General features: G+C 66.8%; 53 protein-coding genes, 2 tRNA genes and 1 pseudogene (2 of these 56 only partly in view). 33 read left to right on the top strand and 23 right to left on the bottom strand.

The window, feature by feature from the left end; translation table 11 throughout:
- The 4 genes in view from B7D75_RS24865 to B7D75_RS24850 are tightly spaced (at most 1 nt apart) and all read right to left on the bottom strand, a layout consistent with a single transcriptional unit that may run on beyond the window.
- Positions 1-462, bottom strand: partial view of a glycine cleavage system protein H gene (locus B7D75_RS24865; protein WP_053814640.1) — the 5' portion only. 6 nt of this gene lie to the left of the window's left edge; the window shows 462 of its 468 coding nt (coding positions 1-462); it begins with the start codon at positions 460-462; the stop codon falls past the left edge of the window.
- On the bottom strand, positions 459-836 hold the full coding sequence (locus B7D75_RS24860; protein WP_003095286.1) for a DsrE family protein: 378 nt from the start codon (positions 834-836) through the stop codon (positions 459-461). The genes B7D75_RS24865 and B7D75_RS24860 overlap by 4 nt, the downstream gene beginning before the upstream one ends.
- Positions 826-1308: a GNAT family N-acetyltransferase gene (locus tag B7D75_RS24855; RefSeq protein ID WP_107114516.1), complete on the bottom strand. Its 483-nt coding sequence runs from the start codon at positions 1306-1308 to the stop codon at positions 826-828. Before B7D75_RS24855 ends, B7D75_RS24860 begins: the two co-directional genes overlap by 11 nt.
- Position 1309: 1 nt before the next feature.
- Positions 1310-1873, bottom strand: a complete 564-nt coding sequence (locus B7D75_RS24850) for a DUF4136 domain-containing protein (protein WP_107114515.1) — start codon at positions 1871-1873, stop codon at positions 1310-1312.
- 128 nt (positions 1874-2001) lie between these two features.
- Between B7D75_RS24850 and B7D75_RS24845 the strand changes: the two genes are divergently transcribed.
- Positions 2002-2937 (top strand): glycerophosphodiester phosphodiesterase family protein, encoded by a 936-nt coding sequence (locus tag B7D75_RS24845; protein ID WP_034082291.1) that lies wholly within the window; start codon positions 2002-2004, stop codon positions 2935-2937.
- On the opposite strand, the gene B7D75_RS24840 is transcribed toward B7D75_RS24845, so the two are convergent.
- From B7D75_RS24840 to B7D75_RS24825, 4 genes are all read right to left on the bottom strand, one after another.
- Positions 2922-3542 carry a DUF4136 domain-containing protein gene (locus tag B7D75_RS24840; RefSeq protein ID WP_043103808.1) on the bottom strand — a complete coding sequence of 207 codons (621 nt, stop codon included), beginning with the start codon at positions 3540-3542 and terminating at the stop codon, positions 2922-2924. The genes B7D75_RS24845 and B7D75_RS24840 overlap by 16 nt on opposite strands.
- A gap of 65 nt (positions 3543-3607) precedes the next feature.
- The gene (locus B7D75_RS24835; RefSeq protein WP_107114514.1) at positions 3608-4357 is read right to left on the bottom strand and encodes a methyltransferase domain-containing protein; all 750 of its coding nucleotides are present in this window, start codon (positions 4355-4357) and stop codon (positions 3608-3610) included.
- Positions 4354-4659, bottom strand: coding sequence for a nucleotide pyrophosphohydrolase (locus B7D75_RS24830; RefSeq protein ID WP_012077519.1), 306 nt, complete (start codon positions 4657-4659; stop codon positions 4354-4356). The genes B7D75_RS24835 and B7D75_RS24830 overlap by 4 nt, the downstream gene beginning before the upstream one ends.
- An 81-nt stretch (positions 4660-4740) precedes the next feature.
- Entirely contained in the window at positions 4741-5598 is an 858-nt protein-coding gene (locus tag B7D75_RS24825) for a MaoC family dehydratase (protein ID WP_107114513.1), read from the bottom strand.
- Between the two features lie 260 nt (positions 5599-5858).
- On the opposite strand from B7D75_RS24825, the gene B7D75_RS24820 reads away from it, so the two are divergent.
- A complete protein-coding gene (locus B7D75_RS24820; RefSeq protein WP_012077517.1) occupies positions 5859-6860 on the top strand; it encodes an AraC family transcriptional regulator in 1002 nt (333 codons plus the stop codon).
- A 70-nt stretch (positions 6861-6930) separates the two neighbouring features.
- Here the strand turns inward: B7D75_RS24820 and B7D75_RS24815 are convergent, their stop codons facing one another.
- Entirely contained in the window at positions 6931-8286 is a 1356-nt protein-coding gene (locus tag B7D75_RS24815) for a 3-oxoacyl-ACP reductase (RefSeq protein WP_107114512.1), read from the bottom strand.
- Positions 8287-8540: 254 nt separating this feature from the next.
- On the opposite strand from B7D75_RS24815, the gene B7D75_RS24810 reads away from it, so the two are divergent.
- Positions 8541-9818 carry an acetyl-CoA C-acetyltransferase gene (locus tag B7D75_RS24810; RefSeq protein ID WP_003154295.1) on the top strand — a complete coding sequence of 426 codons (1278 nt, stop codon included), beginning with the start codon at positions 8541-8543 and terminating at the stop codon, positions 9816-9818.
- Positions 9819-10140: 322 nt separating this feature from the next.
- On the opposite strand, the gene B7D75_RS24805 is transcribed toward B7D75_RS24810, so the two are convergent.
- On the bottom strand, positions 10141-10608 hold the full coding sequence (locus tag B7D75_RS24805; RefSeq protein ID WP_003154292.1) for an Lrp/AsnC family transcriptional regulator: 468 nt from the start codon (positions 10606-10608) through the stop codon (positions 10141-10143).
- A gap of 154 nt (positions 10609-10762) precedes the next feature.
- Here B7D75_RS24805 and yedA point away from each other — a divergent pair, with 154 nt between their 5' ends.
- From yedA to B7D75_RS24775, 6 genes are all read left to right on the top strand, one after another.
- Complete coding sequence (gene yedA, locus B7D75_RS24800; protein WP_012077514.1) at positions 10763-11653, top strand: drug/metabolite exporter YedA; 891 nt, start codon at positions 10763-10765, stop codon at positions 11651-11653.
- A 32-nt stretch (positions 11654-11685) separates the two neighbouring features.
- On the top strand, positions 11686-11931 hold the full coding sequence (locus B7D75_RS24795) for a hypothetical protein (RefSeq protein ID WP_034082128.1): 246 nt from the start codon (positions 11686-11688) through the stop codon (positions 11929-11931).
- Between the two features lie 104 nt (positions 11932-12035).
- Positions 12036-13217, top strand: coding sequence for a cyclic di-GMP phosphodiesterase (locus B7D75_RS24790; RefSeq protein ID WP_107114511.1), 1182 nt, complete (start codon positions 12036-12038; stop codon positions 13215-13217).
- Between the two features lie 123 nt (positions 13218-13340).
- On the top strand, positions 13341-14234 hold the full coding sequence (locus B7D75_RS24785; protein WP_012077511.1) for a PA4780 family RIO1-like protein kinase: 894 nt from the start codon (positions 13341-13343) through the stop codon (positions 14232-14234).
- A gap of 88 nt (positions 14235-14322) precedes the next feature.
- Positions 14323-15216 carry an EamA family transporter gene (locus B7D75_RS24780; RefSeq protein ID WP_034082132.1) on the top strand — a complete coding sequence of 298 codons (894 nt, stop codon included), beginning with the start codon at positions 14323-14325 and terminating at the stop codon, positions 15214-15216.
- Complete coding sequence (locus B7D75_RS24775; protein ID WP_012077509.1) at positions 15213-15779, top strand: nucleotidyltransferase family protein; 567 nt, start codon at positions 15213-15215, stop codon at positions 15777-15779. Before B7D75_RS24780 ends, B7D75_RS24775 begins: the two co-directional genes overlap by 4 nt.
- Here B7D75_RS24775 and cueR read toward each other — a convergent pair.
- The 9 genes from cueR to B7D75_RS24730 all read right to left on the bottom strand — a co-directional run bounded on the left by cueR (position 15748) and on the right by B7D75_RS24730 (position 26833).
- A complete protein-coding gene (gene cueR / locus B7D75_RS24770) occupies positions 15748-16146 on the bottom strand; it encodes a Cu(I)-responsive transcriptional regulator (RefSeq protein WP_012077508.1) in 399 nt (132 codons plus the stop codon). The genes B7D75_RS24775 and cueR overlap by 32 nt on opposite strands.
- A gap of 95 nt (positions 16147-16241) precedes the next feature.
- Positions 16242-17645 (bottom strand): two-component system sensor histidine kinase PmrB, encoded by a 1404-nt coding sequence (gene pmrB / locus B7D75_RS24765; RefSeq protein ID WP_003156133.1) that lies wholly within the window; start codon positions 17643-17645, stop codon positions 16242-16244.
- Between the two features lie 23 nt (positions 17646-17668).
- Complete coding sequence (gene pmrA, locus B7D75_RS24760; protein WP_003156131.1) at positions 17669-18334, bottom strand: two-component system response regulator PrmA; 666 nt, start codon at positions 18332-18334, stop codon at positions 17669-17671.
- A 17-nt stretch (positions 18335-18351) separates the two neighbouring features.
- Positions 18352-19209 (bottom strand): hypothetical protein, encoded by an 858-nt coding sequence (locus B7D75_RS24755; protein WP_053817820.1) that lies wholly within the window; start codon positions 19207-19209, stop codon positions 18352-18354.
- Positions 19210-19211: 2 nt separating this feature from the next.
- Positions 19212-20342: a fused MFS/spermidine synthase gene (locus B7D75_RS24750; protein WP_170870640.1), complete on the bottom strand. Its 1131-nt coding sequence runs from the start codon at positions 20340-20342 to the stop codon at positions 19212-19214.
- Positions 20339-20821: an adenosylmethionine decarboxylase gene (speD, locus tag B7D75_RS24745; protein WP_012077505.1), complete on the bottom strand. Its 483-nt coding sequence runs from the start codon at positions 20819-20821 to the stop codon at positions 20339-20341. Before speD ends, B7D75_RS24750 begins: the two co-directional genes overlap by 4 nt.
- A 213-nt stretch (positions 20822-21034) precedes the next feature.
- A complete protein-coding gene (locus tag B7D75_RS24740) occupies positions 21035-23860 on the bottom strand; it encodes an FAD-binding and (Fe-S)-binding domain-containing protein (protein WP_107114510.1) in 2826 nt (941 codons plus the stop codon).
- A gap of 68 nt (positions 23861-23928) precedes the next feature.
- Positions 23929-25074, bottom strand: coding sequence for an FMN-dependent L-lactate dehydrogenase LldD (gene lldD / locus B7D75_RS24735; RefSeq protein ID WP_107114509.1), 1146 nt, complete (start codon positions 25072-25074; stop codon positions 23929-23931).
- 85 nt (positions 25075-25159) lie between these two features.
- On the bottom strand, positions 25160-26833 hold the full coding sequence (locus B7D75_RS24730; RefSeq protein ID WP_058129793.1) for a lactate permease LctP family transporter: 1674 nt from the start codon (positions 26831-26833) through the stop codon (positions 25160-25162).
- Between the two features lie 328 nt (positions 26834-27161).
- Between B7D75_RS24730 and B7D75_RS24725 the strand changes: the two genes are divergently transcribed.
- A complete protein-coding gene (locus tag B7D75_RS24725; RefSeq protein ID WP_003148698.1) occupies positions 27162-27935 on the top strand; it encodes an FCD domain-containing protein in 774 nt (257 codons plus the stop codon).
- 21 nt (positions 27936-27956) lie between these two features.
- Here the strand turns inward: B7D75_RS24725 and smpB are convergent, their stop codons facing one another.
- Entirely contained in the window at positions 27957-28436 is a 480-nt protein-coding gene (smpB, locus tag B7D75_RS24720; protein ID WP_003100496.1) for an SsrA-binding protein SmpB, read from the bottom strand.
- A gap of 274 nt (positions 28437-28710) precedes the next feature.
- Between smpB and B7D75_RS24715 the strand changes: the two genes are divergently transcribed.
- Both B7D75_RS24715 and B7D75_RS24710 read left to right on the top strand, forming a co-directional pair.
- On the top strand, positions 28711-29145 hold the full coding sequence (locus B7D75_RS24715; RefSeq protein ID WP_003148703.1) for a type II toxin-antitoxin system RatA family toxin: 435 nt from the start codon (positions 28711-28713) through the stop codon (positions 29143-29145).
- A complete protein-coding gene (locus tag B7D75_RS24710; protein WP_003148705.1) occupies positions 29138-29440 on the top strand; it encodes an RnfH family protein in 303 nt (100 codons plus the stop codon). Before B7D75_RS24715 ends, B7D75_RS24710 begins: the two co-directional genes overlap by 8 nt.
- Positions 29441-29506: 66 nt before the next feature.
- Here the strand turns inward: B7D75_RS24710 and B7D75_RS24705 are convergent, their stop codons facing one another.
- Complete coding sequence (locus B7D75_RS24705; RefSeq protein ID WP_003148707.1) at positions 29507-30037, bottom strand: outer membrane protein assembly factor BamE; 531 nt, start codon at positions 30035-30037, stop codon at positions 29507-29509.
- Between the two features lie 97 nt (positions 30038-30134).
- Here B7D75_RS24705 and fur point away from each other — a divergent pair, with 97 nt between their 5' ends.
- Positions 30135-30539, top strand: coding sequence for a ferric iron uptake transcriptional regulator (fur, locus tag B7D75_RS24700; RefSeq protein ID WP_003121081.1), 405 nt, complete (start codon positions 30135-30137; stop codon positions 30537-30539).
- 65 nt (positions 30540-30604) lie between these two features.
- Here fur and recN read toward each other — a convergent pair whose 3' ends face one another.
- Entirely contained in the window at positions 30605-32281 is a 1677-nt protein-coding gene (recN, locus tag B7D75_RS24695) for a DNA repair protein RecN (protein ID WP_034082149.1), read from the bottom strand.
- A gap of 171 nt (positions 32282-32452) precedes the next feature.
- On the opposite strand from recN, the gene grpE reads away from it, so the two are divergent.
- From grpE to B7D75_RS24645, 9 genes and pseudogenes are all read left to right on the top strand, one after another.
- Complete coding sequence (gene grpE / locus B7D75_RS24685) at positions 32453-33022, top strand: nucleotide exchange factor GrpE (protein ID WP_012077496.1); 570 nt, start codon at positions 32453-32455, stop codon at positions 33020-33022.
- A gap of 90 nt (positions 33023-33112) precedes the next feature.
- Positions 33113-35026 carry a molecular chaperone DnaK gene (gene dnaK, locus B7D75_RS24680; RefSeq protein WP_012077495.1) on the top strand — a complete coding sequence of 638 codons (1914 nt, stop codon included), beginning with the start codon at positions 33113-33115 and terminating at the stop codon, positions 35024-35026.
- Between the two features lie 116 nt (positions 35027-35142).
- Positions 35143-36276 carry a molecular chaperone DnaJ gene (gene dnaJ / locus B7D75_RS24675; RefSeq protein WP_003148711.1) on the top strand — a complete coding sequence of 378 codons (1134 nt, stop codon included), beginning with the start codon at positions 35143-35145 and terminating at the stop codon, positions 36274-36276.
- A 55-nt stretch (positions 36277-36331) separates the two neighbouring features.
- Positions 36332-37138, top strand: a complete 807-nt coding sequence (dapB, locus tag B7D75_RS24670) for a 4-hydroxy-tetrahydrodipicolinate reductase (RefSeq protein WP_034082153.1) — start codon at positions 36332-36334, stop codon at positions 37136-37138.
- 182 nt (positions 37139-37320) lie between these two features.
- Positions 37321-38457, top strand: coding sequence for a glutamine-hydrolyzing carbamoyl-phosphate synthase small subunit (carA, locus tag B7D75_RS24665; RefSeq protein WP_033998100.1), 1137 nt, complete (start codon positions 37321-37323; stop codon positions 38455-38457).
- Between the two features lie 11 nt (positions 38458-38468).
- Positions 38469-39119 carry a leucine efflux protein LeuE gene (gene leuE, locus B7D75_RS24660; RefSeq protein WP_012077492.1) on the top strand — a complete coding sequence of 217 codons (651 nt, stop codon included), beginning with the start codon at positions 38469-38471 and terminating at the stop codon, positions 39117-39119.
- 19 nt (positions 39120-39138) lie between these two features.
- A complete protein-coding gene (carB, locus tag B7D75_RS24655) occupies positions 39139-42360 on the top strand; it encodes a carbamoyl-phosphate synthase large subunit (RefSeq protein ID WP_003148721.1) in 3222 nt (1073 codons plus the stop codon).
- Positions 42357-42833, top strand: coding sequence for a transcription elongation factor GreA (greA, locus tag B7D75_RS24650; protein ID WP_003095206.1), 477 nt, complete (start codon positions 42357-42359; stop codon positions 42831-42833). Before carB ends, greA begins: the two co-directional genes overlap by 4 nt.
- A 10-nt stretch (positions 42834-42843) precedes the next feature.
- Positions 42844-43250: pseudogene (locus B7D75_RS24645) on the top strand (DUF4149 domain-containing protein).
- A 40-nt stretch (positions 43251-43290) separates the two neighbouring features.
- On the opposite strand, the gene yhbY reads toward B7D75_RS24645, so the two are convergent.
- Entirely contained in the window at positions 43291-43605 is a 315-nt protein-coding gene (gene yhbY / locus B7D75_RS24640) for a ribosome assembly RNA-binding protein YhbY (protein WP_003095204.1), read from the bottom strand.
- A 94-nt stretch (positions 43606-43699) separates the two neighbouring features.
- On the opposite strand from yhbY, the gene rlmE reads away from it, so the two are divergent.
- From rlmE to infB, 11 genes are all read left to right on the top strand, one after another.
- Positions 43700-44323, top strand: coding sequence for a 23S rRNA (uridine(2552)-2'-O)-methyltransferase RlmE (rlmE, locus tag B7D75_RS24635; protein ID WP_003148724.1), 624 nt, complete (start codon positions 43700-43702; stop codon positions 44321-44323).
- A 198-nt stretch (positions 44324-44521) separates the two neighbouring features.
- The gene (gene ftsH, locus B7D75_RS24630) at positions 44522-46441 is read left to right on the top strand and encodes an ATP-dependent zinc metalloprotease FtsH (RefSeq protein WP_003095200.1); all 1920 of its coding nucleotides are present in this window, start codon (positions 44522-44524) and stop codon (positions 46439-46441) included.
- A gap of 9 nt (positions 46442-46450) precedes the next feature.
- A complete protein-coding gene (folP, locus tag B7D75_RS24625; RefSeq protein WP_012077490.1) occupies positions 46451-47302 on the top strand; it encodes a dihydropteroate synthase in 852 nt (283 codons plus the stop codon).
- A 17-nt stretch (positions 47303-47319) separates the two neighbouring features.
- On the top strand, positions 47320-48657 hold the full coding sequence (glmM, locus tag B7D75_RS24620) for a phosphoglucosamine mutase (RefSeq protein WP_012077489.1): 1338 nt from the start codon (positions 47320-47322) through the stop codon (positions 48655-48657).
- 65 nt (positions 48658-48722) lie between these two features.
- On the top strand, positions 48723-49478 hold the full coding sequence (gene tpiA, locus B7D75_RS24615; RefSeq protein WP_034082157.1) for a triose-phosphate isomerase: 756 nt from the start codon (positions 48723-48725) through the stop codon (positions 49476-49478).
- A gap of 2 nt (positions 49479-49480) precedes the next feature.
- Positions 49481-49870 (top strand): preprotein translocase subunit SecG, encoded by a 390-nt coding sequence (secG, locus tag B7D75_RS24610; RefSeq protein WP_003095194.1) that lies wholly within the window; start codon positions 49481-49483, stop codon positions 49868-49870.
- Positions 49871-49883: 13 nt separating this feature from the next.
- Positions 49884-49969 (top strand) — tRNA-Leu (locus B7D75_RS24605).
- A gap of 91 nt (positions 49970-50060) precedes the next feature.
- Positions 50061-50137: transfer RNA gene (locus B7D75_RS24600), tRNA-Met, on the top strand.
- 126 nt (positions 50138-50263) lie between these two features.
- Positions 50264-50722: a ribosome maturation factor RimP gene (gene rimP, locus B7D75_RS24595; protein ID WP_003095193.1), complete on the top strand. Its 459-nt coding sequence runs from the start codon at positions 50264-50266 to the stop codon at positions 50720-50722.
- Positions 50723-50766: 44 nt separating this feature from the next.
- On the top strand, positions 50767-52248 hold the full coding sequence (gene nusA, locus B7D75_RS24590; RefSeq protein ID WP_003095192.1) for a transcription termination factor NusA: 1482 nt from the start codon (positions 50767-50769) through the stop codon (positions 52246-52248).
- A 27-nt stretch (positions 52249-52275) separates the two neighbouring features.
- Positions 52276-54776 carry the 5' portion of a translation initiation factor IF-2 gene (gene infB, locus B7D75_RS24585; RefSeq protein ID WP_003148734.1) on the top strand. 13 nt of this gene lie beyond the right edge of the window, so 2501 of the gene's 2514 nt are visible here — the first part of the coding sequence; its start codon is at positions 52276-52278; the stop codon falls past the right edge of the window.

Genomic DNA, 54776 nt, shown 5'->3' with positions numbered 1-54776 from the left:
ATCCAGCGCCTGCACCCCCGGATGCTGCGGATCGAACCCATCCAGCCGCATCCGCTGCGCGAATGCCTCCCGCGCCGCCTCTCCCTGGAGAAACGCGCCCTTCGCCGAAGCCCAGTCGTCCGGTTGCAGCCGCACCATCCAGCCCTCGCCGTAGCAATCCCGGTTGATCAGAGCCGGGCGCTTGACCACCGCCGCGTTGCTCGCCACCAGCGTCCCGGCCAGCGGGCTGCGGGCCGAGGAGGCGGCCTTGGCGAATTCGACCACGCCGAAGCTGCGGTCGCGCACGATGTGCCAGCCGTCGCGCTTGGGGGTGAAGGCGAATATCTCGCCGTACAGCGCGCAGCCGTAGGCGCTCAGGCCGAGGGTCAGGTTGCCGTCGGTCTCCTCGCGCAGCCACAGGTTGTAGTCCGGGGCGTAGAACAGCCCGTCGGGGAATTCCAGGCCGTGCAGGTTCGCGCTCATAGGGTCAGCACCCGCTCAGATTCGAGGATCAGCCGTGCCAGTTCGCCGCCGCTGGAGATCTCGTCGAGTTCCTCGATCAGTTCGCTTTCGTCGATGTTCACCCCGGGCTGGCGGCACATCAGCAGGCGCGCGCCGGCCTCGCGGGCCTGGCGGATGAAGTGGCGCAGCGGCTCGCCGCCGTCCAGCGCGCGCAACTGGTCGGCGACGGCGCGGCGCGCCAACTGCACGCCTTCGCCGCTGAGGAACAGGGTCACCTCGGCGTCCATGCAGGCCAGCAGGGTGGCGGTGTGGAAGGGCGCGGCGCAGCGGGCCGGGGTGCTCGGGCCGCTGGAGACGATGATGAGGACGCGCTGGGCGTGGGTGTCAGGGTTCAAGGGACTTGTCCATCTGGATCAGCGCCACGCGCCGGCCGTCCGGGTCGCGACGGTCGACGATGGCGCGCGGCTGGTAGCCGAGCTGGGTGTAGAGCAGCAGCCCGGCGGCATTGGCGTTGAAGCAGGAGATCTTCATCAGGCGCGCCTTGTACTGCTCGCGGGCGAGGTTTTCCATGACCCCGATCAGGTAGCGGGCCACGCCCAGGCCGCGCGCGGCCGGTGCCACCATCATGTTGCCGAGGGCACAGAAGTCGCCGTGCCGCCACTGGTAGAAATTGGCGAAGCCGACCACCCGCCCGTCATGCACGGCCACGCTGCTGCCGCGGCGTTCGGCGATGGCGGCGGCCAGCTGGGCGATGCTGAACGGCCAGATCGCCTTGGGGTAGCAGTAGAAGAGTTCGTCGCGGTCCTGGGGAAAGCCGACGACCGTCTCCAGGTCGCCGGTCTCCACCGGGCGGTGGCTGAGCTGCATGTCAGCGCGGCGGGTATTGCGACATGATTTTCTGCACCGTCTCGCGGATCGCCTGCTCGCGCTCGGCCGGGCTCGGCGGGCTGGTGCGCATGATCTGCTCGCCGCTGCCGCGCCAGACCAGCTTGCCGTCCCGGCCGTCGAACAGGTCGACCTGGAGGGTGGCGACCTTGTAATTCACGGTGCGCGTCTCGGCCATCGCCGGGCCGCCCCAGTATCCTCCCCAGTAGCCGCCCCAGTAACCGCCGCCGTAGTTGGTGGTGATCTGGTCCTGGCGATCGTCGACGATCAGGTAGGCGCGCACCGTGACGTCGCCCCTGGCGTTGCCCTGCGCCGGGCGCAGGCCGCGCTGGTCGATCTGCTGGGCGACGGCTTCGCGGATGCGTTGCTCGGTGAGGTCGCTCTTGATGCGCGGATCGTCGGGGCGGTATACGAAGGCGGGTTGCGACCAGCTCCAGCTGCGGTAGGCGGCGAAGTCGCGGGAACTGTCGAAGTCGCGGTCGAGCTGGGTGGTTTCGCAGGCTGCGAGGCTGAGGAACAGGCCGAGCAGCAGGATTCGGCGGATCATGGTTTTTCTCCAGTCAGAGTTCACATCCAAGCTCAGCGCCGGATGAAAGGCAAGAGGAAACGCGGCGTCGAAACGTCTCTAGAGAAAACGTCGGCGCGAAAGCGCCATACAGGTGAAGGGGAGTGGATATGAATCGAAGTGTTGCGATCTTTTGCGTCGGCCTGACGCTGACCGCATGTGCGCAGGCGCGCTCGGTACCGCCAGCGGATGCGCCGGGCCCGTTGCTGGTGGCCCATCGCGCCGGCACCGCGGACTACCCGGAAAACACCCTGCTGGCGATCCGCAAGGCGCTGGACAATGGCAGCGATGCGCTGTGGCTGTCGGTACAGCTGAGCGCCGATGGCCATCCGGTGCTCTACCGTCCGGCCGATCTCGCCGCGCTGACCCAGGGCGCCGGCGCGGTCGGCCAGTCGAGCCTGGCCGAGCTGGCGCAGCTGAACGCCGGCTACATGTTCAAGGCCGCGGACGGCAGCTATCCCTATCGCCAGAAGCCGCTGCCGATCCCCACGCTGCGCCAGGCGCTGCGGGTGATCCCGCCGCAGGTGCCGGTGTTCCTCGACATGAAGTCGGTGCCGGTGGAGCCGCTGGTCGACGCCGTGGCCCGCGAGCTGGAGCTCCAGCAGGCCTGGTCGCGGGTGCGTTTCTATTCCACCGAGAAGGCCGCCAACGACTACCTGGCGCGACGCTACGCGGACAAGGCACAGCAGTTCGAAAGCCGCGACGCCACGCGCAACCGCCTGGTCGGCCTGGCCTTTGGCGAGCGCTGCGAGACGCCGCCGGCCGCGGGCACCTGGATGGGCATCGAGCTGCGCCGCGAACTGACCGTGACCGAGCGCTTCACCCTCGGCGAGTCGTCCTACCGGGTGCCGGCGGCGCGGTTGTGGACGCGCAAGGCGATGGACTGCGTACGTCGCGAGCCGGTGAAGGTGGTGATGTTCGGCATCGAGACCGCGGCGGACTATCGCACCGCGCGCGACCTGGGGGCCGATGCGGTGATGACCAACTCGCCGAGGAAAATGGAGGCGATCCGCCGCCGGGCGCTTGCCGATCAGCCCGGCGGGTAGTTCGACAGCGCCCGCTTCACCGCCTCGCGCAGGGCCTTGGCCTGTTCGCTGGCGGAGTCGCCGGAGTCGAACTCGGCGCTGTTGCCCCACACCGGCTGGCCGCTGCGGGCGTCGGCCAGCTCGACGCGAACCACGGTGACCTGCACGGTGTAGCTGCGGGTCACCGGGTAGCTGGCGCCATAGCCGTACCAGGGATCGCGCCAGCCGCCGTAGTTGCCGTAGTAGCCGCCGTAGTAGTCGGTGACCTGGCGGGTGCGCAGCTCGTTGCGCAGGAAGGCGCTGACCTTCAGGTCGGCGGCCGTGCCCGGCCGGGCCGGACGCAGGCCACGTTGATCGAGCTGCTGGCTGACGGCGTCGCGTAGCTGGTTGTCGTCCAGGCCCTGGGGAAAGCCGCTGATCCCGGCGGCGGCCCAGTCCCAGCTGCGGTAGCGGGCGTAGTCGCGCGGCGCCGCCGGGTAGGCGCCGGGGTCGAGGCCGGGATTGGCCGCCGCCGCCGGTTGCGGCGGGTAGGGCAGGGCGCTGGCGCGATAGGGATTGTCGCCCTGGCAGGCAGCGAGTACGGCCAGGCTGGCGAGTAACGGCAGGATCAACAGTCGCGATGGCATGCTCGACGCTCCGTGGCCGCGCTACGACGGCGGCCCTTGCAGGCTCAGACCGCATTCTGCGCCTTTCATTGCGGTCGGCACAGCCAGTGCAGGTAGCGACCGAGCCCGGCGAAGGCCGGATGGCGGCGGTAGGCCAGTTCCATTTCCACCAGGTCGAGCGGCTCGGCCTTGGCCTGGAACTCGCTCGGCATGTAGTCGTGGAACACCCGTACGCCGCTGCGCGCCTCGATGCGCCAGCGCGTTTCCAGCGCCTGTTCCAGCTCGCGCGGGTCGAGCGGGCGCTGTGGGGTCAGGCTCCGCCCCTCGCCGGCGAAGCGTTCCTTGCGCAGCTTGCGGAAGTGGCCCTTGAGCAGGTTGCGGTAGATCAGCGCGTCGCGGTTGTAGAAGGCCAGCGACAGCCAGCCGCCGGGTGCGCAGAGTCGGTGCAGCACTGGCAGGATCGCATGGGGTTCGGCCAGCCACTCGAGCACGGCGTGGCAGAGCACCAGGTCGTAGGGCTCGCTGAGCTGGCCGGGCAGTTCCTGCCAGGGCGCCTGGATGAATTCGGCGGCCTGCCCGGCCTCGGCGAAGCGCTGGCGGGCGCCGTCGAGCATGGGTTGCGCCGGCTCGGCGAGGGTCACGCGGTGGCCGCGAGCGGCCAGCCAGAGCGACATGTGGCCGAGTCCGGCGCCGATGTCGAGGACCCGCAGCGGCCGCTGCGGCAGCGCCTCGGCGAGGTCCGCCTGGAGCACCGCGAGGCGGATCGCGCCCTTGGCGCCGCCGTAGATCTTTTCGGCGAAGCGCGTCGCCAGCTCGTCGAAGTGGCGGTCGCTCATGACAGGAAGCGCCTTTCGCAGTCAGCCAGCTTGGCGCGCACCACCTGTTCCAGGTCGAGGCCGGTTTCCGCGCAGAACAGCAATAGATAAAGGACGATGTCGCCGACTTCCTGGCCGGCGTGCTCGAGCTGGTCGGCCGGCAGCGTGCGCGACTGCTCTTCGGTCAGCCACTGGAAGATCTCCACCAGTTCGGCCATCTCGACGCTGGCGGCCATGGCCAGGTTCTTCGGGCTGTGGAATTGGCGCCAGTCGTTGCGGTCGCGGATGGCGTGCAGGCGCGCGGTGAGTTCGTGCAGGTTCATGCGGGGTTCTTCGCGGTGGCGGGAAGCAGCCGCATAGCTTCGGGCTTTGCGCCCGAAGCTTCAAGGCATGGCGGACCGGCGTCAGCCCTGTAGCTGGCTCCACTGGCCGGCCATGTGCGGCAGGTCGTCCTTGCCGCGCAGGCTGAACTGGCCGTCCGCCGCCGCCGCGCTGGCCAGCAGGGTGACGCTGGCCGGCAGCAGCACCGGCTTCTGGAAGCGCACCTCGACCCGGTAGCCCGAGGCCGGCAGGCGTTCGCCGAGGGCGGCCAGGCTGCGCGCCTTGTTCCACAGGCCATGGGCGATGGCGCGGGGAAAACCGAACAGCCTGGCGCTGGGGGCCGACAGGTGGATCGGGTTGTAGTCGCCGGCGGCACGGGCATAGCGCCGGCCGATGTCGGCGGGCGCCTTCCAGTTGTCGACCGGCTCCAGCGGCAGCGGCTCCTGCTCGGCTTTCGGCGGAATATCGCCGGCTACCTTGACGCCACGGCAGAGTACCTTGCTGTCGCCGATCCAGAGCAGGCCGAGCTGGTCCTCCAGGCGGGTGACGATGCTGAAGGTGGCGCCCTTGTCGTGCGGCTGCAGGTTTTCCACCGCCACGCTCACGGTGAACGGGCCGAGGCCGCCGAGCGCGCGCAGCACGTCGATGCGGTTCTCCAGGTGGACCAGGCCGAGCAGCGGGAAGGGGAAGCGCTGGTCGGTGAGCAGCGCCATCTGCAGCGGGAAGGCGAGGATGTGCGGGTAGGTCGGCGGCAGCAGGCCGTCGTCGCGGAAGCCGCAGACCTGGCGGTAGCGCTCGAGGTGCTTCGGGTCCACCGTGACCTGGCTGCGCAGGCCGCGCTCGGGCAGGGCCTTGCCGCGGATGCCGCGGCGCAGTGCGGCGCGCAGGAACAGGCCGGGCAGGGCGGGTGGGGCGGGCAGGTCGAGCCAGGCGGTGGGCATTGGACATCTCCTCGAAATAGGTGGCTGTCAGCTTAGTCGAGCTCCCGGCGCAGGCATTGGCCGCCTGGCCGGCGCCGCTGGCAGGGCGGTCAATCGGCTCCGGGATGCGTCTGCATCGAGATTTTCGACCACGCCGGTGGCTAGTCGATCTGAGGGTTTTTCCATCCTGCGGGTTGGGTTATTTCTATGGCCTCTCCTTGAGAGGGGACGGCAAAGCTGCCTAAGATGGGCCCGCCCCATGGATAACTAGAAAAAACACCATGCGTGATCTGACCGACGATGTAGCGCTGATGCGCCCGGTGATCGACGCCCTGCGCGCCAGCGGCTGCGATCCGGACCGGGTCCTGGTCCGTGTCGGGCTGCCGCCGGGTGGCCTGCCGGCCGGCCGTTTCCCCCATTCCGCACAGAACCTGTTCTGGAAGGCCGCCGCCGAGGAGTGCGGCGAAGAGCATGTCGGCCTGCACCTGGCCGAGCACCTGCCGGCGTTCCACGGCCTGCTCCTGGAATACCTGTTCCTCTCCAGCGATACCTTCGGCGCCGGCCTGCGCCATTCCCTGCGCTATGTACGCCTGCTGTCCGACACCCTGCAGGCGCAACTGGAGGTGGAGGGCGAGCGCGCGGTGCTGTCGCTGGGCGAATCGCCGGCGATCAACCGGCACTTCCCGGAAATGCTCGCCGGCGCGGTGATCCGCCTGTTCGGTGCGCTCACCGAGGGCGAGTTCAGGCCGCTGGAAGTGCAACTGATGAACGAAACCGGCGCGCCGATGGAGCGCTACCGCGCGGTCTATGGCTGCCCGACGATCCTCGGCATGCCGCGCTACGCGCTGGTGTTCGACGCCGCGGTGCTGGACAAGCCCTCGCGCCATGCCGCCCCGGAACTGCTGCGCATGCACGAGTCGCTGGCGCGCCGGCAACTGGCCGAGGTCGAGCGCCTGGACCTGGTGCGCCAGGTTCGCGAACTGATCGGCGAACTGCTGGTGGACGGCGGCGCCACCCTGGAGCAGGTCGCCGCCCGCCTCGGCATGCCGGCCCGACGTCTGCGCGAACGCCTGGCGATGGCCGGGGTGCGCTTCAACGATCTGGTTACCGACTACCGCTGCCGCCTGGCCAAGGAACTGCTGCTGAAGACCGACGAGCGCATCGAAGTGATCGTCGAACGCACCGGTTTTTCCGAGCCGAGCACCTTCTATCGCGCGTTCAAGCGCTGGGTCGGCGAGACGCCGGTGGAATTCCGCCGGCGCGGGCAACAGGGACGCGGCTAGGACCTGCCCGCAGGGGGCTGCCGGCGTTTTCCCGGTGCGGGAGGCCGTCGCCGTGGGCGACAGGGCCGCCTCAAGCCCCCAGCAGGCTCTGCCCGCATACCCTCAGCACCTGGCCGCTGACCGCGCCGGACGATGGCTGGGCGAACCAGGCCACCGTCTCGGCGACGTCCTGCGGCAGGCCGCCCTGGCTCATGGAGTTCATTCGCCGGCCGGCCTCGCGGATGGTCAGCGGGATGGCGGCGGTCATCTGCGTCTCGATGAAGCCCGGCGCCACCGCATTGATGGTGATGCCGCGCTTGCCCAGGGCCGGCGCCCAGGCCTGGGCCAGGCCGATCAGGCCGGCCTTGCTCACCGCGTAGTTGCTCTGCCCGAGGTTGCCGGCGATGCCGCTGATGGAGGCCAGCAGCACCACCCGGCCGTTGTCGTGCAGCTTGCCGCCGTCGAGCAGAGCCTGGGTCAGCACCTGCGGGGCATTGAGGTTGACATCGATCACCGAATTCCAGAAGTCGCTGCTCATCTTCGCCAGGGTCTTGTCGCGGGTGATCCCGGCGTTGTGCACGACGATGTCTATGCCGTCGGGCAGCGCGTCCACCAGCTTCTGCCCGGCGTCGGCGGCGCAGATGTCGAGGGCCACGGCGCGGCCGCCGAGGCGCGCGGCGAGGCCTTCGAGGGCGTCCCTGGCCGGCGGCACATCGAGCAGCACCACTTCGGCGCCGTCGCGCGCCAGGGTTTCCGCGATGGCCGCACCGATGCCGCGGGCGGCGCCGGTGACCAGCGCGCGCTGGCCGGCCAGTGGCTTGCTCCAGTCGTGGACCTGGGCGCTGTTGGCGGCGAGGCGGATCACCTGGCCGGAGACGTAGGCGCTCTTCGGCGAGAGGAAGAAGCGCAGCGCGCCTTCCAGTTGGTCCTCGGAGCCCTTGCCGACGTACAGCAGCTGCACGTTGCCGCCGCGGCGGATTTCCTTGCCCAGGGACCGGGTGAAACCTTCCAGGCTGCGTTGCACGCTGGCGGCGACCGGGTCCTTGAGGGATTCCGGGGCGCGTCCGAGGACCACCACTTTCGGGCACTTGTCGAGGCCCTTGAGCACCGGCTGGAAGAAGTCGCGCAGCGCTACCAGCTGCTCGAAGCGGGTCAGGCCGCTGGCGTCGAACAGCACCGCCTTGGCCCGCGGGCTGTGTTCGGCGGTCCAGCGCGGCAGGTCGAACTGCCCCTCGACGGCGGCGAATACCGCGTCGGTCAGCTTGCCGGCGAAGGGCAGCACGGCCTCGGCCAGCGCGCCGTTCCCGCCGATCACCAGCGGGCCGTCCACCGGCCGCACCCGGCCGGCCTGCCAGCGCTCCAGGCGCAGCGGGGAGGGAAGGCCGACGGCGCCAACCAGGCGGCGGCCGACGGGGGAGTTGGCGAAGGCGATGTAACGATCGGTCATGGAACGAGCTCCCGGTGGAAAGGCTCCAAGGCTGAAGGTGGATTCCGCCGGCCAACGATGCCGAGGGAACGCGGGTAACAGTGTGGACAACTCTACGCAGCCACCTGTTCGCCGCAATTGACCGCGCTGACCGGGATAACGGCAGGGCGGCCAATGCGACGCGACCGGCTAAGGTTAGCCTGTGCGCCACTGACCGCTCAGTTAACGGGTCGAGCCTCGGCTCGGCGTAAACGATTCCAGCAAGGAGTTCTTCCATGACCCAGCTGCGCCGGGTCGCCATTGTCGGCGGCAACCGTATTCCCTTCGCCCGCTCGAACACCGTGTATGCCACGGCGAGCAACCAGGAGATGCTCACTTCCGCGCTGGAAGGTCTGGTGGAACGCTACAACCTGCACGGCGAGCGCCTTGGCGAGGTGGTGGCCGGCGCTGTGCTGAAGCACTCGCGCGACTTCAACCTGACCCGCGAATGCGTGCTCGGCTCGCGCCTGGCCCCGGAAACCCCGGCCTACGACATCCAGCAGGCCTGTGGCACCGGGCTGGAGGCGGCGATCCTGGTGGCCAACAAGATCGCTCTCGGGCAGATCGACAGCGGTATCGCCGGCGGCGTCGACACCACGTCCGACGCGCCGATCGGAGTCAACGAAGGGTTGCGCAAGATCCTTCTCGAGGCCAACCGTGGCAAGAGCAACCTGGACAAACTAAAGAGCCTGCTGAAGATCCGCCCGCGCCATGTGGTCCCGGCCATCCCGCGCAACGGCGAGCCGCGTACCGGGCTGTCGATGGGCGAATCCTGCGAACTGATGGCGCAGACCTGGCAGATCCCCCGCGACGAGCAGGACAGGCTGGCCTTCGAGAGCCACCACAAGCTGGCCGCGGCCTACGACGAAGGCTGGCAGAACGATCTGATGACGCCGTTCCGCGGCCTGACCCGCGACCAGAACCTGCGCCCGGATATCGACCTGGAGAAGATCGGCACCCTCAAGCCGGTGTTCGAGCGCGGCGCGCGTGGCACCCTCACGGCGGCCAATTCCACGCCGCTGACCGACGGCGCCTCGGTGGTGCTGCTGGCCAGCGAGGAGTGGGCGAAGGCGCGCGGCCTGCCGATCCTGGCCTACTTCAAGGATGGCGAGGCGGCGGCGGTGAACTTCGTCAACCGCGAGGAAGGCCTGCTGATGGCGCCGGTCTACGCGGTGCCGCGGCTGCTGGCGCGCAACGGGCTGAGCCTGCAGGACTTCGACTACTACGAGATCCACGAGGCCTTTGCCGCCCAGGTGCTCTGCACCCTGAAGGCCTGGGAGGATGCCGAGTACTGCAAGACGCGTCTCGGCCTCGAGCAGCCGCTGGGCTCGATCGACCGCGGCAGGCTCAACGTCAAGGGCAGCTCGCTGGCCGCCGGCCACCCGTTCGCCGCCACCGGCGGGCGGATCGTTGCCAACCTGGCCAAGCTGCTTTCGACGGCTGGACAGGGGCGCGGGCTGATCTCCATCTGCGCGGCCGGTGGGCAGGGTGTGACCGCGATCATCGAACGGTAATCCAATAGGGCGAGCGGCGTTGTCGCTCGACGATGTAAGCAACTCCGTGACTTGGGCGGTGCCGTGCGAGCGGGACCGCCTTTTTTTTGCCGGCGCCCTACGGTTCGGGTTCGTCGGCGGCGTTGGAGACAGCGAATTCGACGCTTGTACGGATAATCCCCTCTCTCTTCAGGGAGAGAGTTGGGGTGAGGGCGGCTCCGCTATCGGCCGGGAGTGCCGCTGCGGCGGATAACGCCGTTGGCGTTATGCGCCCTACGCTTCGGGTTCGTGGCGGCGATGAGGTACGGATCCCGACGCCTGCCGGATAACCCCGGCGAAGGGCTCACGCCGCGTATCCGCCATTCCCGTCCTGTCCCCGCAGGCTCGCCGGCTGGCGGTCGGCGAAGGGGGTGGAGAGGATCATCGAGGTCTTGCTGATGCCGAACTTCATCAGCCGGTCGATCAGGTCCTGCAGCTCCGGCATCGAGGCCACGGCGGCCTTCATCAGCACGCAGGCGTCGCCGGTGATCCGGTGGCAGAGGGTCAGCTGGGGAATCCGCGCCAGTTCGTCGAGCACCGACTGGCAATCCTTCTCGGTGATCCGCAGTTCGATCACGCACTCGATGGGCAGGCCGAGCTTGGCCAGGTTCACCGAGGCGTGGTAGCCGGTGATCACCCCTTCGGCCTCCAGCTTGGCGACCCGGTCGGCCACCGCCGGCGGCGACAGGTTGATGCGCCGGGCCAGTTCGGCGAAGGTCAGGCGGCCATTGTCGATCAGGGCGGCGAGGAGCGCGCGGTCATATTTGTCCATGGTGGATCCCGATTGTCGAATCGACGGAAAGCATGGCCGATTTCCGTGGAAAGAAAAGTGTTACGCCGCGATAACCAGCGGCTGTGCCTTAACCGCCGGGTAGCGGGCTCATAAAATGAGGTCTTTCTCCTGCCCGTCCTATCGAGTGTCCTCCATGCCAGCCCGTCGCATTCCGCTGTTGCTTCTCGGTGCGTTCTTCGCCCTGTATTTCATCTGGGGCTCCACCTACCTGGCGATCCGCTTCGGCGTCGAGTCCTGGCCGCCCATGCTGATGGCCGGGGTGCGCTTCGTCATCGCCGGCGGCCTGATGTTCGCCTGGCTGCGCTGGCGCGGCGCGCCGCTGCCGACCTGGCGCGAGTGGCGTGGGGCGGGGATCGTCGGGATCCTCCTGCTCAGCTGTGGCAACGGCGGGGTGACGGTGGCCGAGCACTGGGGCGTGTCCTCCGGAGTGGCGGCCCTGGCGGTGGCCACGGTGCCGCTGTTCACCCTGCTGTTCAGCCAGCTCTTCGGCCAGCGCAATACCACCCTGGAGTGGGGCGGCATCGTCCTCGGGCTGTCCGGCATCGTCCTGCTCAACCTCGGCTCGAACCTCCAGGCCAGCCCCGCCGGCGCCGGCCTGATCCTGTTCGCCGCCGCTTCCTGGGCCTTCGGCTCGGTATGGAGCCGGCGCCTGTCGCTGCCGGCCGGGCCGATGGCCAGCGCCGCGGAAATGCTGGTCGGCGGCGCGGTGCTGCTGGTCGGCAGCCTGGCCAGCGGCGAGCGCATGGAGCATTGGCCGAGCACCAGCGGCTGGCTGGCGCTGGTGTACCTGATCCTGTTCGGCTCGATCATCGCCTTCAGCGCCTACCAGTACCTGCTGCGCAACGTGCGCCCGGCGGCCGCCACCAGCTACGCCTACGTCAACCCAGCGGTGGCGGTGCTGCTCGGTACCCTGTTCGCCGGCGAGCACATCGGTGGCATGGAAGCTCTGGCGATGGTGGTGATCATCAGCGCCGTGGTGCTCATCGGCCTGCCCCAGTGGCGCGCCAGCCGCGCCGCCGCCTGAATCCTTAAGCGATCCCTAAGCCGCGCTGCGCCATGCTGCGGCGCAGCGTCCGGACGGGCCGGGCAGACGGGGGTACGAAGATGAAAGCGCTGGTCATCGGTGTGGTCCTGGTGTTCCTTGGCGGTTGCGCCAGTCACGTGAGTCCTGGCGGCAAGGCCATCGAGTCGCCGATCAAGGAGTACTTCGGCCAGGACCCGCTCGAACGCCGCGCCTTCGGCGAGACGGAGAGCGGCGCCGAGCCTGAGGATTCGCTGCTGCGGTTCCGCCTGACGCCCTGAACGGTCGCCTGGCATGCCTGGCCGGGCGTGCAGAAGTTTCCATCAGCGTCTTCAATACGGAGTGACGGCCGCCGGGCGGCCGCGTCGCGAAGGTCGGAGGGGCGATGGAAAGCATGCTGGACAGGTCCGAGCAGGAGCTCGTGCTGGTGGTGGACGACACCCCGGACAACCTGCTGCTGATGCGCGAGCTGCTCGAGGAGCGCTACCGCGTGCGCACCGCCGACAGCGGCACGGCCGGGCTGCGCGCGGCGCGCGAGGAGCCGCGGCCGGACCTGATCCTGCTCGATGTGAGCATGCCGGGGATGGATGGCTACGAGGTCTGCCAGCGGCTCAAGGCCGATCCGCTGACCCGCGATATCCCGCTGATGTTCCTCACCGCCCGCGCCGAGCAGGCCGACGAGCAGCGCGGCCTGGCGCTGGGCGCGGTGGACTACCTGAGCAAGCCGGTGAGCCCGCCGATCGTCCTGGCGCGGGTTCGCACCCATCTGCAACTGAAGGCCACGGCCGACTTCCTCCGCGACAAGAGCGAATACCTGGAGCTGGAGGTGCGCCGCCGTACGCGCCAGTTGCAGCAGTTGCAGGACGTCACCATCGAGGCCCTGGCGACCCTCGGCGATCTCCGCGACAACCCGCGCAGCCGCCACCTGCCGCGCATCGAGCGCTACGTCCGGCTGCTCGCCGAGCGGCTGGCGACGCAGGCGGCGTTCGCCGACGCGCTGACCCCTGAGGCCGTCGAACTGCTGAGCAAGTCGGCGCTGCTCCACGATATCGGCAAGGTCGCGGTGCCCGACCGGGTGCTGCTCAACCCAGGCCAGCTCGACGCCGCCGACACCGCCCTGCTGCAGGCCCACACCCGCGTCGGCCGCGACGCCCTGGCCGATGCCGAGCGCCGGCTCGGCCAACCTTCCGGGTTCCTCCGTTTCGCCAGGCAGATCGCCTACAGCCACCACGAGCGCTGGGACGGCCGAGGCTTCCCGGAAGGCCTGGCCGGAGAACGGATTCCCCTGGCGGCGCGGATCGTCGCCATCGCCGATCGCTATGACGAACTGACCAGCCGGCACGCCTACCGCACGCCGCTGGCGCATGCCGAGGCGGTGCTGCTGATCCAGGCCGGCGCCGGCAGCGAATTCGACCCGCGCCTGGTGAAGGCCTTCGTCGCCGTTGCCGACGCCTTCGCCGAGGTCGCCCGGCGCTACGCCGACAGCGCCGAGGCGCTGGACGTGGAGGTGCAGCGGCTGGAGCAGGTGGCGGAAAGCATCGAGATCACCGCGCCGCCGCCGGCCTGAGTGCGCCGACCCGTGCGCAGTCCGGCGGAAAGCCGCTGCGCCCGGCTGTGCTCGGCACGGCGTTTGCCGTATAACGTCAGACCCCTTGCCTTCCATCCTGCCCCGAGGAACCGCGTAGCACCGATGAAGACACCCAGACGCCTGGAACCGCTGGTCGAAGACGGCCTGATCGATGAGGTCCTGCGCCCGCTGATGAGCGGCAAGGAGGCCTCGGTCTACGTGGTGCGCTGCGGCGACAGCTTGCGCTGCGCCAAGGTCTACAAGGAGGCCAGCAAGCGCAGCTTCCGCCAGGCCGCCGAGTACCAGGAGGGCCGCAAGGTGCGCAACAGCCGCCAGGCGCGGGCCATGGCCAAGGGCTCGAAATATGGCCGCCGCGAGCAGGAAGAGGCCTGGCAGAACGCCGAGGTGGCGGCGCTGTTCCGCCTCGCCGGAGCCGGCGTGCGGGTGCCGAAGCCCTATGACTTCCTCGACGGCGTGCTGCTGATGGAGCTGGTGACGGATGCCGAGGGTGACGCCGCGCCGCGTCTCAACGACGTGACGCTGGACGCCGACGAGGCGCGTCGCCACCACGCCTTCCTGATCCGCCAGATCGTCGCCATGCTCTGCGCCGGCCTGGTGCACGGCGACCTCTCCGAGTTCAATGTGCTGCTGGGGCCCGACGGTCCGGTGATCATCGACCTGCCGCAGGCGGTCGACGCGGCTGGCAACAACCATGCGTTCAGCATGCTCGAACGCGATGTCGGCAACATGGCCGCCTACTTCGGCCGCTTCGCCCCGGAACTCAGGCAGACCCGCTACGCCAGGGAAATGTGGGCGCTCTACGAAGCCGGCAGGCTGACGCCGGAAACCCCGCTCAGCGGTACCTTCGTCGAAGCGGAGGAGGCCGCCGACGTGCGCGCGGTGCTCCGCGAGATCGAGGCCGCGCAACGCGAGGAGGCGCGCCGCCAGGCCCAGCGCCAGGCCGAGGACGAGCCGCGCGGCAACCGCGAGGAGCCGCCGCCGCCCTGGTTGCAGTGAATGCCTGGCGGGCGTTTTTCCCGCCATCTGTACCGCGACCGCCGCCGCCGCACCTGCTAGCGTGGGCCGAGTTTTTCCGGAGCCTCCCATGCCCGTCGCGCATATCCTGCTGGCCCTGCTGGTCACCCTGATCTGGGGCCTGAACTTCGTCGTGATCAAGGTCGGTCTCGGCGACTTCCCGCCGCTGCTGTTCTGCGCCCTGCGCTTCGCCCTGGCGGCGCTGCCGCTGCTGTTCCTGCGCGGCCCGCTGCCGGCTCCGCCGGGCCGCATCCTGCTGATCGGCGTGCTCCTCGGGGTGGTCAAGTTCGGCCTGCTGTTCGTCGGCATGGCCCAGGGCATGCCGGCCGGGCTGTCCTCGCTGGTGCTGCAGAGCCAGGTGTTCTTCACCATCCTCATCGCCGCCCTGTGGCTGGGCGAGCGACCTTCGCCGCGCGGCCTGTTCGGCCTGCTGCTGGCGGCGGCCGGGCTGCTCCTGATCGGCCTGGAGCGGCCGCTGGGCGACAGCCTGCTGGCGTTCCTGCTGGTGATCGCGGCGGCGCTGGCCTGGTCCTTCGCCAACATCGCCACCAAGCGCTCCGGGGCCACCGACATGCTGCGCCTGATCTGCTGGGTCAGCCTGGTCCCGCCGCTGCCGCTGCTGGCGCTTTCCTATGTGTTCGAAGGTCCCCGGGCCATCGAGCAGGCCGTGCTGCACATGAGCTGGGGCGGCTTCGGCGCGCTGCTCTACATCGCCTTCGGCGCGACCACGGTGGGCTTCGCCATCTGGAGTTTCCTCCTGCGCCACTACCCGGCCAGCCTGGTCACGCCATTCGCCCTCGCGGTGCCGGTGTCGGGCCTGCTCGCCGGCTGGCTGCTGCTCGGCGAACACCTGGACCCCGACAGCCTGCTGGCCTGCGCGCTGGTGTTCGCCGGCCTGGCCATCGCCCTGCTGCCGGCCGGCGTCCTGCGGCGCTTCGCCTGGTCGGCGCGGCGCACGGGATGACCTCGGCGCAGGAGATCCTCGCACTGGTCGCCGCCGATGCCTGGCGCATGGGCCTGCTGCGCGCACTGCGCGAGGTCGGGCCGGAGGATGCCTGGATTGGCGCCGGCTTCGTGCGCAACGCGGTGTGGGACCGCCTGCACGGCTACCGCGAGGCAACGCCGCTGGCGGACATCGACGTGCTGTATTTCGCCGCCGACGAGCTCGATCCACGGGCCGACGTGGCCTTCGAGGCTGCTTTGCGGCGTCGCCGCGCGGCGCCCTGGTCGGTTAAGAATCAGGCGCGCATGCATTTGCGCAACGGCGACCGGCCCTACCGCGATTGCGCCGACGCGCTGTGCCACTGGCCGGAGGCGTGCACGGCGGTGGCGCTGCGCCTGGCCGGCGAGCGCCTGGAACTGCTGGCGCCGCTGGGCGTCGACGATCTGCTGGCGCTGCGGGTGCGGCCGACGGCGCATTTCGCCGGCAAGCCGGAACTCTATCGGCAGCGCCTGCGGGAGAAAGACTGGACGGCGCGCTGGCCGCTGTTGCGGATCAGTGGCAGCAGCCTGACTCCAGGTCCCTGAGGATCGGGCAGTCGGGACGGTGGTCGCCCTGGCAGTGTTCGACCAGGTCCTTGAGGGTGTCGCGCAGGGTGCTGAGCTCCTCGATCTTGCGGTTCAGCTCGCGCACATGCTGGGCGGCCAGGGCCTTGACGTCGGCGCTGGCGCGCTGGCGGTCCTGCCAGAGGGTCAGCAGCCTGCCGACTTCGTCGAGGGAAAAGCCGAGGTCCCGCGAGCGGCGGATGAACGCCAGGGTGTGCAGGTCGTTGTCGTTGTAGTGGCGATAGCCGCTGGCGCTGCGGCCGGCCGGCTTGAGCAGTTCGATCGATTCGTAGTAGCGGATCATCTTCGGCGTCAGACCGCTTTTCTTCGCCGCTTCACCGATGTTCATCGGAATCTCCTGGGAGGTTGCGAAGCCGTTAGCCTATCCCTTTCGCGGCGACGGCGCAGGCTATCAGATATGCGCAGGTGCGCGGCGCGCCAAGCTCAGCTGGGCGTCCGCGATGTCTCCGGCCGGGTCTTGGGCAGGAACACCTGGACTTCCAGTCCGTGGCCGTCGAGCCCCTTGCCGAGGCCGATGCTGCCGAAATGCAGTTCGACGATACGCTTGACGATCGGCAGGCCAAGGCCGCTGCCTTCGCCGCTGCTGGTGCTGGGGCTGCGGTAGAAGCGGGTGAAGATCGCCTGCTGTTCTTCCTGCGCTACACCGGGGCCGTTGTCGCACACGCGCAGCACGGCATGCTGGGCGCGGTTCTCGACACGTATCTCGACCTGGCCGCCGGCCGGGGTGTAGCGCAGGGCGTTGCCCACCAGGTTGCCGACCATCGCCCGCAGCCACAGGTCGATGCCCATCACGTACACGGCCTCCTGGTGCAGCGACAGCTCGATGTCCTTGTCGATGGCCTGGGGCGCCAGTTCCGAGAGCACGTCCTCGGCCAGGGTGGCCAGGTTGATCGGATGGAACTGTTCGAGCAGGGCGTCGCCGTCGAGGCGCGCGAGCAGGAGGATCTGTTCCATCAGGGTGCTGATCCGCTCGACGCTGCGGCTCACCTGCAGCAGGCCGCGGGCATGCGCCTTGGGGTCCGCCGAGCGCAGCGCGACCTGGGCGTGGGTACGCAGGCTGGCCAGCGGCGTACGGATCTCATGGGCGGCATCGCTGGTCAGCCGGCGCTCGGCCTCGAGGGCGGCGCGCAGGCGTTCCAGCAGCAGGTTGAGCTCGGTGATCAGGCCATGGATTTCCAGCGGCGCCTGGTCCAGGGCGATGGGTTGCAGGTGCCGCGCGGAACGCTGCTGGACTTCCGCCTGCACCTCGCGCAGCGGCGCCAGGCCGCGGGCGACGCCGAACCAGACCAGCCCGCCGAGCAGCGGCAGGGCCAGCAGCAGGGGGAACAGCGAGTAGAACAGCAGCAGGTTCATGGTGTGCTGGCGGTAGATCAGGTTCTCGCTGATCCAGATCTGGAAGCCGTCGATGTTCAGTTGCAGCACCCGCCAGCTGGTGCCCTGGGCCTCGACGGTGCTGAAGCCGGGGCCCTGGGCGGTGATCTCCGGCGGCAGGTTTAGGCTCGCCAGCAAAGGCTGGCCGTCGCGCCACAAGGCATAGCCGAGGGCGCTTTCGCGGCGCAGCAGGGGCAGGCCCTGGATCGCTTCGCGGCTGCGCTCGATGATCTGGTTGATCGAGCCGTCCTCGCCGGCCTGGTCTTCGCTGGCGAGGTCGAGCAGGCGCAGGGCTGCTTCGCCGAAATCCACCATGTCGTCGTCGAACAGGCGGTTCACCTGTTTCAGCGAGACGTGGTAGGTCAGCGCCGCCACGCTCAGCCAGCAGAGCACGAAGCCGACCAGCAGGTTGACCAGCAGGCGCCTGCGGACGGAGGGAACGGCGGCACGGGACATCGGGACGACTCCGGTGGGCGGTTTCAGGAGGCCGGCTGGTCGATGCCGTAGCCGATGCCACGGACGGTGCGGATCAACTGGTTGCCGAGCTTGCGCCGCAGGTGGTGGACATGGACCTCGATGGCGTTGCTCTCGACGTCGCCGCTCCAGCCATAGAGGCTCTGCTCCAGCTGGTTGCGCGAGAGTACCTTGCCGCTGTTCTCCAGCAGCAGGCGCAGCAGCGCGTATTCGCGCGGCGCCAGCTCCACCGCCTGGCCGGCGAGGGTCACCTGGTGCGTCGCCGGGTCCAGGCGCAGCGCGCCGTGCACCAGTTGCGGCAGGGCGCGACCGGTGGTGCGGCGGGTCAGGGCGCGGACCCGCGCCTGCAGTTCGTCGAGGTCGAAGGGCTTGGTCAGGTAGTCGTCGGCTCCGCTGTCGAGGCCGGCGACGCGGTCGGCCACCTTGTCCCGCGCGGTGAGCAGCAACACCGGGGTGAGCTGGCCCTGGTGGCGCAGGTTGCGCAGGATGTCCAGGCCGCTGCGACGCGGCAGGCCGATGTCGAGCACCAGCAGGTCGAACTCGTCGGTGACCAGGGCGTTCTCCGCGGCCACGCCGTCGGTCACCCACTCCACGGTATCGCCTTCCAGGCGCAGCCCGGCGCGGATGCCGTCGCCGAGCAGCAGGTCGTCCTCGGCCAGCAGTATTCTCATCGCAGACCTCTCAATCGCTAATCCAGGAATTCCCACAGGCTCAGGGCGGCCTCCAGCAGGAGGAGGGCGACGATCAGCCATTCGACCCGCAACTCGCCACGGAAGTAACGGTATTCGCCGAGGCGGTCGGTGGCCAGTTCGTACAGGTCCTGCAGCACTTCGATGCGGTCGTCGAGGGTCGCCAGCCGATCATGGACCTCGGCCTGCAGGGCCAGCTCGTTGTACAGCCGGCGCACCGCGCCGTCGAGGTGCGCGGGGGCTTTCTCCAGGTGCGACTCCAGGCGGGTGTAGCCCATGCGCCAGAGTGTAGTGCGTCGCACCTGTTCGTTCACGTGTGCCTGGCGCGACAGGTGGCCGGCGCGCGGCAGCTGGGTCAGTTCGATGTCGGCCTGGGCCGGTTCCCAGGCCGCCGCGGTCTCGTCCTCGAGCCGGCGCAGGCGGCTTTCGTACCAGGCGAAGGCGACCAGCCCGTCGAGCAGCTCCCGGCACCGCTCGGGATTGCCGATGATCAGCGCGCGACCGGGGCGCCACAGCACCCGCTCGCCGAACGACGGCGCCTCCAGGGTCGGCTGGCGGTCGCCCTCGGCGGCGGCCATCCAGGCTTCCAGGCGCTGGCGCCAGGCATGTCCGGTCTGCAGGCCGGCGCTGGCGAAGACCACCAGCAGTTCGTCGTCGCCGGCGGTCGCCGGCAATTCATCGTTTTCCGCCAGCTCACTGCGCTGCGCCAGCAGCGCCAGAGCCGGCTGCGGGTCGTACAGGCGGGCCAGCAGTGGCAGGCCGCCGCTGTCGGTGCCGGGGCTGAAGCGCACCCGGTGCAGCAGGCAGGGCGCGGCGGGCGGGGCCAGCGGGACGCTGGCCAGGGGGGCGGCGGGCATCCTCAGGTCCTCGCCAGGGCCGGCAGTTGCGCCGGGCCGAATTCGATCTCTTCGATGTCCGGCGGTGCGACGAAGGGCACGCCATCCTCCAGGACCGGCCCCGGCTGGGCGAGCAGGAAGCGGGTTTCGCGGTCCATCACGAAGCAGGCCTTGAGGTAGTCGCCGTCGAGGTGGTCGAGCCACTGCGGGCCGAGCTTGCGTTCGATGCGCCGGTCGATGTCCTCGGCCGGCCAGTGGTTCGGCTCGAGCCAGTCGGAGGCCAGCAGGAAGCCCCAGGACGAGAGGAACGAAGGCACCGTGGCGCGGTAGCTGTGGACCTGGGCGAAGACGCTGCGCAGGGTGCGGGCGAGAGCAGCGTGGGGCTTGTCGTCGCTGTGGGAGAACTCCAGGCCCTGCACCGCGACCACTCCGCCCGGACGCAGGCGCGCGTGCAGCAATTCGTAGAACTGGCGGGTGTAGAGGGCCTGGGCCGGACCGTTGTCGAGCATGTCGACGACGTCGATGATGACCACGTCGAAGAGCGACGGGTCGCGTTCGAGATAGGCGCGGCCGTCCTCGGCCAGCAGTTCGCAGCGCGGGTCGTCGAAGGCGCCCTGGTGCCACTGGAACAGGTGTTCGCGGCACAGTTCCACCAGTTCCTGGTCGAGATCGACCATCACCGCCCGCCGTACGCTGGCATGGGCCAGTACCTCGCGCAGGGTGGCGCCCTCGCCGCCGCCGATGATCAGCACGTCGCGCGGTTCGTCGTGGGCGAGCATGGCCGGCTGCACCAGCAGCTCGTGATACAGCGACTCGTCGCTCTCGGCGCTCTGGATAGCGCCGTCGAGCATCAGCACGCGGTCGTAGTTGTAGGTGTCGGCGATCAGCACGTTCTGCCAGCGCGTGCGGCCCTGGTAGAGCACCCGGCGCAGGCGGTAGACGTACTGGTCGAAGGGATCGCTGTCCTCGACCGCGGTGATCGCGCCGTCGCCTTCCAGCAACGGGTCCGGCGGATAGAAGTAGAAGTGGTTCGGCGGCAGCGGCGGCAGTGTCGCGGCGACCTCCGCCGGCACCAGGCCGGTAAGGTCGACGGCGTAGCGGGCCTGGCTCAGGTCGGGAGTCAGCGGGGCGCGTTCGATCGGCGTGTCCATCATGCCACCCCCGTGCCCTGGCCCAGCGCCCAGCGCAGGGTAGGGCTGTCTCCGTCGACCGGGGCATTGCCGGCCAGGCTCCGGCTGAGCAGGCCCAGGCGGTGGCCGCCGAGGCCGCGGTCCATGCTCGAGATCAGGTGCCGCTGGCTGCCCAGGCGCTCGCTGAGCACGCGCACGGCCTGGGCGCCGTCGAGCACGTCGCCGCAGGTGAACACGTCGACCGCGGCGTAGCCGTATTCCGGCCAGGTGTGGATGGCCAGGTGCGACTCGGCGATCACCACCACGCCGGAGATGCCGATCGGGCTGAACTTGTGGAAGGCCGAGGTGATGATGGTGGCGTTGGCCTGGCGGGCCGCCTCGAGCATGCTTTCCTCGATCCACTGGATATCGTCGAAGCGCGTGTCGACGCAGTCGAACAGCTCGATGACCAGTTGCTTGCCGAGCACGGTGATCGGGTCGAGTCGCAACGGTTGAATTGCCATGAAGGCCTCCTGCTTCCGTTTCGGCGAGGGTTGTCCTCGCGCTGGAAGGCACGATAGGCGCGGCTGACTTAAGGGGTGCTTAACGACGGATTTTTTGCCCGGCCCGGTCGAGCGACGCCGGAGCACCCATTTCGCCTGACGTAGGGCGAATAGCGCCAGCGACGCTATCCGCCGCCTTTGCGGGGCATGCCCCGGCGAATGACCGCGAGGCGGTCATTCGCTCTGCCGAGGCGCGCCCTTCGCCCGGGTCACCCGGTCCACCAGGTAGACCACCCCGCGGTAGTCGATCCCGCCGTGCTGGCTCAGGCCGATCTCGCAGGTACGGCTGGTGGAGACGCCCTCTTCGCAATGCTGCACGGCGTCCTTCAGGCTGCGCAGGGAGTGGGCGTTCAGCTCCGGAGTGGTGAAACCCTTGTCGCCGGCGAAGCCGCAGCAGTGGATGCCTTCCGGAACCACCACCTCGCGGGTGCAGCGACCGACCAGGTCGATCAGCGCCTGGCTCTCGCCCAGGTGCTGGGTGCTGCAGGTGACGTGCACCGCCACCGGCGCCTCCTGTGGGACGAATTCCAGGCGTTCGAGCAGGTGGGTACGGATGAACTTCACCGGATCGTGGATCCGCAGCCGTGGGTCGTCCAGGCCCTGGATCAGGCGCAGAGTGCAGGGGCTGGTGTCGCAATAGATCGGATCGAGGCCACCGCGGCTGGCCTGGAGCAGGGCGGCGAGCAATTCGTCGCGCTTGTCGTCGGCCTGTTTCGCATAGCCCTTGGAGGCGAATGGCTGGCCGCAGCAGAGGTTGTCCAGGTTGTCGGGGAACACCACCTGGTAGCCGGCCTTTTCCAGCAGGCGACAGGTCTTGTCCAGCAGCGGCTCGCGCTCTTCGTCGCCGGAGGCCGGACCCATGGCGCGCGAGACGCAGGCGGCGAGATAGACCACCCGTGGCCGCCCGTCGTCGAGCGGGGCAGGCGGCGCTGCCAGGCGTACCGGCTGCGGCAGCGCCGGCGTCCATTGCGGCACGCGGCCGCCGCTGGCCTGGCTGAGGCCGCGGCTGGCCCTGGCCAGCAGGGGCGCGCCAAGCAGGCGCCGGGCGCCGTCGGCGGCGAGCAGGGCGAAGCGCGCACCGCGCATGGCGCCGGCAAAGTTGCGCGCCAGCCAGGTGGCGCCACCGCCGTGGCGGGCGTCGGCGCCGCGCAGCTTGCGGATCAGCTCGCCGGTGTTGATGTTCACCGGGCAGCGCTGGGCGCAGAGGCCGGTGGCGGCGCAGGTGTCGATGCCCTGGTAGCGGTAGTCGCGCTCCAGCGCCGTGGTATCGACACCGGCGCGTTTCTTCGCCTGGATGTCGCGCCAGATGACGATGCGCTGGCGCGGCGTGAGGGTCAGTCCGCGCGAGGGGCAGACCGGTTCGCAGAAGCCGCACTCGATGCACTTGTCGACGATCTCGTCGGCGGCCGGCAGCGGCTTGAGGTTCTTCAGGTGACTCTGCGGATCGTCGCTGAGGATCACTCCCGGGTTGAGGATGCCGCGCGGGTCGAGCAGGTGCTTGAGCTGCCACATCAACCGGTAGGCGTCCTGGCCCCATTCCAGTTCGACGAAGGGCGCCATGTTGCGCCCGGTACCATGCTCGGCCTTCAGCGAGCCGCCGTACTCCACCGCCACCAGGTGCGCCACATCGTCCATGAACGCCGAGTAGCGGGCGATCTGCTCGGGCGAGTCGAAGCCCTGGGTGAAGACGAAGTGCAGGTTGCCCTCCAGCGCGTGGCCGAAGAGGATCGCCTCGTCGTAGCGATGCTTGTCGAACAGCGCGATCAGGCGGTTGACCCCTTCGGCCAGTTGCTCGACCGGGAAGGTGACGTCCTCGATGATCACCGTGGTGCCGGTCTCGCGTACCGCGCCGACAGCCGGGAAGGTGTCCTTGCGGATGCGCCAGAGCTGGTTGTACACCGCCGGGTCCTCGCTGAAATCGACCTGCTTCTCCAGCGGATATTCGGCGATGGAGGCCATGATCCGTCCGAGCTGTTCGCGCAGCAGCGTGCCGCTCGCCGCGCGGGACTCGACGAGCAGGGCGCAGGCGCTGGCGGACAGGTCCTTCACCCATTCCGGCATGCCCTGCATGTTCTCCACCGAGCGCAGGCTGCGCCGATCGAGCAGTTCCACCGCCGAGACCGGCTGCTGCCTGAGCACGCCGACCGCGGTGCAACAGCTTTCCACCGTGGGGAACACCAGCAGCGCCGAGGCCTTGTGCGGATGCTCCGGGACGGTGTCGTAGGTCACCGCGCTGATGAAGCCGAGGGTGCCTTCGGAGCCGACCATCAGGTGGGTGAGGATGTCCAGCGGCTCGTCGTAGTCGACCAGCGCATTCAGCGACAGGCCGGTGGTGTTCTTCAGCCGGTACTTGTGGCGGATCCTGGCGGCCAGCTCGGTGTTGGCGCGGGTCTCGCGGCCGAGTTCGGCGAGCCGTTCCAGCAGTTCGCCGTGGCTGGCGCGGAAGGCCGCGACGCTGGCCGGGTCCTCGCTGTCCAGGCGGGTGCCATCAGCCAGTAGCAGGCGCAGGCCGGCGAGGGTGTGATAGCTGTTCTGCGCGGTGCCGCAGCACATGCCGCTGGCGTTGTTGGCGACGATGCCGCCGATCTTGCAGGCGTTGATCGAGGCCGGGTCGGGACCGATCTTGCGGCCGAACGGCGCCAGCCAGGCATTCGCCTGGGCGCCGATGACACCCGGCTGCAGGCGTATCTGCGCGCCGTCGGCGCGGATTTCCCGGCCATTCCAGTTGTCGCCGAGGACGAGCAGCACCGAGTCGCTGATGGCCTGGCCAGAGAGGCTGGTGCCGGCGGCGCGGAAGGTCACCGGGACCTGCTCGCGGCAGGCGGCGGAGAGGATCGCGGCGACCTCGTCCTCGCTTTCGACGCGCAGCACCAGCTTGGGAATCAACCGGTAGAAGCTGGCGTCGGTACCGAAGGCCAGGGTCGACAGCGGGTCGTCGAAGCGGCGTTCGCGCGGTATCAACCGCTCGACGGTCTCGAGAAAGGGAATCGGCAGGCTCATCGGCTTTCCTCGGCCCTGGGGCGACGGTCACGCCCCGGGCGCTTTCAGGCTTTTTTCTGACGGGCGTCTCAGGCGCCCAGTTCGCGGACCAGAGAGTCGGCGCTGATCTCGCCGATCGACTTGGCCCCGGTGAGGACCATGGCCACGCGCATTTCCTTTTCGATCAGCTCGAGCAGGTTGCGCACCCCGGCCTCGCCGGCGGCGGCCAGGGCATAGACGAAGGCGCGGCCGAGCAGCACGCTGTCGGCGCCGAGGGCGATCATCCGCACCACGTCGAGACCGGTGCGGATGCCGGAGTCGGCAAGGATCGCCAGCTCGCCCTTCACCGCGTCGGCGATCGCCGGCAGCGCGCGGGCGCTGGAGAGCACGCCGTCGAGCTGGCGGCCACCGTGGTTGGAGACGACGATGCCGTCGGCGCCGAACTTCACCGCGTCCTTCGCGTCCTCGGGATCGAGGATGCCCTTGATCACCATCGGCCCGTTCCAGAGTTCACGGATCCACTCCAGGTCTTTCCAGGAAATCGACGGGTCGAAGTTGGCGCCCAGCCAGCCGATGTAATCCTCCAGGCCGGTCGGGTTGCCGCGGTAGGTGGAGATGTTGCCGAGGTCGTGGGGCTTGCCCAGCAGGCCGACATCCCAGGCCCAGGCGGGGTGGGTCATGGCCTGGAGGATGCGGCGCGGAGCGGCGTAGGGGCCGCTCATGCCCGAATGGGCGTCGCGGTAGCGGGCGCCGGGGACCGGCATGTCGACGGTGAACACCAGGGTGGTGACGCCGGCGGCCTTGGCCCGCTCCAGGGCGTTGCGCATGAAGCCGCGGTCCTTGAGCACGTAGAGCTGGAACCACATCGGCCGGTCGATGGCCGGGGCGACTTCCTCGATCGGGCAGACCGACACCGTCGACAGGGTGAAGGGCACGCCCTTCGCCGCTGCCGCGCGCGCCGCCTGGACCTCGCCGCGGCGGGCGTACATGCCGGTGAGGCCGACCGGGGCGAGCGCCACCGGCATCGCCAGGGTCTCGTCGAACAGGCGGGTCTCCAGGCTCAGCTCGGACATGTTCTTCAAGACCCGCTGGCGCAGGGCGATGGCCGACAGGTCCTCGACATTGCGCCGCAGGGTGTATTCGGCGTAGGCGCCGCCGTCGATGTAGTGGAAGAGGAACGGCGGCAGCTTGCGTTGGGCGGCGGCGCGGTAGTCGGTAGAGGCGGAAATGATCATGTTTTTCGTACCGATGGGTGGTGGCTGCGGGCCTGGCTCGTCGCGGAGCGGGGCGCGCCGGCCGGCGCGGCCCCGTCGGCGCGAGTCAGTGCACCAGCATGCCGGTAAAGACGTAAGCCTGGGCCAGGGTGATCAGGCCGACCAGCGCGGCGAAGATCAGGCTGTGCTTCAGGGTGAAGCGGAACAGGTCGGATTCCTTGCCGACCATTCCGGTCGCGGCGCAGGCCACGGCGATGGATTGCGGGGAAATCATCTTGCCGGTCACGCCGCCGCTGGTGTTGGCCGCCACCAGCAGGGTGTCGCTGACCCCGATCTGGTGCGCGGTGGTCGATTGCAGCGAGCTGAACAGGGCGTTGGACGAGGTATCCGAACCGGTCAGGAACACCCCCAGCCAGCCGAGGAACGGCGAGAAGAACGGGAAGGCCGCGCCGGTGCCGGCCAGGACCAGGGCCAGGGTGGTGGACATGCCCGAGTAGTTGGTGACGAAGGCGAAGGCCAGGACCATGCCGATGGACAGGATCGGCCACTTCAGTTCTATCAGCACTTCCTTGAAAGTGGTAATACCAATTTTCGGAGCGATGCGCAGGATGAACATCGAGACCACCGCGGAGAGGAAGATCGCGGTGCCGGTGGCGGAGATCGGGTCGAACTTGAACACCGCGGCGATAGGCGCGGTGCTGGTGGCGATCGGTGCGCCCTTGAGCACCAGTTGGTCGAGATGCGGGATGGCGAAGTTGAATACCAGCCAGTAGAGATCGCCGCCGGGGGCGAACATCGCCTTGAACGGCTTCAGCGTCCAGATGGTCACCAGCACGGTGAGCACCAGGAAGGGCGACCAGGCCTTGAGGATCTCGCCGAAGCTGTAAGGGGATGGTTCCACGCCGCGCTGCCCGCCGCCGGCCAGCGCCGCGCCGCCGTTGCCGGCCTCCACCGCGGCTGCGCCCTGCGGTTGCCAGACCTTGAGGAACAGGGTCAGGGAAACCAGGCTGACCAGCGCCGAGGTGATATCCGGCAGTTCCGGGCCGATGAAGTTCGAGGTCAGGTACTGGGTGATGGCGAAACTGCCGCCGGCGACGATCGCCGCCGGCCAGGTTTCGCGGATGCCGCGCCAGCCGTCCATCATGAACACCAGCCAGAACGGCACCAGGATCGACAGGAAGGGCAGCTGGCGGCCGGTCATGGCGCCGATCTTGAAGGCGTCGATACCGGTCACCTGGCCGGCGACGATGATCGGGATGCCCAGTGCGCCGAAGGCCACCGGCGCGGTATTGGCGATCAGGCAGAGGCCGGCGGCGTACAGCGGATTGAAGCCGAGGCCGACGAGCAGGGCGGCGGTGATCGCCACCGGCGCGCCGAATCCGGCGGCGCCCTCGAGGAAGGCGCCGAAGGAGAAGCCGATCAGCAGCACCTGCAGGCGCTGGTCGCCGGTGATCGACAGCACCGAGCTGCGGATCACCTCGAACTGGCCGCTCTTCACCGTCAGCTTGTAGAGGAACACCGCGGCGACGATGATCCAGGCGATCGGCCAGAGGCCGTAGAGGAAGCCGTAGCCGGCGGCGGCGAAGGCCATGTCGGCGGGCATGCGGAAGGCGAAGATGGCCACCGCGATGGCCAGGGCCAGGGTGACACTGCCGGCGATGTGGCCTTTCAGGCGGAACACCGCAAGGGCGAGGAAGAAGAACACGATCGGGATGACGGCGGCGGCGGCCGACAGGCCGAGACTGCCCAGGGGGGTATAGAGTTGCTGCCAGGCTTGCATGGGGGTTGGCTCCCTAATTGTTGTTGGGTTTGCCTGTGACCAGATCGGACGGGCGCCGAGACCTGTGTGTGCAAGGGCGCTGGGCAGTCGAATCTGGCGAAGTTCGCTTAATTGGTAAGACCAATTTACAAAAGCGAGCGCTCAGGTTAAAAGTCAGGCATTCGGCGTGTCAATTTGCCCGTCTACGACTTTTGTCTAAGAGGTGGTAGGCCAGGCCTTTGGCGCCTGGCTTGTAGTGCGGAATGCGGCTCGGTACGCTTCCTCTCTTTTTCGCGCTGGGCGCATGGCAGAGGCTTTGCGACAAAGCTTCGGTTGAAGGTGTCGGGATATGGAATTTGGTCAGGTCAGGCAGCGCCGTCTGTCGGATGACATCGTGGCGCAGCTCGAGGCGATGATCCTGGAGGGCACGCTGAAGTCCGGCGAGCGGCTGCCGGCCGAGCGTGTGCTCGCCGAGCAGTTCGGGGTTTCCCGTCCGTCGCTGCGCGAGGCGATCCAGAAGCTGGTGGCAAAGGGGCTGCTGGTCAGCCGCCAGGGTGGTGGCAACTATGTGACCGAGTCGCTGGGCGCGACTTTCAGCGACCCGTTGCTGCACCTGCTGGAGGGCAATCCGGATGCCCAGCGCGACCTGCTGGAGTTCCGCCACACCCTGGAGGGATCCTGCGCCTACTACGCGGCGTTGCGCGCCACCTCCCTGGATCACCAGCGTCTCACCGAGGCCTTCGAGGCATTGCAGGAATGCTATGCGCGCAACGACCAGGTCAGCGCGGAAGAGGGCGCCGCCGACGCGCGCTTCCACCTGGCGATCGCCGAGGCCAGCCACAACACAGTGCTGCTGCACACCATCAAGGGCCTGTTCGACCTGCTGCGGCGCAACGTGGTGACCAATATCGGCGGGATGTACGCGCAGCGCACGGAAACCCGCGCGCAGCTGATGGAGCAGCATCAGCGCCTGTACGACGCGATCATCAGCGGTCAGGCGGAGCTGGCCCGGGAAGTGTCCAACCAGCACATCCACTATGTGCAGGAGGTCCTGGCGGAGGTCCAGGAAGAGGCGCGCAGGATGAAGCGCTCGCAGCGCCGGCGCAGCGTGCAGGAAGACTAGCGGGGCACGGCAGGGACGCTGTCAGTCGTCCTTGCCGTGGCGCATGGCGCGCTGGATCTCCCGGTCGGAGTCGCGCTCCTTCTCGGTGTGGCGCTTGTCGAAGTCCTTCTTGCCCTTGGCCAGGGCGATCTCGCACTTGACCAGGTGCTTCTTCCAGTACATCGACAGGGCGACGCAGGCGTAGCCCTTCTGTTGCACGGCACCGAACAGCTTGCCCAGTTCGCGCTTGTGCAGCAGCAACTTGCGCGTGCGCACCGGGTCGGCGATCACGTGCGTGCTGGCGGTCGTCAGCGGCGTGATGTGGCTGCCGAGCAGCCAGGCCTCGCCGTCCTTGAGCAGCACGTAGCTGTCGACCAGCTGGGCCTTGCCGGCGCGCAGGCTTTTCACTTCCCAGCCCGCCAGGGCGACGCCCGCCTCGAAGCGTTGTTCGATGAAGTAGTCGTGCAGAGCCTTCTTGTTCTGCGCGATGGTCCCCGAAGGGTGTTTCTTCTGCTTAGCCATAGGCGGCGCATTATAGGGAGTCGCCGGCTTCCCCGCTATGGGGCGGCGTCGCGCTTGAGGGATAGAGGTGAATTTCGGACAATGCCCACTCTTTTCCTGGCCGCTGGCCAAGGTTTTGTAAGAAAAGTCTTCAAGTGGCATCAGGCCGCGCGGAACGTCTTTTCCTCGGACCCTGGTCCCGGTCGGCGGGCGCAGCGCGCCGTCGGAGCGGCTGCCGCCGCCTCGCCGGCTATGCTTGGGGAGTCGCCCGCTCGACAGCAGAAGTGAGAGTTCTATGAGCACCCATATCCAGCGTTCGGCGCTGTTGCCTTATCCCGCCCGCGCGCTGTTCGATCTGGTGAACGACGTGAGGCGCTATCCGGAGTTTCTGCCCTGGTGTTCTGCCAGCGAGGTGCTGGAGGAGAGCGAAAGCCTGATGCGCGCCGAACTGACCGTGGCCAAGGGCAGCCTCAGCCAGCGCTTCACCACGCGCAACGTGCTGGTGCCCGGGGTGTCCATCGAGATGAACCTGGAGAACGGTCCCTTCACCGAACTGCATGGCGTCTGGCAGTTCAAGGCGCTGGGCGAGAAGGCCTGCAAGATCACCCTGGACCTGACCTTCGACTACGCCGGTCCGCTGGTCAAGGCGACCCTCGGTCCGCTGTTCACCCAGGCAGCCAACACCATGGTCGACGCCTTCTGCCAGCGCGCCAAGCAACTGTATGGCTGAGATCGCCGTCGAGGTGGTCTATGCCCTGCCCGAGCGCCAGGCGCTGCTGCGCCTGAGCGTGCCGGCGGGGACCAGCGCGCGCGAAGCGGTGCGGCTCTCTGGTATCGCCGAGGTTTTTCCGGAACTGGACATACAGCGCTGTCCGCTGGGTATCTTCGGCAAGGCCCTGGCGAATCCGGAGGAGCGGCCGTTGGAGGCCGGTGAGCGGGTGGAGATCTACCGGCCGTTGATCGCCGACCCCAAGGAGGTCCGCAAGCAGCGCGCCGCGCGGGCCCGGGCCGAGCGCGGCGACTGAGTCCGTCTCGCGTACCCACGAAAAAGCCCGGCGTTCGCCGGGCTTTTTCGTGGAACCACCAGCTCTTTATTGCGGGCTGGGATCCAGCGGTTCGGGTGTGGGAACCGGGACCGGTTGGGCCTCGTCCACTTCGCGCTGCAGCTGTTCCAGCGTGGAGCCCGGTTTCGGCGGCTCTTCCTTCTGTTCTTCCGGCTTCTGCTGGTCGGCCGGCTGGGTGACCGTGGTGCTGCCTTCCTTGCCGAGGATCGCTTCGTCGCGACTGACGCCGGGCATGAAGTCGCCGTTCAGGCCGGCCAGTTGGTCGGCGTCGTTGAAGAACAGGCTGACGCGCTCCTGCTGGCGGCGACCGCCACCGGGCTGGATGCTGTAGAGATAGTCCCAGCGATTGGCGTGGAAGGTGTCGACGATCAGCGGGTTGCCCATGATAAACCGCACTTGGCGTCGGGTCATTCCGGGACGCAACTGGTCTATCATGTCCTGAGTTACGACGTTGCCTTGCTGGATGTCGATTTTATAGACGCCAGGGAACGAGCAACCGGCGAGTGCGGCAAGCCCCGCGAAAGCGAGACAGGTCAGCATGAGCTTGGCGTTTTGCATCGGTGAGCGACTTCCACTATCTTGGCTGGGCAAATAAAAGCCCGATCATACCCGTATTCCGGGATGCTGCGAAACATCCCGCGCTGAGAAAGCAGACATGGTTGAAAATAGCGAACTTCGAAAAGCCGGCCTTAAAGTGACCCTGCCGCGGGTCAAGATCCTGCAGATGCTCGACTCCGCCGAGCAACGCCACATGAGCGCCGAAGACGTGTACAAGGCGCTGATGGATGCGGGCGAGGACGTGGGCCTGGCGACCGTCTATCGGGTGCTGACCCAGTTCGAGGCCGCCGGCCTGGTGGTGCGTCACAACTTTGATGGCGGCCATGCCGTGTTCGAGCTTGCCGACAGCGGCCACCACGACCACATGGTCTGCGTCGATACCGGCGAAGTGATCGAGTTCATGGATGCCGAGATCGAGAAGCGGCAGAAGGAGATCGTGCGCGAGCGCGGCTTCGAACTGGTCGATCACAATCTGGTGCTCTACGTACGCAAGAAAAAGTAAGCGTGCACGGATACGAAAACGGCGACCCGAAGGTCGCCGTTTTCATTTCTGCCCGGGGAGATATCTCAGCTCTGCGCCGCCAGGTTTACCAGCTTCTTCGCGTGGGCCAGGGATTCCTTGGTCAGGTCGACGCCGCCGAGCATGCGCGCAATCTCCTCGATCCGCTGCGCCTTGTTCAGATTGGCCACGGCTGTACGGGTTTCGCTGCTGCCGCGCTCCTTGTGCACGAACAGGTGCTGGTGGCCCTGGGCGGCGACCTGCGGCAGGTGGGTAACGGTCAGGACCTGGCCGCGCTCGCCGAGGCGCCGGAGCAACTGGCCGACCACTTCGGCGGTGGGGCCGCCGATGCCGACGTCGACTTCGTCGAAGACCAGGGTCGGGATGCGCGAGGTCTGCGCGGTGATCACCTGGATCGCCAGGCTGATCCGCGACAGCTCGCCGCCCGAGGCGACCTTGGCCAGCCCTTTCAGCGGCTGCCCGGGGTTGGCGCTGACCAGGAACTCCACGCTTTCCAGGCCGTTGGCCTGCGGTTCGTGGGTGTCGGCGGGACGCAGGACGATGGCGAAGCGCCCCCCGGGCATGCCCAGGCGTTGCATCTCCTGCTCGACGCAGGCGGCCAGTGGCTCGGCCGCGGCCTGGCGCAGGCGGCTCAGCTCATCGGCCTTTTCCTGGTAGTGGCGGGCGTAGGCGGCCAGCTCGTCGCCCAGTCGCTCGACTGCCTCGTCGTCGGCGTTCAGCGCCTCCAGTTCGTCGAACAGGCGCTGCTGCAGGTCGGCCAGTTCGCTCGGCTGGACCCGATGCTTGCGCGCCAGTGAATAGATGGCATCGAGGCGTTCCTCGACCTGCTGCTGGCGGTTGGGATCGGCGTCGAAGTGATCGACGAAGCGGTTCAGTTCGCCGATCGCCTCCTCGACCTGGATCTGCGCGCTGGACAGCAGGTTGACCGCTTCACCGAGCGCGCCCGGCTGGCTGCTGAACGAGGTAAGGCGGTTGAGGCTGGCATTGAGCGCGGAAAGCACGTTGCCGGCGTCGCTCTCGCTGCACATCTCCACCACCTGGCGGCAGGCGGCGAGCAGGCTCTCGGCATTGCTCAGGGTCTTCTGTTCCTGCTCCAGGCTTTCCAGTTCGTTCTCGCCAAGGGACAGGTTCTCCAGTTCTTCCAGCTGGTAGCTGAGCAGCTGATGACGGGCGCGCTGCTCGTCGCCGCTGCGCGACAGGCGCTCGAGTTCCTGGCTGGTCTGCTTCCAGCGCTGCGCGGCCAGTTGCACCTGGCGGGCGAGTTCCTGGCAGCCGGCGTACTCGTCGAGCAGGCGGCGGTGGGTCTCGCTCTTCAGCAGCGACTGGTGCTCATGCTGGCTGTGGATATCGATCAGCAGCTCGCCGAGGCTCTTCAGGTCGCCGAGCGGGCAGGGCGTGCCATTGATGTAGGCGCGCGAACGGCCCTCGGCGGTGATCACCCGGCGCAGGATGCACGGACCGTCCTGCTCGAGGTCGCGTTCGGCGAGCCAGTCGCGGGCCTCGGCGATGGCGCTGACGTCGAAGCTGGCGAGGATGTCGGCCTTGTCTGCGCCGGGGCGGACCGCGCCGCTGTCGGCGCGGTCGCCGAGGGTGAGGCCGAGGGCGTCGAGCATGATCGACTTGCCCGCGCCGGTCTCGCCGGTGATCACGGTCATGCCGGTGGCGAGCTCGAGGTCCAGGTGCTCGACGATGGCGTAGTTGTGAACGGACAGGTGAACCAGCATGGCGGGCGGCTCCGTGGGTTTTGTCTGGTTATTTATACAGTATTTTTTCCGCCTGGCAATTGCCGCTCGCCCCCTTGAAGGTGGCGAACCCGACCCCATATAGGGGGCAACGTTTAGCGAACCCACGCGTTCGCCTTGTATTTGCCAGCTTATTTTGTGAAGGAGAGTGGCATGGCTGACGAACAGCAGCAGACCCTGGACCCGCAAGCCCCCGAGCAGACCGATGCGCCGGAAGCAGCCAAGGATCTGACCGCCCGCGTGCAGGAACTGGAAGAGCAACTGGCCGCGGCCCAGGACCAGTCCCTGCGCCTGGTCGCCGACCTGCAGAACGTGCGCCGCCGCGCCGAGCAGGACGTGGAGAAGGCGCACAAGTTCGCCCTGGAGAAGTTCGCCGGCGACCTGCTGGCGGTGGTCGACACCCTCGAGCGCGGCCTGCAGATGTCCAATCCCGACGACGAAGCGATCAGGCCGATGCGCGAAGGGATGGAGCTGACCCTGAAGATGTTCGACGACACCCTGCGCCGCTACCAGGTGGAGGCGATCAACCCCGAGGGCGAGCCCTTCAATCCCGAGCAGCACCAGGCGATGGTGATGGAGGAGAGCGCGACCGCCGAGCCCGGCAGCGTGCTGAAGGTGTTCCAGAAAGGCTACCTGATCAGCGGTCGCCTGCTGCGCCCGGCGATGGTCGTGGTGAGCAAGGCGCCGAGCGAAACCCCACCGTCGATCGACGAACAGGCTTGAAATTTGCTCCGCTGACCCCATCTGGGTAGTCAACCGAGCGGGAGATCCGGCAGACGGATCGCACGGAATCAAAGTTTCTGGAGAGTGAATATGGGCAAAATCATTGGCATCGACCTGGGTACCACCAACTCCTGCGTGGCTATCCTGGAGAACGGTAACGTCAAGGTCATCGAGAACGCCGAGGGCGCGCGTACCACCCCCTCGATCATCGCCTACACCAACGATGGCGAGACCCTGGTGGGCCAGCCGGCCAAGCGCCAGGCGGTCACCAACCCGCAGAATACCCTGTACGCGGTGAAGCGCCTGATCGGCCGCCGCTTCGAAGAGAACGTGGTGCAGAAAGACATCCAGATGGTGCCGTACAGCATCGTCAAGGCCGACAACGGTGACGCCTGGGTGGAAGTGAAGGGCCAGAAGATGGCGCCTCCGCAGATCTCCGCCGAAGTGCTGAAAAAAATGAAGAAGACCGCCGAAGACTATCTCGGCGAGCCGGTCACCGAAGCGGTGATCACCGTTCCGGCCTACTTCAACGACAGCCAGCGCCAGGCCACCAAGGACGCCGGTCGGATCGCCGGTCTGGACGTCAAGCGGATCATCAACGAGCCGACCGCCGCGGCGCTGGCCTATGGCCTGGACAAGGCCAAGGGCGACCACACCGTGATCGTCTATGACCTGGGCGGCGGTACCTTCGACGTGTCGGTGATCGAGATCGCCGAAGTCGACGGCGAGCACCAGTTCGAAGTGCTGGCCACCAACGGCGACACCTTCCTCGGCGGCGAAGACTTCGACATCCGCCTGATCGACTACCTCGTCGACGAGTTCAAGAAGGAAAGCGGCATCAACCTGAAGGGCGATCCGCTGGCCATGCAGCGCCTGAAGGAAGCCGCCGAGAAAGCCAAGATCGAGCTGTCCTCGACCCAGCAGACCGACGTCAACCTGCCGTACGTGACGGCCGACGCCAGCGGTCCGAAGCACCTGAACGTCAAGGTTTCCCGCGCCAAGCTGGAGTCCCTGGTCGAAGACCTGGTGCAGCGCACCATCGAGCCGTGCCGCACCGCGCTGAAGGACGCCGGCCTGGATGTTTCCGATATCCATGAAGTGATTCTGGTCGGTGGCCAGACCCGCATGCCGCTGGTGCAGAAGACCGTTGCCGAGTTCTTCGGCAAGGAAGCGCGCAAGGACGTCAACCCGGACGAAGCCGTGGCTGTCGGTGCCGCCATCCAGGGCGCGGTCCTGGCCGGCGACGTGAAGGACGTGCTGCTGCTCGACGTGACCCCGCTGACCCTGGGCATCGAGACCCTGGGCGGGGTGATGACCGGCCTGATCGAGAAGAACACCACCATCCCGACCAAGAAGTCGCAGGTGTTCTCCACCGCCGACGACAACCAGGGCGCGGTGACCATCCACGTGCTGCAGGGCGAGCGCAAGCAGGCCGCGCAGAACAAGTCGCTGGGCAAGTTCGACCTGGCCGACATTCCGCCGGCTCCGCGCGGCGTGCCGCAGATCGAAGTGACCTTCGACATCGATGCCAACGGCATCCTGCACGTCTCGGCGAAGGACAAGGCCACCGGCAAGCAGCAGTCGATCGTGATCAAGGCGTCTTCCGGCCTGTCCGAGGACGAGATCCAGCAGATGGTCCGCGACGCCGAGGCGAACGCCGAGGAAGACCGCAAATTCGAGGAACTGGCGGCCGCGCGCAACCAGGGCGACGCGCTGGTCCATGCGACCCGCAAGATGATCACCGAGGCGGGCGACAAGGCCACCGCCGAGGACAAGGCGACCATCGAGAAGGCGCTGGGCGAGCTGGAAGTGGCGGTGAAGGGCGACGACAAGGCCGAGATCGAGGCCAAGATGAACGCCCTGTCCCAGGCTTCCGCCCCGCTGGCGCAGAAGATGTACGCCGAGCAGGCCCAGCAGGGCGAAGGCGCTGCCCAGGGCGAGCAGGCGAAATCCGCTGACGACGTGGTGGACGCCGAGTTCGAAGAGGTCAAGGACAACAAGTAAGCCCCGGCTTGCTTCTGCCCCGCGTGCCGGTCCCGGCCGGTACGCATGATCCGCCACGCGGGAGCCTGCTCCCGCGTTGGCGTGTCTGGAGGGTCCTTATTTGAGACGGAAAGGTTATGGCGAAACGAGACTTTTACGAGGTTCTGGGGGTTGAGCGCGGCGCCAGCGAGGCGGACCTGAAGAAGGCCTACCGCCGCCTGGCGATGAAATACCACCCGGACCGCAATCCTGGCGACAAGGAAGCCGAGGACAAGTTCAAGGAGGCCAACGAGGCCTACGAGGTCCTGTCGGATGCCAGCAAGCGGGCGGCCTACGACCAGTACGGCCATGCCGGCGTCGATCCGAACATGGGCGGCGGCGCCGGCGCCGGCTTCGGCGGGGCGAGCTTCTCCGACATCTTCGGCGATGTGTTCAGTGACTTCTTCGGCGGCGGCGGCGGTCGTGGCGGTGCGCGCGGTGGCGCGCAGCGCGGCGCGGACCTGCGCTACACCCTGGACCTCGACCTGGAAGAGGCGGTACGCGGCACTACCGTCACCATCCGCGTGCCGACCCTGGTCGGTTGCAAGACCTGCAACGGCAGCGGCGCCAAGCCCGGCACCACACCGGTCACCTGTACCACTTGCGGCGGTATCGGCCAGGTGCGCATGCAGCAGGGCTTCTTCTCGGTCCAGCAGACCTGCCCGCGTTGCCACGGCACCGGCAAGATGATTTCCGATCCCTGTGGCTCCTGCCATGGCCAGGGGCGCGTGGAAGAACAGAAGACCCTGTCGGTGAAAGTGCCGGCCGGCGTCGACACCGGCGACCGCATCCGCCTCACCGGCGAAGGCGAGGCCGGCAGCATGGGTGGTCCGGCGGGCGACCTGTACGTGGTGGTCAATGTGCGCGAGCATCCGATCTTCCAGCGCGACGGCAAGCACCTCTACTGCGAGGTGCCGATCAGCTTCGCCGACGCGGCGCTGGGCGGCGAGCTGGAAGTGCCGACCCTGGATGGCCGGGTCAAGCTGAAGATCCCGGAAAGCACCCAGACCGGCAAGCTGTTCCGCCTGCGCGGCAAGGGCGTGGCTCCGGTGCGCGGCGGTGGCGCCGGCGACCTGATGTGCAAGGTGGTGGTGGAAACCCCGGTGAACCTGGACAAGCGCCAGCGCGAGCTGCTCGAGGAGTTCCGCAAGTCGTTGCAGAGCGACACCTCGCATTCGCCCAAGGCCAGTGGCTGGTTCGAAGGCATGAAGCGTTTCTTCGACGACCTATAAACAAAGCCATGGGCGCGGCCTGACAGCCGCGTCCGGGTTCCGCGTGGAGTGGTTTATGCGACGTATAGCCGTAGTGGGCGCCGCCGGGCGCATGGGCAAGAACCTGATCGAGGCCGTTCAGCAGACCGGCGGTGCCGCCGGGCTGACGGCGGCGGTGGATCGTCCGGACAGCACCCTGGTGGGTGCCGACGCCGGCGAGCTGGCCGGGCTGGGGCGGATCGGCGTGCCGCTGTCCGGTGACCTGGGCAAGGTCTGCGAGGAGTTCGACGTCCTCATCGATTTCACCCACCCTTCCGTGACCCTGAAGAACATCGAGCAGTGCCGCAAGGCGCGCCGCGCGATGGTCATCGGCACCACCGGCTTCAGTGCCGACGAGAAGCTGCTGCTGGCCGAGGCGGCGAAGGACATCCCGATCGTCTTCGCCGCCAACTTCAGCGTCGGCGTCAATCTTTGCCTGAAGCTGCTGGATACCGCCGCGCGAGTGCTGGGCGACGAGGTGGACATCGAGATCATCGAAGCCCACCACCGACACAAGGTCGATGCGCCGTCCGGCACCGCGCTGCGCATGGGCGAGGTGGTGGCCCAGGCGCTCGGCCGCGACCTGCGGGAAGTGGCGGTCTACGGTCGCGAGGGGCAGACCGGCGCGCGCGCGCGGGAAACCATCGGCTTCGCCACCGTGCGCGCCGGTGACGTGGTGGGTGACCACACCGTGCTGTTCGCCGCCGAGGGCGAGCGGGTGGAGATCACCCACAAGGCTTCCAGCCGCATGACCTTCGCTCGCGGCGCGGTACGCGCGGCGCTGTGGCTGGAGGGCAAGGAGAACGGCCTGTACGACATGCAGGACGTGCTCGGCCTGCGCTGAGAGACTGCCGCACGTCGTCTTATTGGTGGACCGGAATGTCGCGATTCTGTAAACTACAGCTTTAGTGTGTCCACTAAAAGCAGCGCAGCATGAATCGAAAAAAAGCGGGATGACTCTTCACGGTGTCATCCCGCTTTTTTACACCTGCGCGACCAGTCAGGCTTGATTTACGGGAGGTCTTCTTGACTAAGCCAGCCATACTTGCACTTGCCGACGGCAGCATTTTTCGCGGTGAAGCCATCGGTGCCGACGGCCAGACCGTTGGCGAGGTGGTGTTCAACACCGCCATGACCGGCTACCAGGAAATCCTCACCGATCCTTCCTACGCCCAGCAGATCGTCACCCTGACCTACCCGCACATCGGCAATACCGGCACCACCCCGGAAGACGCCGAGGCCAACCGCGTCTGGGCCGCCGGCCTGATCATCCGCGACCTGCCGCTGATCGCCAGCAACTGGCGCAGCAAGCAGTCGCTGCCTGACTACCTGAAAGCCAACGGCACCGTCGCCATCGCCGGCATCGACACTCGTCGCCTGACCCGCATCCTCCGCGAGAAGGGTTCGCAGAACGGCTGCATCCTGGCCGGTGCCGACGCTACCGAGGAGCGCGCGCTGGAACTGGCTCGCGCCTTCCCCGGCCTGAAGGGCATGGACCTGGCCAAGGAAGTCAGCACCACCGAGCGCTACGAATGGCGCTCCAGTGTCTGGAACCTGGAAAACGACAGCCACCCGGAGATCCCGGCCGGAGAGCTGCCGTACCATGTGGTGGCCTATGACTACGGCGTCAAGCTGAACATCCTGCGCATGCTGGTGGCGCGCGGCTGCCGCCTGACCGTGGTGCCGGCGCAGACGCCGGCCAGCGAAGTGCTGGCGCTGAACCCAGACGGCATCTTCCTTTCCAACGGCCCCGGCGATCCCGAGCCGTGCGACTACGCGATCCAGGCGATCCGCGAGTTCCTCGATACCGAGATCCCGGTGTTCGGCATCTGCCTCGGCCACCAGTTGCTGGCCCTGGCTTCCGGCGCCAAGACCCTGAAGATGGGCCACGGCCACCACGGTGCCAACCACCCGGTGCAGGACCTGGACAGCGGCGTGGTGATGATCACCAGCCAGAACCATGGCTTCGCGGTCGACGAGACGACCCTGCCGGGCAACCTGCGCGCCACCCACAAGTCGCTGTTCGACGGCACCCTGCAAGGCATCGAGCGCACCGACAAGGTCGCCTTCAGCTTCCAGGGCCACCCCGAGGCCAGTCCTGGCCCGCACGACGTCGCCCCGTTGTTCGACCGCTTCATCTCGGCGATGGCCGAGCGCCGCTGAGGAGCAGAGCCATGCCGACCCTGGGGATAACCGATTTCTGGACCTACGTGCTGGGTGTGGTTTTCGTGATCCTGTTGCCCGGACCGAACTCGTTGTTCGTCCTCGCGACCTCGGCCCAGCGTGGCGTGGCGACCGGTTACCGGGCCGCCTGCGGAGTGTTCCTCGGCGACGCGCTGCTGATGCTGCTGTCGGCCCTCGGCGTGGCGTCCCTGCTGAAGGCCGAGCCGATGCTGTTCGTCGGCCTGAAGTACCTCGGTGCGGCCTACCTGTTCTATCTCGGCGTCGGCATGCTGCGGGGCGCCTGGCGCAAGCTGCGCAACCCCGAGGCGACGGCGGCGCAGGCGGAACAGGTGGATGTCCACCAGCCGTTCCGCAAGGCGCTGCTGCTCAGCCTGTCGAACCCCAAGGCGATCCTGTTCTTCATCTCCTTCTTCATCCAGTTCGTCGATCCCGGCTATGCCTACCCGGGCCTGTCGTTCCTGGTGCTGGCGGTGATCCTGGAACTGGTCAGCGCCCTTTACCTGAGCTTCCTGATTTTCACCGGTGTGCGGCTGGCGGCCTGGTTCCGCCGGCGGCAACGGCTGGCTGCCGGCGCCACTTCGGGCGTCGGCGCCCTGTTCGTCGGCTTTGGTGTGAAGCTGGCCACCGCAACCCTGTCCTGATTATTGCAACGAGAGTCCCATGCCAAAACGTACAGACATAAAGAGCATCCTGATCCTCGGTGCCGGCCCCATCGTGATTGGCCAGGCCTGCGAATTCGACTACTCCGGCGCCCAGGCCTGCAAGGCCCTGCGCGAGGAGGGCTACCGCGTCATCCTGGTGAACTCCAACCCCGCGACCATCATGACCGACCCGGCGATGGCCGACGCCACCTACATCGAGCCGATCAAGTGGGCCACCGTGGCCAAGATCATCGAGAAGGAACGCCCCGACGCGCTGCTGCCGACCATGGGCGGGCAGACCGCGCTGAACTGCGCCCTGGACCTGGAGCGCCATGGCGTGCTGGAGAAGTTCGGCGTCGAGATGATCGGCGCCAACGCCGACACCATCGACAAGGCCGAGGACCGCTCGCGCTTCGACAGGGCGATGAAGGACATCGGCCTGGCCTGTCCGCGCTCGGGCATCGCCCACAGCATGGAAGAGGCCTATGGCGTGCTCGAGCAGGTCGGCTTCCCCTGCATCATCCGGCCGTCCTTCACCATGGGCGGCACCGGCGGCGGTATCGCCTACAACCGTGAAGAGTTCGAAGAGATCTGCGCCCGTGGCCTCGACCTGTCGCCGACCAACGAGCTGCTGATCGACGAGTCGCTGATCGGCTGGAAGGAATACGAGATGGAGGTGGTCCGCGACAAGAAGGACAACTGCATCATCGTCTGCTCCATCGAGAACTTCGACCCGATGGGCGTGCACACCGGTGACTCGATCACCGTGGCGCCGGCGCAGACCCTGACTGACAAGGAATACCAGATCATGCGCAACGCCTCTCTGGCGGTGCTGCGCGAGATCGGCGTGGAAACCGGCGGTTCCAACGTGCAGTTCGGCATCTGCCCGAACACCGGACGCATGGTGGTGATCGAGATGAACCCGCGGGTTTCCCGCTCCTCGGCCCTGGCCTCCAAGGCCACCGGTTTCCCGATCGCCAAGATCGCCGCCAAGCTGGCGGTCGGCTACACCCTCGACGAACTGCAGAACGACATCACCGGCGGTCGCACCCCGGCGTCGTTCGAGCCGGCCATCGACTACGTGGTGACCAAGATCCCGCGTTTCGCCTTCGAGAAGTTCCCGAAGGCCGATGCCCGCCTGACCACACAGATGAAGTCGGTCGGCGAAGTCATGGCCATCGGCCGGACCTTCCAGGAGTCGGTGCAGAAAGCCCTGCGCGGCCTGGAAGTCGGCGCCACCGGCTTCGACCCGAAGCTCGACCTGAACGACCCGGAAGCCCAGAGCATCCTCAAGCGCGAGCTGACCGTGCCCAGCGCCGAGCGCGTCTGGTACGTCGCCGACGCCTTCCGCGCCGGCAAGAGTGTCGAGGAAGTGTTCGAGCTGACCCGCATCGACGAATGGTTCCTGGTGCAGATCGAGGACCTGGTCAAGGATGAGGAGAAGGTCAAGACCCTCGGCCTGTCCTCCATCGATCGCGAGCTGATGTACAAGCTCAAGCGCAAGGGCTTCTCCGATGCGCGCCTGGCCAAGCTGCTCGGCGTCACCGAGAAGAACCTGCGCAGCCATCGCCACAAGCTGAAGGTGCTGCCGGTCTACAAGCGCGTCGATACCTGCGCCGCCGAGTTCGCCACCGACACCGCCTACATGTACTCGACCTACGAGGAAGAGTGCGAGGCCAACCCGTCGAACCGCGAGAAGATCATGATCCTCGGCGGCGGTCCGAACCGTATCGGCCAGGGCATCGAGTTCGACTACTGCTGCGTGCACGCGGCGCTGGCGATGCGCGAAGACGGCTACGAGACCATCATGGTCAACTGCAACCCGGAGACCGTCTCCACCGACTACGACACTTCCGACCGCCTGTACTTCGAGCCGGTGACCCTCGAGGACGTCCTCGAGATCGTCCGCGTCGAGCAGCCCAAGGGCGTGATCGTCCAGTACGGCGGGCAGACCCCGCTGAAGCTCTGCCGCGCCCTGGAAGAGGCCGGTGTGCCGATCATCGGCACCAGCCCGGACGCCATCGACCGTGCCGAAGACCGCGAGCGCTTCCAGCAGATGGTCCAGCGCCTGAACCTGCGCCAGCCGGCCAACGCCACCGCGCGCAGCGAAGACGAGGCGCTGGCCGCGTCCAAGGCCATCGGCTATCCGCTGGTGGTACGCCCGTCCTACGTGCTGGGCGGGCGGGCGATGGAAATCGTCTACCAGGAAGAAGAACTCAAGCGCTACATGCGTGAGGCGGTGCAGGTTTCCAACGACAGCCCGGTGCTGCTCGACCACTTCCTCAACTGCGCCATCGAAGTCGACATCGACGCGGTATGCGACGGCGAGATCGTGGTGATCGGCGCGATCATGCAGCACATCGAGCAGGCTGGCGTGCACTCCGGCGACTCCGCCTGTTCGCTGCCGCCGTACTCGCTGCCGCAGCACATCCAGGACGAGATCCGCGAGCAGGTCAAGAAAATGGCCCTGGAGCTGGGCGTGGTCGGCCTGATGAACGTGCAGATGGCGGTGCAGGGCGAGGATATCTTCGTCATCGAGGTCAACCCGCGCGCCTCGCGCACCGTGCCGTTCGTCTCCAAGTGCGTCGGTGAGTCGCTGGCCAAGGTCGCCGCCCGCGTCATGGCCGGCAAGACCCTGGCCGAGGTCGGCTTCACCCAGGAAATCATCCCGCCGTTCTTCAGCGTCAAGGAAGCGGTGTTCCCGTTCGCCAAGTTCCCCGGCGTCGATCCGATCCTCGGCCCGGAAATGAAGTCCACTGGTGAAGTGATGGGCGTCGGTGATAGCTTTGCCGAAGCCTTTGCCAAGGCTCAGTTGGGGGCCAGCGAAATCCTCCCGACCGCCGGTTGCGCCTTCATCAGCGTCCGCGAAGACGACAAGCCGTTCGCCGCCCAGGTGGCTGGCGACCTGGTCGCGCTGGGCTTCGAAGTGGTAGCCACCGCCGGTACCGCGCGTGTCATCGAGGCCGCAGGCCTGCCGGTGCGTCGCGTGAACAAGGTGACCGAGGGCCGTCCGCACGTGGTGGACATGATCAAGAACGACGAAGTCACCCTGATCATCAACACCACCGAGGGTCGGCAATCCATCGCTGACTCCTACTCCATTCGTCGAAACGCCCTGCAGCACAAGATCTGCTGCACCACTACCATCGCGGGTGGGCAGGCGATCTGTGAGGCGCTCAAGTTCGGTCCCGAGAAGACCGTTCGGCGCCTGCAGGATCTCCACGCAGGAATCAAGGCATGAGCAAGTTCCCCATGACCGTCCAGGGCGCCCGCGCCCTGGAAGAAGAAGTGAAACACCTGAAGGGCGTGCTGCGCCCGCAGATCAGCCAGGCCATCGCCGAAGCGCGCGAACTGGGTGACCTCAAGGAAAACGCCGAGTACCACGCGGCACGCGAGCAGCAGGGCATGGTCGAGGCGCGCATCCGCGACATCGAGGCCAAGCTGTCCAACGCCCAGGTCATCGATGTCACCGCGATCCCGCACAGCGGCAAGGTGATCTTCGGCACCACCGTCGACATCGCCAACGTCGAGACCGACGAGACCGTGACCTACCAGATCGTCGGCGACGACGAGGCCGACATCAAGGGCGGCAAGATCTCGGTGAACTCGCCGATCGCCCGCGCGCTGATCGGCAAGACCGAGGGGGATGCCGTGCTGGTGAGGACCCCGGGCGGCGATGTCGAGTACGAGATCGTCGAGGTTCGCCATATCTAAGCGCGCTCCGTTGCGCGCGGGCGCGATCAGTTGGCTGCTGGCCCAGACGTTCTGGGTCGGCGGCCTCTGGTTGCTGCAATTCGTGGTCTTGCCGGCGCTCGGCAAGACCGGGCTGGCGCCCCTGCTTGTGGAAACCGTGGCCGCGGCACTGACCCCGCTGCTGATCGGCTTCGCCGGCTTCTGCGCGGTACTGCAGGCGCTGGTGCTGGTCTCCAGTCATGGGCCGATGAGCCTGTGGCGCGACCTTCGGGGCAGTTGCTGCTCGCCGTGGTGGCGCTCAGCCTGGCGTATTTCCTGGTGCGCGGCATGGCACCCGATGCGGCGCGCTGGCTGCTGTTCAACTATCTGGCGGTGGCGATGTGCGGCCTGTTGCTGGTATTGCAACCGGTGCCGGGGCGGGACGAGGAGAGCGTCTGAACCAGGTCGGGAGGCATCCCGACCTTGGCTCGAAGAGACATCAGATGCCGGCGAAGCGGCTGATGTTGGAGAGGTTCTTGTTCGGCTTCGGGTTCTTCCGGTAGACCAGCGCCATCTTGCCGATGCTCTGCACCAGGTCGCTGCGCGACTGCGCGCAGAGTTCGTCGAGCAGGGCGCGGCGGTCGTCGCGCTCGGCCAGCGCCAGCTTCACCTTGATCAGTTCGTGATCGTTGAGTGCGCGCTCGAGTTCGGCGAGGACGCCTTCGGTCAAGCCGTTCTCGGCTACGATCAATACCGGTTTCAGGTGATGACCGATAGATTTGAACTGTTTCTTCTGCTCTTGAGTGAGCGCCATAATCAGACCCCTGGGAAAAAGTCGTCTATTTTACCCCAGATTTAGTCCAAGTGATGCTGCCCCCGCCGACCGGGGGTGCCCGAAGAGGTATTCCGTGGCCCGCTCCAAAACCAGCCAGCGCTGGCTGAAAGAACATTTCGACGATCCCTACGTGAAGATGGCCCAGCGCGACGGCTATCGCTCGCGCGCCAGCTACAAGCTGCTGGAAATCCAGGAAAAGGACCGCATCCTGCGTCCGGGCATGACCGTGGTCGACCTCGGCGCGGCCCCGGGCGGCTGGTCGCAGGTCACCAGTCGGGTGATCGGCGACCGCGGCCGGCTGATCGCCTCGGACATCCTGGAGATGGACAGCATCCCCGACGTTACCTTCATCCAGGGCGACTTCACCGAGGACGCGGTGTTCGCGCGGATCCTCGAGGCGATCGGCGAGCATCCGGTGGACCTTGTGATTTCCGATATGGCCCCCAATATGAGTGGGGTGCGGGCCGCCGACCAACCGCGCGCCATGTATCTCTGCGAGCTGGCGCTGGACCTGGCTGGCCGGGTGCTGCGGCCGGGCGGCGATTTCCTGATCAAGATTTTCCAGGGCGAAGGTTTCGACCAGTACCACAAGCAGGCCCGGGAAATGTTCGACAAGGTACAGATGCGCAAGCCCCTGTCGTCGCGTGACCGTTCGCGGGAGCAGTATCTGCTCGCACGCGGCTTTCGTGGGGAATAGACTGGAATGATTGACCCTATAGCCTGTCTATTGGTCGATGACCTGTTGTGCCGGGACGGGCGAGGGTTCATAAAGGGTTACAGACAACGCCTGCGTGCGTAGGTGCTTGTGTAGTACTTTTGGCCGGAAGGAGTCTGGCCGTCGTGTGAAGCGGTTTCCAGGACGGAGCCGGCTTCAGAGGGTAGTCAATTGAACGACATGGCAAAGAATCTGATTCTGTGGCTGATCATCGCGGCGGTACTGGTGACCGTGATGAACAATTTCTCGAGCCCGAGCGAGCCACAGACGCTGAACTACTCGGACTTCATCCAGCAGGTCAAGGATGGCAAGGTCGAGCGAGTGACCGTGGATGGCTATGTCATCACCGGCAAGCGTAGCGACGGCGACACCTTCAAGACCATCCGCCCGGCGATCCAGGACAACGGCCTGATTGGCGACCTGGTCAACAACAACGTCGTGGTCGAGGGCAAACAGCCCGAGCAGCAGAGCATCTGGACCCAGTTGCTGGTCGCCAGCTTCCCGATCCTGGTGATCATCGCCGTCTTCATGTTCTTCATGCGCCAGATGCAGGGCGGCGGCGGTGGCCGCGGCGGCCCGATGAGCTTCGGCAAGAGCAAGGCGCGCCTGTTGTCCGAGGACCAGGTCAAGACCACCTTCGCCGACGTCGCCGGTTGCGACGAGGCCAAGGAAGAGGTCAGCGAGCTGGTCGAGTTCCTGCGCGATCCGGGCAAGTTCCAGCGCCTGGGTGGCCGTATCCCGCGCGGCGTGCTGATGGTCGGTCCGCCCGGTACCGGCAAGACCCTGCTGGCCAAGGCCATCGCCGGCGAAGCCAAGGTGCCGTTCTTCACCATTTCCGGTTCCGACTTCGTCGAGATGTTCGTCGGCGTGGGCGCCTCCCGTGTCCGCGACATGTTCGACCAGGCCAAGAAGCACGCGCCGTGCATCATCTTCATCGACGAGATCGACGCCGTCGGCCGCCATCGTGGCGCCGGCCTGGGCGGCGGTCACGACGAGCGCGAGCAGACCCTGAACCAGTTGCTGGTTGAGATGGACGGCTTCGAGATGAACGACGGCATCATCGTCATCGCCGCGACCAACCGTCCGGACGTGCTCGACCCGGCGCTGCTGCGCCCGGGCCGCTTCGACCGCCAGGTGGTGGTCGGCCTGCCGGACATCCGCGGCCGCGAGCAGATCCTCAAGGTGCACATGCGCAAGGTGCCGCTGGGCGACCATGTCGACCCCGCCGTCATCGCCCGCGGTACGCCCGGTTTCTCCGGCGCCGACCTGGCCAACCTGGTCAACGAGGCCTCGCTGTTCGCCGCGCGCTCCAACAAGCGCATCGTCGACATGCGTGAATTCGAGCTGGCCAAGGACAAGATCATGATGGGCGCCGAGCGCAAGACCATGGTCATGTCCGAGAAGGAGAAGCGCAACACTGCCTACCACGAGGCCGGCCACGCCATCGTCGGTCGTCTGGTGCCGGAGCACGACCCGGTTTACAAGGTGTCCATCATTCCGCGCGGTCGCGCCCTGGGCGTGACCATGTTCCTGCCGGAAGAGGATCGCTACAGCCTGTCCAAGCGCGCGCTGGAAAGCCAGATCTGCTCGCTGTTCGGCGGGCGTATCGCGGAAGAGATGACCCTTGGCTTCGAAGGCGTCACCACCGGCGCCTCCAACGACATCATGCGCGCCACCCAGTTGGCGCGGAACATGGTGACCAAGTGGGGCCTGTCGGAGAAGCTCGGTCCGCTGATGTATGCGGAAGAGGAGGGCGAGGTGTTCCTCGGCCGCAGCGCCGGCAGCCAGCACGCCAACGTGTCGGGCGAGACCGCCAAGATGATCGACCAGGAGGTCCGGCGCATCATCGACGACTGCTACGGTACCGCCAAGCGTCTGCTCGACGAGAACCGCGACAAACTGGAGATGATGGCCGACGCGCTGATGAAGTACGAGACCATCGACTCCGACCAGATCGACGACATCATGGCCGGGCGGGTGCCGCGCGAGCCGCGCGACTGGCAGGGTGGTTCGGGCACCGGCACCCCGCCGGCCAACCTGGAAGAGTCGGGCCGCCGCGAGAACACCCCTCCCATCGGTGGGCCAGCCGGCGAGCACTGAGAGCCCTGAATGAGCAACCCGCAATACCCGACCCGACTGCCTTGCGGCAGTCGGGTTCTTGATTTGTCCCGCCCGCATGTCATGGGCATCCTCAATGTCACTCCCGATTCCTTTTCCGATGGCGGCCGTTTCGGTCGCCTGGACGACGCCCTGCGACACGCCGAGCGGATGGTTCGTGAAGGCGCGACGCTGATCGACGTCGGCGGCGAGTCGACCCGGCCAGGCGCCCGCCATGTGTCGCCAACGGAGGAACTGGAGCGGGTCGCTCCGGTGGTCGAACGCATCGCCCGCGAACTCGATGTGGTGATCTCGGTGGATACCTCTACGCCCGCGGTCATGCGTGAAACCGCCCGTCTCGGCGCCGGTCTGATCAACGACGTCCGATCGCTGCAGCGCGACGGCGCGCTGGATGCTGCGCTGGATACCGGTCTGGCGGTCTGCCTCATGCATATGCGTGGCGAGCCGCAGACCATGCAGGACGCGCCTGTTTACCAGGACGTGGTGGCCGAGGTCGGGCTATTCCTGCGCGAGCGGGTGGATGCCTGCGTGGCGGCCGGGATCGACCGGCAGCGGTTGCTGCTGGACCCGGGATTCGGTTTCGCCAAGACGCTGGAGCACAACCTGGTGCTGTTCAAGCACATGGAGGTTCTCCATGGCATGGGCTTGCCGCTGCTGGTCGGGGTTTCGCGCAAGAGCATGATCGGCAAGGTGCTGGGTCGGGAGGTCGATGAACGCCTCTACGGCAGCCTGGCCCTCGCCGCCCTGGCGCTGGCCAGGGGCGCCCGGATAATACGAGTGCATGACGTGGCGGCGACCGTCGACGTGATGCGAATGATCTCCGCCGTGGAAATGGCGGATTGAGCACGGAAGACAAGAAAATGAGCAGAAAATATTTTGGGACCGACGGTATCCGCGGTCGTGTGGGCGAGTTCCCGATCACCCCGGATTTCGTCCTCAAGCTGGGTTGGGCCGTGGGCATGGCGTTCCGCCGGCAAGGCAATTGCAGGGTGCTGATCGGCAAGGATACCCGTAGTTCCGGCTACATGTTCGAGTCCGCCTTCGAGGCCGGGCTCTCCGCCTCCGGCGCCGACACCCTGCTGCTCGGCCCGATGCCGACCCCCGGCATCGCCTACCTGACGCGGACCTTCCACGCCGAGGCCGGAGTGGTGATCAGTGCCTCGCACAATCCCCACGACGACAACGGCATCAAGTTCTTCTCCGGTCAGGGCACCAAGCTGCCGGATGACGTGGAACTGATGATCGAGGAGTTGCTCGATGCGCCGATGACCGTGGTGGAGTCGGCCCGTCTCGGCAAGGTCTCGCGGATCAACGACGCGGCGGGACGCTATATCGAGTTCTGCAAGAGCAGCGTGCCGACCAGCACTGATTTCAACGGCCTCAAGGTCGTGCTCGATTGCGCCAACGGCGCCACCTACAAGATCGCTCCCAACGTATTCCGCGAGCTGGGCGCGGAGGTCACCGTGCTGGCGGCCAGCCCGAACGGCCTGAACATCAACGACAAGTGCGGCTCCACCCACCTGGACGGCCTGCAGGCGGCGGTGATCGAGCATCATGCCGACCTGGGCATCGCCTTCGACGGCGACGGCGACCGGGTGATGATGGTCGACCATACCGGCGCGATCGTCGATGGCGACGAACTGCTCTTCCTCATCGCTCGCGACATGCAGGAAAGCGGGCGCCTCCAGGGCGGCGTGGTGGGTACGTTGATGAGCAATCTCGGTCTGGAGCTCGCGCTCCAGGACCTGCATATCCCGTTCGTGCGGGCCAAGGTCGGCGATCGCTATGTGATGGCCGAGCTGCTGGCGCGCAACTGGATGCTGGGTGGAGAGAATTCCGGACACATCGTCTGCTGCCAGAACACCACCACGGGCGATGCGATCATTGCCGCGCTGCAGGTGCTGATGGCGCTCAAGCGTCGCGGCCAGACTCTCGCCGAGGCCCGCCAGGGCATCCGCAAGTGCCCCCAGGTGCTGATCAACGTGCGTTTCAAGGGCGAGAGCGATCCGCTCGAGCATCCGTCGGTCAAGGAAGCCAGCGCGCGGGTCACCGAACAGATGGGTGGGCGCGGACGCGTCCTGCTGCGCAAGTCCGGGACCGAGCCGTTGGTGCGAGTGATGGTCGAAGGCGACGAGGAAGCCACGGTCCGCGCGCACGCCGAACAGCTGGCGAAAATTGTTTCTGAGGTATGTGCTTGATTTTGCTTGCCAGTCTGGAAACTGTTGAGTAACATCTGCGCCCACTTTGCCCTGCGAGGTACAGCATGCGTCGACCCTTGGTGGCCGGTAACTGGAAAATGCACGGTACGCATTCCAGTGTGGCCGACTTGATCAAAGGCTTACGTCAGCTGGCGTTGCCGAGCGGAGTCGATGTAGCGGTGATGCCGCCTTGCTTGTTCATCAGTCAGGTCATTCAGGGCCTGGCTGGCAAGGCGATCGGCGTAGGTGCGCAGAATAGCGCCGTCGAGCCGATGCAAGGCGCGCTGACCGGCGAGATAGCTCCCAGTCAGTTGGCGGATGCCGGTTGCGGCATGGTTCTGGTGGGGCACTCGGAACGTCGCCTGATTCTCGGCGAGAGTGACGAGGTTGTGAGTCGCAAGTTTGCCGCGGCTCAGTCGTGTGGCCTGGTGCCGGTGCTGTGTGTCGGGGAGACCCGGGCGGAGCGTGAGGCGGGCAAGACGCTGGAGGTTGTCGCGAGGCAGCTGGGAAGCGTGATCGACGAGTTGGGTGTTGGAGCTTTTGCTCGCGCAGTCGTGGCTTACGAGCCGGTCTGGGCGATCGGGACCGGGTTGACCGCGTCCCCCGCGCAAGCCCAGGAAGTGCACGCGGCGATCCGCGCGCAACTGGCAGCGGAAAATGCCGAGGTCGCAAAAGGTGTGCGACTCCTTTATGGCGGAAGCGTAAAGGCGGCAAGTGCAGCCGAATTGTTCGGCATGCCGGATATCGATGGGGGGCTGGTAGGTGGGGCCTCCCTGAATGCGGATGAGTTCGGTGCGATCTGTCGTGCCGCGGGAAGCTGAAAATGCTGGAAAAGGTCGTAATTGTCGTGCACCTGCTGATGGCGTTGGGTCTGGTTGGCCTGATCCTCGTCCAGCATGGCAAGGGCGCGGATGCAGGGGCTTCTTTCGGTGCCGGTGCTTCGGCAACTGTTTTCGGAAGCCAAGGTTCCGCTACCTTTTTGAGTCGGATTACTGGTATACTGGCAGCGGTTTTTTTCTTGACCAGCCTTGGCTTAGCGTACTTCGCTAAAGAGAAGTCTGATGCTCTGCAACACATCGGTCTGCCCGATCCGGCAGTCCTGGAGCAGAAGCAAGAGAAAGCACCGGCCGCTGACGATGTGCCGGTACTTCAGGAGCAGTCCAAGCCTGCGGAAAGCGCAGGTGATGTACCGGCGGCTCCTGAACAGAAGTAAGAGAAAAGTTTCTGCCGAGGTGGTGGAATTGGTAGACACGCTACCTTGAGGTGGTAGTGGCCATAGGCTGTAGGGGTTCGAGTCCCCTCCTCGGTACCATATAAGCAAACCCCCGCTCTGCGGGGTTTGTATCCGCAAGGTTCGGTTGACCCGCCTGGGTCTCGGTCGTATAATCTTGCACCAGCTTTGACGCGGGGTGGAGCAGTCTGGTAGCTCGTCGGGCTCATAACCCGAAGGTCGTTGGTTCAAATCCAGCCCCCGCAACCAGTTTTTCAGGGCCCCTTTTTAGGGGCTTTTTGTTAGCTGGACAGTCCATGCCACGGTTCCGTGTGGCTATTTAGGGATGGGCGTTTCGCCCATTTTTTGTTTCTACGACATACGCGAGGCGATCAGGTGTCGAGCAAGCTAGAACAGTTGCAGGCCTTGCTGGCCCCTGTGGTCGAGGCGCTCGGCTATGAGTGCTGGGGCGTCGAGTTCATTTCCCAGGGTCGTCATTCGGTATTGCGCGTCTATATCGACCGCCCCGAAGGCATCCTCATCGATGACTGTGAAGCCGTCAGTCGGCAGGTCAGCGGTATTCTCGACGTCGAAGACCCGATCAGCGGCGAGTACACCCTCGAGGTGTCCTCGCCGGGCATGGATCGGCCGCTGTTCACCCTCGAACAGTTCGCCAAGCATGCCGGCGAGCAAGTGAAGATCAGGCTGCGTTCGCCCTACGAGGGTCGACGCAATTACCAAGGCATTCTCCGTGGTGTGGAGGAGCAGGATGTGGTGGTCCTGGTGGACGATCACGAGTACCTGCTGCCGATCGATTCGATCGACAAGGCCAACATCATTCCCCGTTTTGATTGAGACGCGAATCTGCGGATCCAATGGATTGAAAGGCGAGGCGTACAATGAGCAAAGAAGTACTGCTGGTTGTTGAGTCGGTATCCAACGAAAAGGGCGTACCGGCCGGCGTGATTTTCGAGGCGCTGGAGCTGGCTCTGGCGACCGCCACCAAGAAACGTTTCGAGGACGAGGTCGACCTGCGCGTCGAGATCAATCGTCATAACGGCAGCTACGAGACCTTCCGGCGCTGGCACGTCGTCGCCGACGAGGACTACCAGGACCCCGCCACCGAGATCACCGTCGAGGACGTCCAGGAACAGAAGCCTGGCGCCAAGGTCGGCGAGGTCATCGAGGAAAAGATCGAGTCCATCGAGTTCGGCCGCATCGCCGCGCAGACCGCCAAGCAGGTCATCGTGCAGAAGGTCCGCGAGGCCGAGCGTGCCCAGGTGGTCGACGCCTACCGCGAGAAGGTCGGCGAGATCATTTCCGGTACCGTGAAGAAGGTCACCCGCGATAACGTCATCGTCGACCTGGGCAACAACGCCGAGGCGCTGCTGGCCCGTGACCAGATCATTCCGCGCGAGACTTTCCGCGTCGGCACCCGCGTGCGTGCCCTGCTGAAGGAAATCCGCACCGAGAATCGCGGTCCGCAGCTGGTCCTGTCGCGCACCGCGCCGGAAATGCTGATCGAGCTGTTCCGCATCGAAGTGCCGGAAATCGCCGAACAACTGATCGACGTGATGGCCGCCGCCCGTGATCCGGGGTCGCGTGCCAAGATCGCCGTCCGCTCCAAGGACAAGCGCATCGACCCGCAGGGCGCCTGCATCGGCATGCGCGGCTCGCGCGTCCAGGCGGTGTCCGGCGAGATCGGCGGTGAACGGGTGGACATCGTCCTGTGGGACGACAACCCCGCGCAATTCGTGATCAATGCCATGGCTCCGGCCGAAGTGGCGGCGATCATCGTCGACGAGGATACCCATACCATGGATATCGCCGTCGCCGAGGACAACCTGGCCCAGGCTATCGGCCGCAGTGGCCAGAACGTCCGTCTGGCCAGCCAGTTGACCGGCTGGACCCTGAATGTGATGACCGAGGCGGATATCCAGGCCAAGCAACAGGCCGAGACCGGGGATATCCTGCAGCGCTTCGTCGACGAGCTGGATGTCGACGAGGAACTGGCCCAGGTACTGGTGGAAGAGGGCTTCACGACTCTTGAGGAAATCGCCTACGTACCGATGGAGGAGATGCTCAGCATCGATGGCTTCGACGAAGACATCGTCAACGAGCTGCGCTCCCGTGCCAAGGACCGCCTGCTGACCAAGGCCATTGCGACCGAAGAGAAGCTCGCCGACGCACAACCGGCAGAAGACCTGCTCAGCCTCGACGGCATGAGCAAGGAGCTGGCCCTGGACCTGGCGCTGCGTGGCGTAACCACCCGTGAAGATCTGGCCGAGCAATCGATCGACGATCTGCTCGACATCGACGGCATGGACGAAGAGCGTGCCGGCAAGTTGATCATGGCCGCCCGGGCCCATTGGTTCGAGTAAGCAGTCGCGGCCTGAGGAGAGAAGTGCATGACGCAAGTCACGGTGAAAGAACTGGCCCAGGTGGTCGACACACCGGTGGAGCGCCTGCTGCTGCAGATGCGTGACGCAGGTCTGCCGCACACCAGTGCCGAACAAGTTGTAACGGATAGCGAGAAGCAAGCGCTGCTGACCCACCTGAAAGGCAGCCATGGCGATCGCGCCAGCGAACCGCGCAAGATCACCCTGCAACGCAAGACCACCACCACCCTGAAGGTCGGTGGCAGCAAGACGGTGAGCGTTGAAGTTCGCAAGAAGAAAACCTACGTCAAGCGCAGCCCCGACGAGATCGAGGCCGAGCGCCAGCGTGAGCTCGAGGAGCAGCGCGCCGCGGAAGAAGCCGAACGCCTGAAGGCGGAAGAGGCTGCGGCACGCCAGCGTGCCGAGGAAGAAGCCCGCAAGGCGGAAGAAGCCGCGCGTGCCAAGGCTGCGGAAGAGGCGGTCAGCGCCCAGCCGGCGGCTGCCGTCGAGGTCGCCGCGGCCGAGCCGGTGGCCAAGCCCGCCGCCGCCGAAGAGCGCAAGAAGGAAGAACCGCGTCGCGTGCCCAAGCGTGACGAGGACGACGAGCGCCGCGACCGCAAGCACACGCAGCACCGTCCTTCGGTCAAGGAAAAGGAAAAGGCTCCGGCTCCGCGCGTAGCCCCGCGCAGCACCGACGAGGAAAGCGATGGCTACCGTCGTGGCGGCCGTGGTGGCAAGTCGAAGCTGAAGAAGCGCAACCAGCACGGGTTCCAGAACCCGACAGGACCTATCGTGCGTGAAGTGAACATCGGTGAGACCATCACCGTAGCCGAGTTGGCCGCCCAGATGTCGGTCAAGGGCGCCGAAGTCGTCAAGTTCATGTTCAAGATGGGCTCCCCGGTGACCATCAACCAGGTCCTGGACCAGGAAACCGCGCAACTGGTCGCCGAAGAGCTGGGCCACAAGGTCAAGCTGGTCAGCGAGAACGCGCTGGAAGAACAACTGGCCGAGTCCCTCAAGTTCGAAGGCGAAGCGGTCACCCGCGCGCCGGTCGTGACCGTGATGGGCCACGTTGACCACGGCAAGACCTCGCTGCTGGACTACATCCGCCGTGCCAAGGTCGCCGCGGGCGAGGCCGGTGGCATCACCCAGCATATCGGTGCCTACCACGTCGAAACCGAGCGTGGCATGGTGACCTTCCTGGACACCCCTGGCCACGCCGCGTTCACCGCGATGCGTGCCCGTGGCGCCCAGGCGACCGACATCGTGATCCTGGTGGTCGCGGCGGACGACGGCGTGATGCCGCAGACCCAGGAAGCCGTGCAGCACGCGAAAGCGGCGGGTGTACCGATCGTGGTCGCGGTGAACAAGATCGACAAGCCCGAAGCCAACCCGGACAACATCAAGAACGGCCTGGCCGCCCTCGACGTGATTCCGGAAGAGTGGGGCGGCGACGCTCCCTTCGTCCCGGTTTCGGCGAAGCTCGGTACTGGCGTCGATGAACTGCTCGAAGCGGTCCTGCTGCAGGCGGAAGTGCTCGAACTGAAAGCCACTCCGTCGGCCCCGGGCCGTGGCGTGGTGGTGGAGTCGCGCCTGGACAAGGGCCGTGGCCCGGTGGCCACCGTGCTGGTCCAGGACGGTACCCTGCGTCAGGGCGACATGGTGCTGGTCGGCATCAACTACGGTCGCGTCCGCGCCATGCTCGACGAGAACGGCAAGCCGATCAAGGAAGCCGGCCCGTCGATCCCGGTCGAGATCCTCGGCCTGGACGGCACGCCGGACGCCGGTGACGAGATGACCGTGGTCGCCGACGAGAAGAAGGCCCGCGAAGTCGCCCTGTTCCGTCAAGGCAAGTTCCGCGAGGTGAAACTGGCGCGTGCCCATGCCGGCAAGCTGGAAAACATCTTCGAGAACATGGGCCAGGAAGAGAAGAAGACCCTCAACATCGTCCTCAAGGCCGATGTGCGCGGTTCGCTCGAGGCCCTGCAAGGCTCGCTCAGCGGCCTGGGCAACGACGAAGTGCAGGTCCGCGTGGTCGGCGGCGGCGTCGGTGGCATCACCGAGTCCGATGCCAACCTGGCGCTGGCCTCCAACGCGGTGCTGTTCGGCTTCAACGTGCGCGCCGACGCCGGCGCGCGCAAGATCGTCGAAGCCGAAGGTCTGGATATGCGTTACTACAACGTGATCTACGACATCATCGAAGACGTCAAGAAGGCCCTGACCGGTATGCTCGGCAGCGACCTGCGCGAGAACATCCTCGGCATCGCCGAAGTGCGCGACGTGTTCCGCTCGCCGAAGTTCGGCGCGATCGCCGGCTGCATGGTCACCGAGGGCATGGTGCACCGCAACCGTCCGATCCGCGTGCTGCGCGACGACGTGGTCATCTTCGAGGGCGAGCTGGAATCCCTGCGTCGCTTCAAGGACGACGTCGCCGAAGTGCGTGCCGGCATGGAGTGCGGCATCGGCGTGAAGAGCTACAACGACGTGAAGGTCGGCGACAAGATCGAAGTGTTCGAGAAGGTCGAAGTCGC

Source organism: Pseudomonas paraeruginosa (assembly GCF_003025345.2).
Taxonomy (GTDB): Bacteria; Pseudomonadota; Gammaproteobacteria; order Pseudomonadales; family Pseudomonadaceae; genus Pseudomonas; species Pseudomonas paraeruginosa.
Note: the sequence above shows the minus strand (reverse complement) of the source record. Positions and strands in the feature narration are given on the sequence as shown.

Bases quoted from the DNA above. Each gene is read 5' to 3' on its own strand.
- B7D75_RS24855 (WP_107114516.1), bottom strand. From the start codon at position 1,308: ATGCAGCTCAGCCACCGCCCGGTGGAGACCGGCGACCTGGAGACGGTC.
- B7D75_RS24850 (WP_107114515.1), bottom strand. From the start codon at position 1,873: ATGATCCGCCGAATCCTGCTGCTCGGCCTGTTCCTCAGCCTCGCAGCC.
- B7D75_RS24845 (WP_034082291.1), top strand. From the start codon at position 2,002: ATGAATCGAAGTGTTGCGATCTTTTGCGTCGGCCTGACGCTGACCGCA.
- B7D75_RS24840 (WP_043103808.1), bottom strand. From the start codon at position 3,542: ATGCCATCGCGACTGTTGATCCTGCCGTTACTCGCCAGCCTGGCCGTA.
- B7D75_RS24835 (WP_107114514.1), bottom strand. From the start codon at position 4,357: ATGAGCGACCGCCACTTCGACGAGCTGGCGACGCGCTTCGCCGAAAAG.
- B7D75_RS24830 (WP_012077519.1), bottom strand. From the start codon at position 4,659: ATGAACCTGCACGAACTCACCGCGCGCCTGCACGCCATCCGCGACCGC.
- B7D75_RS24825 (WP_107114513.1), bottom strand. From the start codon at position 5,598: ATGCCCACCGCCTGGCTCGACCTGCCCGCCCCACCCGCCCTGCCCGGC.
- B7D75_RS24820 (WP_012077517.1), top strand. From the start codon at position 5,859: ATGCGTGATCTGACCGACGATGTAGCGCTGATGCGCCCGGTGATCGAC.
- B7D75_RS24815 (WP_107114512.1), bottom strand. From the start codon at position 8,286: ATGACCGATCGTTACATCGCCTTCGCCAACTCCCCCGTCGGCCGCCGC.
- B7D75_RS24810 (WP_003154295.1), top strand. From the start codon at position 8,541: ATGACCCAGCTGCGCCGGGTCGCCATTGTCGGCGGCAACCGTATTCCC.
- B7D75_RS24805 (WP_003154292.1), bottom strand. From the start codon at position 10,608: ATGGACAAATATGACCGCGCGCTCCTCGCCGCCCTGATCGACAATGGC.
- yedA (WP_012077514.1), top strand. From the start codon at position 10,763: ATGCCAGCCCGTCGCATTCCGCTGTTGCTTCTCGGTGCGTTCTTCGCC.
- B7D75_RS24795 (WP_034082128.1), top strand. From the start codon at position 11,686: ATGCTGCGGCGCAGCGTCCGGACGGGCCGGGCAGACGGGGGTACGAAG.
- B7D75_RS24790 (WP_107114511.1), top strand. From the start codon at position 12,036: ATGGAAAGCATGCTGGACAGGTCCGAGCAGGAGCTCGTGCTGGTGGTG.
- B7D75_RS24785 (WP_012077511.1), top strand. From the start codon at position 13,341: ATGAAGACACCCAGACGCCTGGAACCGCTGGTCGAAGACGGCCTGATC.
- B7D75_RS24780 (WP_034082132.1), top strand. From the start codon at position 14,323: ATGCCCGTCGCGCATATCCTGCTGGCCCTGCTGGTCACCCTGATCTGG.
- B7D75_RS24775 (WP_012077509.1), top strand. From the start codon at position 15,213: ATGACCTCGGCGCAGGAGATCCTCGCACTGGTCGCCGCCGATGCCTGG.
- cueR (WP_012077508.1), bottom strand. From the start codon at position 16,146: ATGAACATCGGTGAAGCGGCGAAGAAAAGCGGTCTGACGCCGAAGATG.
- pmrB (WP_003156133.1), bottom strand. From the start codon at position 17,645: ATGTCCCGTGCCGCCGTTCCCTCCGTCCGCAGGCGCCTGCTGGTCAAC.
- pmrA (WP_003156131.1), bottom strand. From the start codon at position 18,334: ATGAGAATACTGCTGGCCGAGGACGACCTGCTGCTCGGCGACGGCATC.
- B7D75_RS24755 (WP_053817820.1), bottom strand. From the start codon at position 19,209: ATGCCCGCCGCCCCCCTGGCCAGCGTCCCGCTGGCCCCGCCCGCCGCG.
- B7D75_RS24750 (WP_170870640.1), bottom strand. From the start codon at position 20,342: ATGATGGACACGCCGATCGAACGCGCCCCGCTGACTCCCGACCTGAGC.
- speD (WP_012077505.1), bottom strand. From the start codon at position 20,821: ATGGCAATTCAACCGTTGCGACTCGACCCGATCACCGTGCTCGGCAAG.
- B7D75_RS24740 (WP_107114510.1), bottom strand. From the start codon at position 23,860: ATGAGCCTGCCGATTCCCTTTCTCGAGACCGTCGAGCGGTTGATACCG.
- lldD (WP_107114509.1), bottom strand. From the start codon at position 25,074: ATGATCATTTCCGCCTCTACCGACTACCGCGCCGCCGCCCAACGCAAG.
- B7D75_RS24730 (WP_058129793.1), bottom strand. From the start codon at position 26,833: ATGCAAGCCTGGCAGCAACTCTATACCCCCCTGGGCAGTCTCGGCCTG.
- B7D75_RS24725 (WP_003148698.1), top strand. From the start codon at position 27,162: ATGGAATTTGGTCAGGTCAGGCAGCGCCGTCTGTCGGATGACATCGTG.
- smpB (WP_003100496.1), bottom strand. From the start codon at position 28,436: ATGGCTAAGCAGAAGAAACACCCTTCGGGGACCATCGCGCAGAACAAG.
- B7D75_RS24715 (WP_003148703.1), top strand. From the start codon at position 28,711: ATGAGCACCCATATCCAGCGTTCGGCGCTGTTGCCTTATCCCGCCCGC.
- B7D75_RS24710 (WP_003148705.1), top strand. From the start codon at position 29,138: ATGGCTGAGATCGCCGTCGAGGTGGTCTATGCCCTGCCCGAGCGCCAG.
- B7D75_RS24705 (WP_003148707.1), bottom strand. From the start codon at position 30,037: ATGCAAAACGCCAAGCTCATGCTGACCTGTCTCGCTTTCGCGGGGCTT.
- fur (WP_003121081.1), top strand. From the start codon at position 30,135: ATGGTTGAAAATAGCGAACTTCGAAAAGCCGGCCTTAAAGTGACCCTG.
- recN (WP_034082149.1), bottom strand. From the start codon at position 32,281: ATGCTGGTTCACCTGTCCGTTCACAACTACGCCATCGTCGAGCACCTG.
- grpE (WP_012077496.1), top strand. From the start codon at position 32,453: ATGGCTGACGAACAGCAGCAGACCCTGGACCCGCAAGCCCCCGAGCAG.
- dnaK (WP_012077495.1), top strand. From the start codon at position 33,113: ATGGGCAAAATCATTGGCATCGACCTGGGTACCACCAACTCCTGCGTG.
- dnaJ (WP_003148711.1), top strand. From the start codon at position 35,143: ATGGCGAAACGAGACTTTTACGAGGTTCTGGGGGTTGAGCGCGGCGCC.
- dapB (WP_034082153.1), top strand. From the start codon at position 36,332: ATGCGACGTATAGCCGTAGTGGGCGCCGCCGGGCGCATGGGCAAGAAC.
- leuE (WP_012077492.1), top strand. From the start codon at position 38,469: ATGCCGACCCTGGGGATAACCGATTTCTGGACCTACGTGCTGGGTGTG.
- carB (WP_003148721.1), top strand. From the start codon at position 39,139: ATGCCAAAACGTACAGACATAAAGAGCATCCTGATCCTCGGTGCCGGC.
- greA (WP_003095206.1), top strand. From the start codon at position 42,357: ATGAGCAAGTTCCCCATGACCGTCCAGGGCGCCCGCGCCCTGGAAGAA.
- yhbY (WP_003095204.1), bottom strand. From the start codon at position 43,605: ATGGCGCTCACTCAAGAGCAGAAGAAACAGTTCAAATCTATCGGTCAT.
- ftsH (WP_003095200.1), top strand. From the start codon at position 44,522: ATGGCAAAGAATCTGATTCTGTGGCTGATCATCGCGGCGGTACTGGTG.
- folP (WP_012077490.1), top strand. From the start codon at position 46,451: ATGAGCAACCCGCAATACCCGACCCGACTGCCTTGCGGCAGTCGGGTT.
- glmM (WP_012077489.1), top strand. From the start codon at position 47,320: ATGAGCAGAAAATATTTTGGGACCGACGGTATCCGCGGTCGTGTGGGC.
- tpiA (WP_034082157.1), top strand. From the start codon at position 48,723: ATGCGTCGACCCTTGGTGGCCGGTAACTGGAAAATGCACGGTACGCAT.
- secG (WP_003095194.1), top strand. From the start codon at position 49,481: ATGCTGGAAAAGGTCGTAATTGTCGTGCACCTGCTGATGGCGTTGGGT.
- nusA (WP_003095192.1), top strand. From the start codon at position 50,767: ATGAGCAAAGAAGTACTGCTGGTTGTTGAGTCGGTATCCAACGAAAAG.